Annotated in this window: 51 protein-coding genes, 1 tRNA gene, 1 pseudogene and 2 riboswitches (2 of these 55 cut by a window edge); of the genes and pseudogenes, 37 read left to right on the forward strand and 16 right to left on the reverse strand. The window is 70.2% G+C overall.

What is annotated here, in order from left to right; translation table 11 throughout:
- Both AB1046_RS16530 and AB1046_RS16535 read right to left on the reverse strand, forming a co-directional pair.
- Positions 1-148 carry the start of an FHA domain-containing protein gene (locus tag AB1046_RS16530; RefSeq protein ID WP_369370386.1) on the reverse strand. It extends 344 nt beyond the left edge of the window, so only the first 148 of its 492 coding nucleotides appear in the window; the start codon lies at positions 146-148; its stop codon lies beyond the left edge, outside the window.
- A 10-nt stretch (positions 149-158) separates the two neighbouring features.
- Positions 159-875 carry an FhaA domain-containing protein gene (locus tag AB1046_RS16535; protein WP_369370387.1) on the reverse strand — a complete coding sequence of 239 codons (717 nt, stop codon included), beginning with the start codon at positions 873-875 and terminating at the stop codon, positions 159-161.
- Between the two features lie 239 nt (positions 876-1,114).
- Here AB1046_RS16535 and AB1046_RS16540 point away from each other — a divergent pair.
- Positions 1,115-1,198 (forward strand) — tRNA-Leu (locus AB1046_RS16540).
- Positions 1,199-1,333: 135 nt separating this feature from the next.
- Here AB1046_RS16540 and AB1046_RS16545 read toward each other — a convergent pair.
- Positions 1,334-3,982 (reverse strand): hypothetical protein, encoded by a 2,649-nt coding sequence (locus tag AB1046_RS16545; protein ID WP_369370388.1) that lies wholly within the window; start codon positions 3,980-3,982, stop codon positions 1,334-1,336.
- 265 nt (positions 3,983-4,247) lie between these two features.
- A complete protein-coding gene (locus AB1046_RS16550; protein ID WP_369370389.1) occupies positions 4,248-5,606 on the reverse strand; it encodes an anhydro-N-acetylmuramic acid kinase in 1,359 nt (452 codons plus the stop codon).
- 72 nt (positions 5,607-5,678) lie between these two features.
- On the opposite strand from AB1046_RS16550, the gene AB1046_RS16555 reads away from it, so the two are divergent.
- Both AB1046_RS16555 and AB1046_RS16560 read left to right on the forward strand, forming a co-directional pair.
- Positions 5,679-6,527: a class I SAM-dependent methyltransferase gene (locus AB1046_RS16555; protein ID WP_369370390.1), complete on the forward strand. Its 849-nt coding sequence runs from the start codon at positions 5,679-5,681 to the stop codon at positions 6,525-6,527.
- Positions 6,528-6,688: 161 nt separating this feature from the next.
- A complete protein-coding gene (locus tag AB1046_RS16560; protein WP_369370391.1) occupies positions 6,689-8,443 on the forward strand; it encodes a hypothetical protein in 1,755 nt (584 codons plus the stop codon).
- Here the strand turns inward: AB1046_RS16560 and AB1046_RS16565 are convergent.
- On the reverse strand, positions 8,433-9,260 hold the full coding sequence (locus tag AB1046_RS16565) for an alpha/beta fold hydrolase (protein ID WP_369370392.1): 828 nt from the start codon (positions 9,258-9,260) through the stop codon (positions 8,433-8,435). The genes AB1046_RS16560 and AB1046_RS16565 overlap by 11 nt on opposite strands.
- 393 nt (positions 9,261-9,653) lie before the next feature.
- Here AB1046_RS16565 and AB1046_RS16570 point away from each other — a divergent pair, with 393 nt between their 5' ends.
- The 3 genes from AB1046_RS16570 (at position 9,654) to AB1046_RS16580 (ending at position 12,172) form a co-directional block, all read left to right on the forward strand.
- Positions 9,654-10,589, forward strand: coding sequence for an NAD(P)H-binding protein (locus AB1046_RS16570; protein WP_369370393.1), 936 nt, complete (start codon positions 9,654-9,656; stop codon positions 10,587-10,589).
- Positions 10,586-11,773: an alpha/beta hydrolase gene (locus AB1046_RS16575; RefSeq protein ID WP_369370394.1), complete on the forward strand. Its 1,188-nt coding sequence runs from the start codon at positions 10,586-10,588 to the stop codon at positions 11,771-11,773. Before AB1046_RS16570 ends, AB1046_RS16575 begins: the two co-directional genes overlap by 4 nt.
- A 105-nt stretch (positions 11,774-11,878) precedes the next feature.
- On the forward strand, positions 11,879-12,172 hold the full coding sequence (locus AB1046_RS16580; protein ID WP_369370395.1) for a hypothetical protein: 294 nt from the start codon (positions 11,879-11,881) through the stop codon (positions 12,170-12,172).
- A 15-nt stretch (positions 12,173-12,187) separates the two neighbouring features.
- Here AB1046_RS16580 and AB1046_RS16585 read toward each other — a convergent pair whose 3' ends face one another.
- The gene (locus AB1046_RS16585) at positions 12,188-12,835 is read right to left on the reverse strand and encodes a DUF1992 domain-containing protein (protein ID WP_369370396.1); all 648 of its coding nucleotides are present in this window, start codon (positions 12,833-12,835) and stop codon (positions 12,188-12,190) included.
- 159 nt (positions 12,836-12,994) lie between these two features.
- Here AB1046_RS16585 and AB1046_RS16590 point away from each other — a divergent pair, with 159 nt between their 5' ends.
- From AB1046_RS16590 to AB1046_RS16600, 3 genes are all read left to right on the forward strand, one after another.
- Positions 12,995-14,920 carry a SigE family RNA polymerase sigma factor gene (locus AB1046_RS16590; protein WP_369370397.1) on the forward strand — a complete coding sequence of 642 codons (1,926 nt, stop codon included), beginning with the start codon at positions 12,995-12,997 and terminating at the stop codon, positions 14,918-14,920.
- A 52-nt stretch (positions 14,921-14,972) separates the two neighbouring features.
- Positions 14,973-16,142: a pyridoxal phosphate-dependent aminotransferase gene (locus AB1046_RS16595; protein WP_369370398.1), complete on the forward strand. Its 1,170-nt coding sequence runs from the start codon at positions 14,973-14,975 to the stop codon at positions 16,140-16,142.
- 116 nt (positions 16,143-16,258) lie between these two features.
- Entirely contained in the window at positions 16,259-17,452 is a 1,194-nt protein-coding gene (locus AB1046_RS16600; protein ID WP_369370399.1) for a hypothetical protein, read from the forward strand.
- Between the two features lie 16 nt (positions 17,453-17,468).
- On the opposite strand, the gene AB1046_RS16605 is transcribed toward AB1046_RS16600, so the two are convergent.
- Complete coding sequence (locus AB1046_RS16605) at positions 17,469-17,933, reverse strand: DUF6328 family protein (protein ID WP_369370400.1); 465 nt, start codon at positions 17,931-17,933, stop codon at positions 17,469-17,471.
- Positions 17,934-18,090: 157 nt separating this feature from the next.
- Between AB1046_RS16605 and AB1046_RS16610 the strand changes: the two genes are divergently transcribed.
- The 3 genes from AB1046_RS16610 (at position 18,091) to AB1046_RS16620 (ending at position 20,245) form a co-directional block, all read left to right on the forward strand.
- Positions 18,091-19,659, forward strand: coding sequence for a hypothetical protein (locus tag AB1046_RS16610; protein WP_369370401.1), 1,569 nt, complete (start codon positions 18,091-18,093; stop codon positions 19,657-19,659).
- Between the two features lie 119 nt (positions 19,660-19,778).
- On the forward strand, positions 19,779-19,946 hold the full coding sequence (locus AB1046_RS16615; protein ID WP_369370402.1) for a hypothetical protein: 168 nt from the start codon (positions 19,779-19,781) through the stop codon (positions 19,944-19,946).
- Positions 19,922-20,245 (forward strand): PEP-utilizing enzyme, encoded by a 324-nt coding sequence (locus AB1046_RS16620; protein ID WP_369370403.1) that lies wholly within the window; start codon positions 19,922-19,924, stop codon positions 20,243-20,245. The genes AB1046_RS16615 and AB1046_RS16620 overlap by 25 nt, the downstream gene beginning before the upstream one ends.
- On the opposite strand, the gene AB1046_RS16625 is transcribed toward AB1046_RS16620, so the two are convergent.
- Complete coding sequence (locus tag AB1046_RS16625; protein WP_369370404.1) at positions 20,242-22,260, reverse strand: SigE family RNA polymerase sigma factor; 2,019 nt, start codon at positions 22,258-22,260, stop codon at positions 20,242-20,244. The genes AB1046_RS16620 and AB1046_RS16625 overlap by 4 nt on opposite strands.
- On the opposite strand from AB1046_RS16625, the pseudogene AB1046_RS16630 reads away from it, so the two are divergent.
- Positions 22,231-23,193: pseudogene (locus tag AB1046_RS16630) on the forward strand (endonuclease/exonuclease/phosphatase family protein); the annotation flags it as partial. The gene AB1046_RS16625 and the pseudogene AB1046_RS16630 overlap by 30 nt on opposite strands.
- 75 nt (positions 23,194-23,268) lie before the next feature.
- Here the strand turns inward: AB1046_RS16630 and AB1046_RS16635 are convergent.
- Positions 23,269-23,631, reverse strand: a complete 363-nt coding sequence (locus AB1046_RS16635) for a hypothetical protein (RefSeq protein WP_369370405.1) — start codon at positions 23,629-23,631, stop codon at positions 23,269-23,271.
- A 189-nt stretch (positions 23,632-23,820) separates the two neighbouring features.
- On the opposite strand from AB1046_RS16635, the gene AB1046_RS16640 reads away from it, so the two are divergent.
- The 5 genes from AB1046_RS16640 (at position 23,821) to AB1046_RS16660 (ending at position 27,563) form a co-directional block, all read left to right on the forward strand.
- Positions 23,821-24,726 carry a LysR family transcriptional regulator gene (locus AB1046_RS16640; protein WP_369370406.1) on the forward strand — a complete coding sequence of 302 codons (906 nt, stop codon included), beginning with the start codon at positions 23,821-23,823 and terminating at the stop codon, positions 24,724-24,726.
- Between the two features lie 214 nt (positions 24,727-24,940).
- Positions 24,941-25,243 carry a hypothetical protein gene (locus AB1046_RS16645; RefSeq protein ID WP_369370407.1) on the forward strand — a complete coding sequence of 101 codons (303 nt, stop codon included), beginning with the start codon at positions 24,941-24,943 and terminating at the stop codon, positions 25,241-25,243.
- Positions 25,237-25,791: a DUF6879 family protein gene (locus AB1046_RS16650; RefSeq protein ID WP_369370408.1), complete on the forward strand. Its 555-nt coding sequence runs from the start codon at positions 25,237-25,239 to the stop codon at positions 25,789-25,791. Before AB1046_RS16645 ends, AB1046_RS16650 begins: the two co-directional genes overlap by 7 nt.
- A complete protein-coding gene (locus AB1046_RS16655) occupies positions 25,788-26,609 on the forward strand; it encodes a helix-turn-helix domain-containing protein (RefSeq protein ID WP_369370409.1) in 822 nt (273 codons plus the stop codon). Before AB1046_RS16650 ends, AB1046_RS16655 begins: the two co-directional genes overlap by 4 nt.
- 84 nt (positions 26,610-26,693) lie before the next feature.
- Entirely contained in the window at positions 26,694-27,563 is an 870-nt protein-coding gene (locus tag AB1046_RS16660; protein WP_369370410.1) for an HAD family hydrolase, read from the forward strand.
- A 138-nt stretch (positions 27,564-27,701) separates the two neighbouring features.
- On the opposite strand, the gene AB1046_RS16665 is transcribed toward AB1046_RS16660, so the two are convergent.
- Entirely contained in the window at positions 27,702-27,950 is a 249-nt protein-coding gene (locus AB1046_RS16665) for a hypothetical protein (RefSeq protein WP_369370411.1), read from the reverse strand.
- 127 nt (positions 27,951-28,077) lie between these two features.
- Positions 28,078-28,193, forward strand: a riboswitch (glycine riboswitch).
- Between the two features lie 213 nt (positions 28,194-28,406).
- On the opposite strand from AB1046_RS16665, the gene gcvP reads away from it, so the two are divergent.
- The 5 genes from gcvP (at position 28,407) to AB1046_RS16690 (ending at position 33,861) form a co-directional block, all read left to right on the forward strand.
- Complete coding sequence (gene gcvP / locus AB1046_RS16670) at positions 28,407-31,349, forward strand: aminomethyl-transferring glycine dehydrogenase (protein ID WP_369370412.1); 2,943 nt, start codon at positions 28,407-28,409, stop codon at positions 31,347-31,349.
- Positions 31,350-31,357: 8 nt separating this feature from the next.
- Positions 31,358-32,536, forward strand: a complete 1,179-nt coding sequence (gene gcvT, locus AB1046_RS16675) for a glycine cleavage system aminomethyltransferase GcvT (protein WP_369370413.1) — start codon at positions 31,358-31,360, stop codon at positions 32,534-32,536.
- Positions 32,537-32,561: 25 nt separating this feature from the next.
- The gene (gene gcvH, locus AB1046_RS16680) at positions 32,562-32,933 is read left to right on the forward strand and encodes a glycine cleavage system protein GcvH (protein ID WP_369370414.1); all 372 of its coding nucleotides are present in this window, start codon (positions 32,562-32,564) and stop codon (positions 32,931-32,933) included.
- Between the two features lie 202 nt (positions 32,934-33,135).
- The gene (locus AB1046_RS16685; RefSeq protein WP_369370415.1) at positions 33,136-33,360 is read left to right on the forward strand and encodes a LuxR C-terminal-related transcriptional regulator; all 225 of its coding nucleotides are present in this window, start codon (positions 33,136-33,138) and stop codon (positions 33,358-33,360) included.
- 75 nt (positions 33,361-33,435) lie between these two features.
- Complete coding sequence (locus tag AB1046_RS16690; RefSeq protein WP_369370416.1) at positions 33,436-33,861, forward strand: (deoxy)nucleoside triphosphate pyrophosphohydrolase; 426 nt, start codon at positions 33,436-33,438, stop codon at positions 33,859-33,861.
- Positions 33,862-33,931: 70 nt separating this feature from the next.
- On the opposite strand, the gene AB1046_RS16695 is transcribed toward AB1046_RS16690, so the two are convergent.
- Positions 33,932-34,753 (reverse strand): 2-phosphosulfolactate phosphatase, encoded by an 822-nt coding sequence (locus AB1046_RS16695; protein ID WP_369370417.1) that lies wholly within the window; start codon positions 34,751-34,753, stop codon positions 33,932-33,934.
- A 155-nt stretch (positions 34,754-34,908) separates the two neighbouring features.
- Here AB1046_RS16695 and AB1046_RS16700 point away from each other — a divergent pair, with 155 nt between their 5' ends.
- From AB1046_RS16700 to AB1046_RS16745, 10 genes are all read left to right on the forward strand, one after another.
- Positions 34,909-35,430, forward strand: a complete 522-nt coding sequence (locus tag AB1046_RS16700; RefSeq protein WP_369370418.1) for a hypothetical protein — start codon at positions 34,909-34,911, stop codon at positions 35,428-35,430.
- Positions 35,427-38,519, forward strand: coding sequence for a phosphodiester glycosidase family protein (locus AB1046_RS16705; RefSeq protein ID WP_369370419.1), 3,093 nt, complete (start codon positions 35,427-35,429; stop codon positions 38,517-38,519). Before AB1046_RS16700 ends, AB1046_RS16705 begins: the two co-directional genes overlap by 4 nt.
- Positions 38,520-38,536: 17 nt before the next feature.
- Positions 38,537-38,755, forward strand: a complete 219-nt coding sequence (locus tag AB1046_RS16710) for a hypothetical protein (protein WP_369370420.1) — start codon at positions 38,537-38,539, stop codon at positions 38,753-38,755.
- A 178-nt stretch (positions 38,756-38,933) separates the two neighbouring features.
- On the forward strand, positions 38,934-39,785 hold the full coding sequence (locus tag AB1046_RS16715; protein WP_369370421.1) for a hypothetical protein: 852 nt from the start codon (positions 38,934-38,936) through the stop codon (positions 39,783-39,785).
- A 218-nt stretch (positions 39,786-40,003) separates the two neighbouring features.
- On the forward strand, positions 40,004-40,861 hold the full coding sequence (locus AB1046_RS16720; RefSeq protein WP_369370422.1) for a hypothetical protein: 858 nt from the start codon (positions 40,004-40,006) through the stop codon (positions 40,859-40,861).
- Between the two features lie 253 nt (positions 40,862-41,114).
- A complete protein-coding gene (locus AB1046_RS16725; protein WP_369370423.1) occupies positions 41,115-42,365 on the forward strand; it encodes an extracellular solute-binding protein in 1,251 nt (416 codons plus the stop codon).
- Between the two features lie 74 nt (positions 42,366-42,439).
- The gene (locus AB1046_RS16730; RefSeq protein ID WP_369370424.1) at positions 42,440-43,315 is read left to right on the forward strand and encodes a carbohydrate ABC transporter permease; all 876 of its coding nucleotides are present in this window, start codon (positions 42,440-42,442) and stop codon (positions 43,313-43,315) included.
- Positions 43,315-44,238, forward strand: a complete 924-nt coding sequence (locus tag AB1046_RS16735; RefSeq protein ID WP_369370425.1) for a carbohydrate ABC transporter permease — start codon at positions 43,315-43,317, stop codon at positions 44,236-44,238. Before AB1046_RS16730 ends, AB1046_RS16735 begins: the two co-directional genes overlap by 1 nt.
- A gap of 81 nt (positions 44,239-44,319) precedes the next feature.
- A riboswitch (SAM riboswitch) is annotated at positions 44,320-44,435 on the forward strand.
- A gap of 4 nt (positions 44,436-44,439) precedes the next feature.
- A complete protein-coding gene (locus AB1046_RS16740; RefSeq protein WP_369370426.1) occupies positions 44,440-45,384 on the forward strand; it encodes a methylenetetrahydrofolate reductase in 945 nt (314 codons plus the stop codon).
- A gap of 125 nt (positions 45,385-45,509) precedes the next feature.
- Positions 45,510-46,703 carry an N-acetylmuramoyl-L-alanine amidase gene (locus tag AB1046_RS16745; protein ID WP_369370427.1) on the forward strand — a complete coding sequence of 398 codons (1,194 nt, stop codon included), beginning with the start codon at positions 45,510-45,512 and terminating at the stop codon, positions 46,701-46,703.
- A 21-nt stretch (positions 46,704-46,724) separates the two neighbouring features.
- Here the strand turns inward: AB1046_RS16745 and AB1046_RS16750 are convergent, their stop codons facing one another.
- From AB1046_RS16750 to AB1046_RS16765, 4 genes are all read right to left on the reverse strand, one after another.
- Entirely contained in the window at positions 46,725-47,270 is a 546-nt protein-coding gene (locus tag AB1046_RS16750; RefSeq protein WP_369370428.1) for a hypothetical protein, read from the reverse strand.
- Positions 47,267-47,911: a lysophospholipid acyltransferase family protein gene (locus AB1046_RS16755; protein ID WP_369370429.1), complete on the reverse strand. Its 645-nt coding sequence runs from the start codon at positions 47,909-47,911 to the stop codon at positions 47,267-47,269. The genes AB1046_RS16750 and AB1046_RS16755 overlap by 4 nt, the downstream gene beginning before the upstream one ends.
- A gap of 146 nt (positions 47,912-48,057) precedes the next feature.
- The gene (locus AB1046_RS16760) at positions 48,058-49,932 is read right to left on the reverse strand and encodes a glycoside hydrolase family 2 protein (RefSeq protein ID WP_369370430.1); all 1,875 of its coding nucleotides are present in this window, start codon (positions 49,930-49,932) and stop codon (positions 48,058-48,060) included.
- A gap of 152 nt (positions 49,933-50,084) precedes the next feature.
- Complete coding sequence (locus AB1046_RS16765; RefSeq protein ID WP_369370431.1) at positions 50,085-51,122, reverse strand: LacI family DNA-binding transcriptional regulator; 1,038 nt, start codon at positions 51,120-51,122, stop codon at positions 50,085-50,087.
- A gap of 100 nt (positions 51,123-51,222) precedes the next feature.
- Here AB1046_RS16765 and AB1046_RS16770 point away from each other — a divergent pair, with 100 nt between their 5' ends.
- Genes AB1046_RS16770 through AB1046_RS16785 form a run of 4 tightly spaced genes read left to right on the forward strand, consistent with a single transcriptional unit; the run spans position 51,223 to position 55,613 of the window.
- Positions 51,223-52,626, forward strand: a complete 1,404-nt coding sequence (locus AB1046_RS16770) for an extracellular solute-binding protein (RefSeq protein ID WP_369370432.1) — start codon at positions 51,223-51,225, stop codon at positions 52,624-52,626.
- Positions 52,627-52,640: 14 nt separating this feature from the next.
- The gene (locus AB1046_RS16775) at positions 52,641-53,609 is read left to right on the forward strand and encodes a carbohydrate ABC transporter permease (protein WP_369370433.1); all 969 of its coding nucleotides are present in this window, start codon (positions 52,641-52,643) and stop codon (positions 53,607-53,609) included.
- A gap of 1 nt (position 53,610) precedes the next feature.
- On the forward strand, positions 53,611-54,522 hold the full coding sequence (locus AB1046_RS16780; protein ID WP_369370434.1) for a carbohydrate ABC transporter permease: 912 nt from the start codon (positions 53,611-53,613) through the stop codon (positions 54,520-54,522).
- 17 nt (positions 54,523-54,539) lie between these two features.
- Positions 54,540-55,613, forward strand: coding sequence for an App1 family protein (locus tag AB1046_RS16785; protein WP_369370435.1), 1,074 nt, complete (start codon positions 54,540-54,542; stop codon positions 55,611-55,613).
- A 175-nt stretch (positions 55,614-55,788) separates the two neighbouring features.
- On the opposite strand, the gene AB1046_RS16790 is transcribed toward AB1046_RS16785, so the two are convergent.
- A protein-coding gene (locus tag AB1046_RS16790) for an NYN domain-containing protein (RefSeq protein ID WP_369370436.1) crosses the window boundary here: on the reverse strand, positions 55,789-56,541 show its 3' portion. It continues 513 nt past the right edge of the window; 753 of the gene's 1,266 nt are visible here — the last part of the coding sequence; the start codon falls outside the window, past its right edge — the gene reads right to left on this strand; its stop codon occupies positions 55,789-55,791.

Genomic DNA, 56,541 nt, shown 5'->3' on the forward strand with positions numbered 1-56,541 from the left:
GCCCCGCGAGCTCGGGCCGACGCCGGCGGCTGCTGGCAGTGCGTGGACCGGCCAGGTCGCGCCGGAGCACGGCGACGGCGGAGAGCACGAACACCCACAGCAGCACGAGGTAGCCCAGCCGGAGCAGGGTGAACGTGAGCTCGCTCATGTCGGGTTAGTCACCAGTCCTCGTTGTCTGCACCAGACGCGCTGCCGGTCCAGAACATGATGCGGGTACGGCCGATGGTCATCGTGTTGCCATCGAGCAGTGTCGCGGCGGGGACCTGGTGGCCCTCTACGTACAGGCCGTTGGTCGATCCCATGTCGCTCGCGACGACGCCGTCCGGTGTCACCCGGATCTCGAGGTGGCGCCGGGACACACCCGGGTCGTCCACCACGATGTCCGCCTCGGCGTCGCGACCGATCACGGTCACGGGTCCGGTGAGCAGGTATCGCTGACCATCGATGTCGATGAGCGGGTGCCGGCCGGTCGGTGCGCCGGAAGTCGCCGGAGCGACGCTTCCCTGCACGCTGCGCGACCGTACGGTGAAGCGGCCGGGAACCAGCTCGTACTGCTCGTCGAACGTCACGCTCACGGGCCCTACGAACGCATAGTGCTGCGTCGCGGCATAGGCCGTGATGTTGGACGCGAGCTCATCGGCGAGGGTCTGTGCGCCCCACGCCTCGATCTGGGCGAAGTCGTCGGGAGCGAGCTCGATGGTGAACTCGTTCGGCGCAACGGTACGGTCGCGGCCGACGACCGCGGCACGGTCGTCCAGCTCGCGTCGCAGCCTGCTCGCCAGTTCGACGGGCTTCACTTCGCCACGTCCCACCTTGGCGAACGCGTTGTTCATCATGCGCTCCACGCTCTTCTCGAAGCGGTCCAGGGCGCCCATGCCACCTCCTTCCAGGGTCTGCGCTGGGCAGACTACCTAGATCGTATAGACCGGTCGGTCCCCGCAGACTCCAATACTGTGGATGTACTGCGGATCTTCTCCGATCTTCCCTCAGGTGGCGCGATGAGGAGAGACGTGGGCGGATCCGCACGCTACTAGACCCGCGCCAAGACGTGAACCATTTCACCGTTATTGGATTCGGAGACGCCCTCCGTGCCGTGCTAGCCTCATCCAGCAGCGCGCGAGTGGCGGAATAGGCAGACGCGCACGGTTCAGGTCCGTGTGCCCGAAAGGGCGTGGGGGTTCAACTCCCCCCTCGCGCACGTTGTACGCAAGGCCCCAGCTCTTAGAGCCGGGGCCTTCGTCATGCCCATACCCATGCCGGGACGCGGACGGCGCCCCGGCATGGGTACTTCTCCCCAGAAATCCAGCCGGCAAATCCGGGATTGCCCCGCGAATCAGCGGATCGTCGTCGTCCGGACGCTCGTCACCGACTTGGTCGTGTAGCCGGTCCGGGAGCCGGTCACCGTGACCGTGAGGTGCTTGCCCCGGGCCCGCGACGGGATGACGAACCGGTTGCTCGCCCGCGTCGCGATGGTCACGCCGTCGGCCTTCCATACGTAGGTGTCCGACGACGGTGCCGGCGACCACGACCCACGACTGGCCGTCAGCGTCGACCCGACCCGCAGCGTCCCCGTGATCTTCGGCCGCGGCGCCGTGAAGGTCCCGGCCGCGACCGTAGTGGTCGACGCGCTGACCACGGACTTCGTCGTGTACCCGGTCCGGGAGCCGGTGACCGTGACCGTCAACCGCTTTCCCCTGGCGGATGCCGGCACCACGAACGTGTTCGTGGTGCGTGTCGAGATGGTGGCCCCGTTCGCCTTCCACACGTACTTGACCGACGACGGCGCCGGAGACCACGTCCCGCGGCTCACCGTCAGCGTCTTGCCGACCTTCACCGTGCCGGAGACCTTCGGCTGCGGGGCGGTGAACGTCCCGGGCGCGACGGTGGCGGTGGGGGCACTGGTCCTCGACGCTGTTGCGTAGTGCGTCCGATCACCGGTCACGGTGGCCGTGATCTTCTTGCCCACGGCCGATGCGGGGACGGTGAACGTGCTTGACGTCGCACTCGTGACGGCAGCGCCGTCGACCTGCCAGGTGTAGCTGTAGCTGGTGGGCGTGGGCGACCAGGTGCCTGGTACCGCAGTCAATATCGAGCCGACCTTGGTGGTTCCGGTGATCGTCGGCGTCGCCATGGTGAATCGGCCCGGCTGCACCGTGACCGTCTGCTCCCGGGCGGACGGCAAGGCCCCGAAGCCGCCCTCGTACTCGAAGCGGTAGAGGTAGGTACCGGGTACGAGCTCCGACCAGATGCCCATGGCCCCGGTGCCGCCCTCGAGATCCGTGTCCGACGCGAACTGCCCGTCGATCAGCAGGCGCACCCTCCCCTGTGCAGTGAGCTCCTCGGCGCCGACAGTGACCGGGATGGTGTCGGGCATCTCGTCGTAGTGCCAGGTCGTCGGCAGATCGACCTCCAGGGTGCTCACCGCCGGCGGCTGCACGACGACGCTGCCGGACCACTCCGCGGAGTCGACCGAGCCCCACCCCATGTAGTCGTACTTCACGGTCCAGGTTCCCTCCTGGAGGTTCAGGTCGTTGACGCAGTTTGGCGGCGCGAACCCACCGCTTCTGTTCTTGGTCGGGTCCTCCGCCACGCCCATCCCGAACCCGTGGCCCCAGACGGGGGAGCCGTCGTCCGACACCACGTCGAAGCAGAGCGTGCCCTGATGTGCGGTCTGACGCCAGGTCGTGGGGCCGGACGTCACGATGCTGACGGGGCTCGGCTCGGCCACGACGGCCGAGGCCGTGGCCGTGGTGGTCACGAACGGCGACCTGTTGAACGTCACCGACACGTTCCAGGTCCCGACCCCTTCGCCCTGCTGCAGGTTCGGATCGAGGAAGAGCCGGATGTCTCCGCCGAGCACCGTCTTGTCGGGCAGCCGGTGGTCGATGCCCTCCGGACCGACCGCTTTGAGCGAGACGTGCCCGAACGCAGGAGTGCCGTCCGCGGTGCGGGCCGTTACGTCGACGGTCAGCTTGTCCGTGACACGGAGCGGCCGGTCGGCCGGTTCGGCAACGTCCGCCGCGACCTCGACCGGGATCGGGTCGCCGACCATGATCGCCCAGCGATGGGTGTTGCGGTCCCCGTTCTCGACGGCGGAGTACACGGCACGTTCGGTCGGCAGCGCAGGGAGCCTGGCCGCCTCGCCGCTCAGCCCCCAGCGGAGGAGCGACCCGTCGTCCAGGACGGCTGCGCCCTGTCCCTGGCGCATCGCGGCGAGTGAGACGACCGAGCGTCCCTCTGGCACCGCGGGCGGCTGAGCGCCAAGAACCGCCACGATCCGACCGTCCGACGTGGCGGCGAGGATCTCTTCGGAGGACCGGTCCACGCCGACGAAGCGGGTCCCCGTGCTCGGCTGTCGGACGACGGCGCTGCCGGACGTCGTGCAGTAGACGAGGGCGCCGTCGGAGCGCACCGCCGCCCACACGGCATAGTCCGCGACGCTGCTGACCGCCGTGTATCGCAGTCCGGCGGGCGGCCGGCGAGCGGCGGCGCAGCTGGCGCTGGCATCGAACGGCGCGATGATGCCGTCGGACCTCAGCGCGTCGTACCCGGACACTGCCGTGTAGACCGCCCCGGCGGGTGTCGTGAGAGCGATGTTCCCGCCCGTGTCGACGACCACGCCGTCAGACCGGAGAAGGTGTCCAGAGCTCGCCGATATCGCCGTGTACACCGTCCCTGAAGGCGGTGCTTCCGGGCTGAGTCCGCCGGCCGAGTCCCAGCCGTCTACCAGTCCGTCGCTCCGCAGCACCAGCAGGTCGCCGCCGTGCGAGGAGACCGCCGTTGCGAGGACGCCGTCGGGCAGCGCTTCCGGAACGGTGTCCATGGCGGGCTGGTACGCCCACGCCCGTTCGCCCCACATCACCACCTGCCCACCGTGCGGGCTCGGCATCCCCTCCTGGACGAAGGTGGGGTCGAGGGACTCAGCGGCCACCGTAGCCACCACGTTCGACGGCACGGGCGCGGCCTGTGCAGGTGTGGCCACTACGGTCGTCGCGGCGAGCCCGAGCACCAGCCCGGAGGCGACCGCCGATGCACAAGCCCGTCTGGCCGAGGGAAGGAACCGCCGAAAGTCTGAGGTCGGCATCGGGCGCTCCAGCAGAAGAGGCGCATGGTCAATGCGCGGGACGACAAGTCGAGTGACTCTATTCGGTCCCGTCCCCGCGATATCGCCTAAATCGGGCGCCTCGCGTTTCTTCACCCGGCGTCGTGTGGTCATGCCCGGTGGCGTCGGCAGGTTCGACGGCGGCTCAGCCTGGACGGAAGATCTCCAGCCGCGTGGGCGGGTCTTCGGCGGAGACCCGGCCCGGCGGATAGCGGCTGTCCACCCCCGGGGTCACCGAGCCCAGCACGCTCGGGTGTCGTGCGCCTGTGGCGCCTGGTAGCACGCCGGGCAGGCCAAACCAGGTGTGCCAGCCCAGCACCGCGAACGCCAGGGCCTCCTTGGCCTGGCTCGGCACGCCCAGCTCGTCCGAGGTCTGGACGGCGACACCCGGCAGCTCCTCTCGCAGGGCCACCATCAGCACCGGGTTGCGCGTACCCCCGCCGGACGCGACGACCTCGGTGGCGGTGTGCCGCACGGCGTCGGCCACCGTGCGGGCGGTGAGCGCGACGAGCGTGGCGAGCAGGTCCTCCGCCGTGGGTGGCGTCGGTCCGAGGCGGTCCAGCAGGTAGGCCAGATGGAAGAGCTCCTTGCCGGTCGACTTCGGTGCGGGGCGTGCGTAGTAGGGCTCGTCGAGCAGGCGGTCCAAGAGGTCGGGGAGCACGCGCCCGCGAGCGGCGAGGGCGCCGTCGGCGTCGAAGGCCAGGCGACCACCGGTGACGTGCCGCGTGGCGGCGTCGAGCAGCGCACAGGCCGGGCCGGTGTCGAAGGCGAGCGGCGCGGACTCACGCTTGGGCGTCGCGCCGGCTGCCCGCGCCCGCCCGTCCGACTGGTCGGACGACGGCCCGACCGCCCCAGGCAGGACCGTCACGTTCGCGATCCCGCCCAGGTTCAGCGCGACGGCGGTGCCCGGCCGCCCGGCGAGCCACAGCGCGTCGAAGAGGCCGACCAGGGGAGCGCCCTGCCCGCCGGCGGCGACGTCGCGGGTGCGGACGCCCGAGACGACCGGCAGCCCTGTCGCCTCGGCGATCCACGCGGGCTCGCCGAGCTGCAGGGTGCCGCGAACGGAACCCCCGCCCCGCGAGGTCCTCGCTTCGCTGTGGTACTGCGCGGTGACCCCGAGATCGGCTCCGCCGTCGGACACCCAGTGGAAAACCGTCTGGCCGTGCGAGACGACGAGGTCGGCACGACCGCCGCAGAGCTCTGCCACGGCGCGCGCGGCGATCTCCGCGAAAGCCTGTCCGATTCCCGTGTCGAGCCGGCACACGGCCGCCATCGTGGTCGCGGCCGGCGGAAGGGCCGCCACGAGCTCGGCCCGGAGCGCCGCCGGGTAGGGGACGGAGAGGTGTCCGAGCGGCGTCAGCACCAGCGTGTCGTCGGCGTGGCGGAGCTCGCACGCGGCGGCGTCGACGGCGTCGTGGGACGTGCCGGACATCAGGCCGACCACCCGCAGCGGAGCCTGCTGATACGCAGGAGATCGCTGTTTTTTATGGATCGGATCCCCCATCAGATCGACTCCTCCGGTCAGGTTTACGCCAGTGTTAGGCCCTTGGTCCTACTTTGCGCCACAATCTCCACCATGCTTGACGTCTCGATCGCCCCAGCCCCGGCGCCAGACGCGCCGTTCGAGGATCACATCGAATGGGCGCGCAACGCCCCGGCCATCCCTTCGACACCCGCCGCGCTGTTCACGGGTGGTCTGGACGGCGCGCCTGTCGGCGACCGTCTCACGATCGATGGCCCGGAGTGGGACTACCCCGTCCTCGCGCGCGACCTGGTCCGCGGGTCCCGGGGTGCCGTGCTCGACATCGGCACCGGCAGCGGGGACTTCTTCGCGGGCCTCGGCCCGCTCCCCACCGGCTCGGCAGCCACGGAGACCGGCCCGGCCTTCCTTGCCGCCCGACGCCGCCTGGAGCCGCTCGGTGTGGACGTGCGCCGCGCCGAGGCGTCCTGGACGGGGGACGTGCTGCTGCCCTTCTTCGACGGTCAGTACAGCGCGGTGCTCAGCCGGTTCAGCACCATCGACCCCAACGAGGTGGGCCGCGTGCTGGAACCGGGCGGGACGTTCCTCACCGAGCAGGTGGACACACGCGACGGCATCGCGCTCAACAAGGCGTTGCGCGCGCCGCTCGGCTGGGACCAGGACGGCGTCACGGTCGACGTCATCTGCGACGGCCTCGTCGCCTCCGGCCTGGAGATCGTGGAGGCCACCGAGTACGCGGGCACGCGCACGTTCAAGGACCTGTCGTCGGTGCTCTGGTACCTGCGTACCGCCGCGTGGCAGGTGCCGGAGCTCGCCGACCTCAGCCCGGCGAACGTCGCGCGGCACGAGGCGGCGCTGCGCGGGCTGCACATGCACTTCGCCATGGGCAACGAGCTCGTCGACGAGGCGCCGCGCATCCTGGTCAAGGCGCGCCGGCCGTACTGACTCGGAGCCCGCGCAGCGGGTGAAGTGTCGGGTGAACTCCGACGGATTTACGCCAATTCTTGGCATATATCGCTTCCAGCATGATCTGGGGCGGGTTACGTTCGCGACTCTCGGGACATCGTCCCGACGCAACGTTCTGTCACGGATCGCGAAGGACCCCCATGAATCCCACAGCCCTCGGCGGCGCTCATTCTGCGCTCGCCACCCCCACTCATCGCACCGCCCGGCGCTGGCGCGCCGGTGCCTCGTTCGCCGTGCTCGCCCTGGCCGCGTCGCCGTTCGTAGCGACGCCCGCGGCAGCCGCGACTGCCGAAGCTCCCGTCTTCACCGGCACCCTCGCTGTGGACGGTACGGCGGCAGTCGGCTCCGCGCTCACGATCGACCAGACCGGCGGTACTTGGGCACCCGAGCCCGAGAGCGTCGCCTACTCGTGGCTCCTCAGCGACGATGCTGTGCTTGACGCGGCGGACGTCCCGGTCGACGGCGCAGCCGCCGAGTCCATCACCCTGGCACCCGCTCACCTGGGCAAGTACCTGATCGGCACCGTCGTCGCGACCGCGGCTGGAGAGTCGAGCGAGCCCGTCGCCGCCCCCGCCGCCGGACCGGTGGCACCCGGTGACTTCGTCACCACGACGCCGAAGGTCAACGGCACGCCCCAGATCGGCGGCCTGGTCGGCGCCACGACGGGCCACTTCTCCCCCACGGCGTCCCTGACGTACCAGTGGAAGGCGAACGGCGCCGCGATCTCCGGCGCTACCAGCCGCACGTACACGATCCCGACCAGCCTGCACGGTGACGAGCTCACCGTCACGGTGACCGGGTCCAAGACCGGCTACACGACGAAGAGCCTCACCTCGCCCGCCGTCGTCGTCTCGAGGCCGTTCGGGCAGGCGTCCTACCCCACGATCAGCGGGACCATCCGCGTGGGCCAGACCCTGACCGCCAGCCGCGGTGCCTGGACACCGACCCCGTCGGTCGTCACCTACCAGTGGCGGGCCAACGGCACGCCGATCGCCGGCGCGACCAGCAGCACCTACAAGCTCACGACCAAGGAGCACGGCAAGAAGATCTCGGTGGAGATCGTCGGCCGCAAGTACGCCTACCTGCCGGCCACGCGCCTCAGCTCGGCGACCGTCACCGTCAAGTGGCCTGTCGGCATCAGCGTCCCCGACGTGACGACGCACCCGACCCGCTACACACAGACCACGGTCGGCAAGACCGTGACGTTCAAGACCACCGCCACCGGCGGCGGCCTCAGCTACCAGTGGCAGCGCTGGACACCGGCGACCGGCACCTGGACCAACATCGGGGCGAACAGTTCCACGTACCGGTTCACCGCCTCGACCGCACACGAGCTCAACCAGTTCCGTGTGGTCGTGTCCAACATGGCGGGCAAGGACACCAGCAACCGCAGCTACCTGTGGGTCCAGTCCACGCTGTCGTCGCCGTTCCCGGCCTACCAGTGGTTCAGCCTCTGGAACTACAACGCCACGGTCAGCGAGTCCGCCGACGACTTCATCGGCTATCTTGCCGCGACCGTTTATATCTGCGCCGCGCCGGGCTACTACGTGACCGGTGACGTGTCGGTGCAGTTCGTCGGCAGCAACGGCGTGATCTACCCCGGTAAGGGCCAGGAGCAGCCCGACCACGTCTCGAAGGGCGTGCCCCTCGACAGCGACGGGTGCGGCTGGTTCAACGCCTACTCCGAGGCCCCGCAGTCGGTCCGCGAGGGTGGCCGCTGGCGCGTGACCGACCGTTCCGACGGCCAGACGTACCACCAGTACGCCAGGTACGAGCTCCCGGCCGTCGCGGCGCTCGGCGGATCCTCCGCCCGCACGCTCGGCGGCGTCTCCCCGCTCGGCGGCCCGACCGGGTTCGCGCCCGTCGTCGAGCCCCGGGCAGCGCTCACGGACTGACACCCAGGAAGCCCGCAACGGCTTCCGCCATAGCTCCCGGCGGTACGTCCGTCCCGTGCCCAGGCAGGGTCACGCGACGTGCCGCCGGGAGCGCGGCCGCTAGCGACTGAGCGGCGGCCGCGACCGGCGCGGCGCTCGCGGCCCCGTCGATCACGAGGACGGGCTGAGTGATCAGGTCCCACCGGCCCATCAGCGCCCGGCGGCCCAGTGCCACGCCGGCGAGGACCCGCCCGTCGTAGGCGATGGTCGGGGCGATCGCCTCGAGGTCCGCCCACGACGACGACGCCCGCATGCGCGGCACGATCCGGCAGGGCATGCCCACGACGTCGAGGAAGAGCTCGACGGCGCTGCCCGGGTCATCCACCTCGATACAGGCCTCCACGCCGGCGATCATCCGGGGGTCTACGGGCGGCTCGCCGCTCGCCACGTCGTAGGTCGGCTCGTAGCAGAGCACTCCGGTGACGACCGCGCCCAGGTCGGCCGCCGCGCGCAGCGCGAGGAACACCCCCGAGGAGATGCCCAGCAGCACCGCCGGCCCGGTGACCTGGAGCAACGCGGCGATGTCGTCGACCTCCCGGTCCACGCTGTACGGGGGTGTGTCGCCACTCCCGCCTCGTCCGCGCCGGTCGTACCGCAGCGTGGTCACCCGGTCGGCCAGCTCCGACGCCACGGCGAGCGTGACGGGCAGGCGGTGGGCGAGCACGCCGTCGACCACGACGACCGCCGGGACCGGACCGGGGAGTGGGCCGGTCAGGTCGTAGGCGATCCGGGTGCCGTCGGCCGACGTCGTGAAGGCGTCGACGGTGGTGGTCGTCATGCAGGGCAGACGGCGCGGCGCACCAAAAGTCGTCGCTCGAACCGCTGCTCGGGGCTATCGATTTCGCCGCGAGGAAAAAACCTGTGCGCCTGCCGCCGACGGGCGTAGGTTCATCAGCACATGAGAAGGGAGGTGATCCGAGCAGTGATTTCACATCGGACCCATGAGGTGGTCGCGCGCTAGTCGCGTGACGCGTTAGCGTTTCACGCCGACGCCGGTCGGAGGGCTCAGCACGGGGTCTTCCTGATTCGGTCAGGCGTAACGGGACATGGTGGCGACTTCTACGCGACCACCGGAGCCCGCGGGTGCCGTGCCTCGTCCAGCACGGCTGACGAAAGTCGCCCCGCGGGCTTTTCCGTGCCCCGCAGACGGTCGGCCGACTACCGTGAGGGAATGACGCCCGCGTCGCCCGACCGGCTGGTGGCTCTGACCGGAGCCGATAGCCGCCTGGGTTCCCGGCTCGCCTTCCGCGTGGCTGCGGCGGGTGGTCAGCAGCGCCTCCTGGTCACGGGCCGGGGCGCCACGCCGCGTTTGCCCGACGGCGCCCCGCTGCCGGAGGCCGAGGTCTTCACACTGCCCGCTGACGCCGACCCCAGGCGCCTGACCAGCGTCTTCGACGGCGCGCACGCCGTGTTCCTGGTCCCGAGCCAGGAGCGCCCTGGCCGGCTCGACAAGCACCGAGCGGCCATCGATGCAGCCGTGCTGGCTGGGGTGCGGCACGTGGTCTACGTGTCCTCGGTCGGCGCGGGTCCGGGCGCGGTCTCTACCGCCGCCCAGGACGACTGGCTCACCGAGGAGTACCTGCGTGGCACCGACCTGGTGTGGACGATGCTGCGGATCGCCATGTTCCACCGCACCCTTACCTTCGCGGTCTACGACGAGTCGTTCGGCTCCGGACGGGGCACGGTGCTCCGCGCACCGGCTGGCGAGGGCCGGGTCGCCTGCGTGTCGCACGACGACGTGGCCGACGTCGCGACCGCCGTCCTCCTCGACGAGGACCCGGACCGCCACGCGGGCCGGACCTACCACCTGACCGGGCCCGAGGCCCTGACCTTCGCGGACGTCGCCGCCGCGCTGTCTACTGCCACGGGCCGGAACATCCGGTACGAGCCGCAGACCCTGGAGCAGGCCCGCGCAATGTTCTACCGCTCCACCGCGCCCGAGGTGGAGGACTGGATCACGCAGTGCCAGGCGATCGAGGAGGGCCTGCTCGCGGAGGTCAGCCCTGACGTCGGGCGTTTGGCGGGCCGGGCCGCGCGCTCGTTCGAGACCTGGCTCGACGACTACCCGGCGGAGTGGGCACACCTGCGGCTACCGTCGGTGAGATGACGAGTCTCACCCCGGCAGCGGAGGATGGAAGGACGCCAGAGCCGGCGCCGGAACCGGCGTGGGAACCCGACGTGCTGCCGGGCTTCGAGCGCCTGACACTGCCGCTGCACCCCGACGAGCACGAGGACGAGGTGGTGGCGACCCTGGTGCGCCGCGCACGGCCGGGGCCAGATGTCCCGGCCTCCGACCGGCCGGACGACGCCGGGCCGCGCCGGGGCAGACGCCGCGTGGGCGCGGAGAACCCGCAGGTGGCGCGCCTCTGGGACGAGCTGTCGGAGCTCGGCCGGCGGCTGCACCTGCACGGCGCCTCGCGCCCGCAGGCTGACCCCGTGCCCGACGTCGGCGTCGACCTGCTGTACGTGCACGGTTGGCTCGACTACTTCTTCCAGGCCCACCTCGCGGATTTCTGGGAGTCGCTCGGGGTGCGGTTCCACGCCCTGGACCTGCGCCGTTACGGGCGAAGCATCCGCGCGGGCCAGACCCCGGGGTATGTGCGCAGCCTCAACATCTACGACGAGGAGATCGAGGCCGCACTCGGCGCCATGGGACACGGGCAGGACACGCAGCCTGCGCGCAGGCTGGTGCTCATGGGCCACTCGACGGGCGGCCTCATCGTCAGCCTATGGACGGCGCGCAACCAGGAGCGTGTCGCGGGGCTCGTGCTGAACGGGCCGTGGCTGGAGTTCCAGACCCGCGAGGCGGGCCGCAAGCTCATGGAGCCGGGCATCCGGGTGCAGTCCGTGCTTGTGCCGCGCAGCCAGCTCGTCAACCTGGACCGCGGCCTGTACGCGCGGTCCATCTCGGCACGGTTCGACGGCGAGTGGGACTACGACGTCGCCTGGCGGCCCGACGCCGGATGGCGCCCGACCCCCGCCTGGCTCGCCGCGATCTTCCGTGGGCAGGACCAGGTGGCGCGTGGCCTCGGCATCGAGATACCGGTCCTGGTGCTGCTCAGCGCCCGCAGTGCCATCTCGACGCGGTGGAACGAGGAGATGAAGAGGGCGGACGCGGTGCTGGACGTGGTCGGCATCGCTCGCCGGGTCCCTGATGTCGGGTCCCTCACCACGCTGGTCCGCATCAACGGGGGCCTGCACGACGCGACGCTCTCCGCGGAGCCTGTGCGGGAGCAGGTCTGGCGCGAGATGAGCCGCTGGTTCCGCGGCTACGTCCTCGCGCCGGACTGACGCTCCATGGCCAACCCCTAGGCGAGCCCTAGCAAAGGACGAGTCATGGTGGGATCCTGGAGGCGAGGTGCCCACGTCGATGTAGGGCACGAGGGGCGATGTGGCATGACAACGCACCAGGAGACCCACCACCGGGCTCGTCGGGGCGGGCCGTTTCTCGCACGTGGCGAGACCGCGGTCGCGGTGGTCGCGCTCGTTCTCGGGATGCTGATCTCGCAGGCCGCGGCCGAGGGCGTGACGATCGCGGGCTGTCTCGCGATGGCAGCCGGAGTGCTGTCCGGCAGGTTCGGCGCGAGCTGGGGCCGGATGGCCGTGGCGGCAGGGCTGGGCTTCGCCGTCGGGTCGATTCCCTACTGGCTGACGACCGTCGTCGTCATCGTGACGGCCTACGGGTTCTGACGGGTCGAGGACCCGCTACCAGAACCGCCACCAGGGTTTGTTGCCCGACGGCGACCGGCCGTGTCCCGTGGTCGGCGTCGAGCCGGGGCCCGCCGCTCGGCGCGCTGCGCTGCGTGCTGCGCGCCGTGCCTGCCACCGCCGGACCTCCTCGTCGACGTCGCGGGTGGGTGTCACGATGGGCGGTCCGCCCTGGAGCTGGCGCCGAGCGTCGACGATGCGGGCGTTGAAGTCCGTGACGATCTCCCGGACGCGCTGCTCCATCGCCTCCAGATCGAGCTTGCCGTCCAGCTCGGCATTGTCCTTGCGGAGCTGGGCCGACGGCAGGATGCCGGTGATGTTCTCGCGCTCGATCAGCCCCTTGATCCACCAGTCGGGATCGTGCGTGCCGCTCAGGCCGGGAATCGGCTTGCCGTGCAGGGGCAGGTTGTCGAACTCGCCGCGGCGCATCGCCTGGTCGACCACCACGTCGACGTAGCGGGAGCGCTCCTCGGTGGTCATGCTGCCGGGCGAGCTGCTCCCGCCGGACTCGTTCGCGTTGCTCTCGTCGTCGGAGGCGGGGGAGTCGGCCGGGTCTCCGGCAAGCTCGGCCTCCCGGTCCACGCGATACTGCGCGGCCCGGCGGAGGGGGTCGTTGTCTGCGTCATCGCGCGATCCCGGCGCCATGGGAGCCATGTTACAACTTTCACAAGCACCCGGAAAGGGGCGATCGAGCAGTGGGCAACCTGCCCTCGGACGGGCCGGAGGGCATGATTGCTGGATGTGCCACGCGGCCGGTTCTGAGAACGGAGCAACCTCTGTGCCGTATCACCCGTGGTAGGCGGTATGAACGTGGAGACTGCCGAGGAGCCTGTCGTCGACCCGGAGCGCGCCCGGGTGCAGGTCGTGCAGGACGCGGACGCGGAGTTTGTCGCTTTTGTTGGATCGGACAGTGCCTACCTGTTCCGGACGGCTCATTTCCTCTGCGGGGACGCGCACCAGGCTGAGGAGCTGGTCCAGGCGACGTTCGAACGCACCTACCGTGCCTGGTCCAAGGCTCGCGCCGGCGAGCCTCGCGCATACGCGCGCCGCATCCTGATGAATCTGCGGATCGATGGCTGGCGCAAGGGGCGATGGTTCTCGGTGACCGACGACGGTGCCGTTCCGATTCAGCCCGCACCGGACCATTCACACGACGTGGCGGTCCGGGACGAGCTGGGCCGTGCGCTACGCAAGCTTCCGCTCGGCCAGCGACGTGTAGTGGTGCTGCGGCACCTGCTCGACCTGTCCGAGGTGCAGACAGCCGCCGAGCTCGGCATCTCGGTGGGCACCGTGAAGTCCACCAACGCGCGCGGTCTGATGCGACTGAGGGCGTTGTTGAGCGCCTCCGCGATCGAGGCGGTCCCCGAGTTTCGTGCGGACGGTCAGCAGGTACTACGCCAGGTCCAGGGGGCGACCCGGCGCCGGAGGGTGGTCCAGAGCGCCGTCTCCGTCGCGAGCGTGCTCGTGGTGGTGCTCGGTCTGCTGCTCGCCGGGCCGGTGCGCGTGCCCGGGGTCGGGCCGGTGGCGCTGCCGGGCAGCGAGTGGCTGCGCGGGGTGCTCGGGCTGGACGGCCCGGTTCTGGACGACCTGTCGCCGGACCACGCGGACACCGCCACCTGTACCGGATCTGACGACGACGCGCCCGCGACGCCGTTCGTCACGACGTCAGCGGAGTTGGGAGACGTCACTGTCGTCGGGGTGATCGACATCGCGGACGCACGCACCGTCGAACCCTGCGTAGACCTGGTCGTCGACCACGAGATCGCCCTGGGGAGCCAGGCGGCCGTCGAGGCCAGCACGTTAGGAGCAGGCGAGAGCGTGCTCGGCTGGTCCGACCCGGACCAGGTCTTCGACGGGGACCAGTTCACCGGACCATCCACGCTGCGCGCCCTGATGCCGGACGGCGGGCGCCTGGACGCCGTCGACGTCGCCTCGTACGGCAGGGTCGACGGCCGCTGGCCGTACGGCCTCGGCCTGGTGCGCCAGGGCGATCGCGCTGCCTGGTTCGAGACGCCGAGCACGCAGATCGCCGGGACGCTGCCGTGGACGCTGCGGATGCTGGACGACGGAGGTGTGGTGACGGTCAGCGCCTCCACGGCTCAGCAGGCTGCACAGGCGGCGACCGTGGCGCTCTCGGACGAGATGCTCGGGTGGACCACGACGTCCAGTGCCCCTGCTATGGCATGCACTCAGACGCTGCACACGGCGGCTCTTGAGGCACCGACGTCGACCCAGGAGGGCGTCCGCGAGCGTGTGTGTGCCGTGGGTTCGTCATCGGACGGCATCGTGCTCGCGTACGAGGATGGGTCCGGAGACAGCGGCTCGACCGTATTCGAGCTGCTCTCGAGCCCGGGCGCGGCGGGAACGACGCCGTTGCTGACGGTCCGCAACTCGGACCTCAACAACGCCGCGGTTTCCGCGGTCGGCTATGGCGACGGCCGGCTGGCGCTGGCTGCCAGCGACATGATCTACGTGGTGGACGTCCGCACCCGCCTGGGATATCAGGTATACGGCGTGTCGCCTGGCGTCGCCGTCGACGTGTCCGCCGAGACGGTGGCGTGGTCCACGACGGAGCGTTCCGCGTACGCCCTGGTCAGCAGGGATGGGTGGCCCAGCGTGTTCCGGCTCGCGACGGCTGGGGCGACCGTGGGGGTCCACGGCGACCGCGTTGCGTGGACCGCGCTCGACGGCGGCCGCGCGTCCATGACGTTCGGTCGCGTCCGCTGGTGAACCTCGCCCTCCGTTCCGCAGACGGGCCGCCGGGTGGTCCATGATGGGCCGCATGAAGGTCTCTCGTCGGTCCCACGTGCCCCCGTTCGCCGTCATGGAGGTGCTCGCCGCCGCGAACGCGCGCCGCGCCACCGGAGCGGACGTGCTCAACCTCTGCGCGGGGGAGCCGTCGACCGGCGCGTCCGACGTCGTGCGGGACCGGGCCATCGAGCTCCTCAAGGACGGCACGCTCGGCTACACCGAGGCGATGGGTGTGCCGGCCCTGCGCGCCGAGATCGCCGGCCACTACAGGCGTTGGTACGACGTCGACGTCGACCCGGCGCGCATCGCCGTCACCACGGGTTCGAGCGGCGGGTTCGTGCTCGCGTTCCTCGCGGCGTTCGACGTCGGCGACCGCGTGGCCCTCGCCCGGCCGGGCTACCCCGCATACAAGAACATCCTGTCCGCCCTGGGCTGCGAGGTCGTGGAGCTCGACTGCGGCCCCGAGACCCGCTACCAGCCCACGGTGTCGCAGCTCAACGAGGCGTACTACGGCGGAGGGCTCGACGGCGTCATAGTCGCCTCGCCCGCCAACCCGACCGGCACGATGATCACGCCCGCTGAGCTGGCCGCGATCGCCGCGTGGTGCGCGGACCATGACGTGCGCCTGATCAGCGACGAGATCTACCACGGCATCGCGTACTCCGACGAGGTGGCGCAGGCGACCGCGGCGACGTTCATCAACGAGGGCGCCGTCGTCGTGAACTCGTTCTCCAAGTACTGGGCGATGACCGGCTGGCGGCTCGGCTGGCTGGTGCTGCCCGACGAGCTCGTCGGGCCCGTCGACGCCCTCGCGAGCAACGTCGCGCTCTCTCCGCCCGCGCTCGCGCAGTACGCGGGGATCGCCGCGTTCACGCCCGCGGGCTACGAGGCCGCGACCCAGAACGTGGCCCGGTACGCGGCGTCGCGCACCCTGCTCCTGGAGCGGCTCGGCGAGCTCGGCTGGCGGCCCGTCGCTCCCGCCGACGGCGCGTTCTACCTGTACGGGAACGTGGCTTCCTTCGGGCTCGACTCCGTCACGTACTGCGCCCGGCTCCTCGCCGAGGCCGACGTCGCGATCACGCCAGGCACCGACTTCGACGGTGTGCGCGGACGGGACTGGGTGCGGCTCTCGTTCGCGTCGTCGCTCGACACGGTCTCGCGTGCGGTGGACCGCATCGTGGCGTGGCACAAGACCCTCTGACGGTTCGCTGAGATCACCCTGTGGATAACTGCTCGCCGAAGGATTCTGCGGGTTGCGCTCTGGCATGATGCCGGTCTGTTCCTGGTTTTCCGGCCCATCTTCCGCGAGGTCAGTCCATGGTCATCGGTGCCCGAAAGATGCTCGTCCCCGCAGTAGGTCTTGCGCTGGTCGGCAGCCTCTTGACCGGTCTGCCCGCGACTGCCGCGGACACGGACCCGGATGGCCCGTCGCCCACGGCCTACGCGCGGACCTGGTACGACGTCGCGATCGCTCCGGCGACGGCCCCTGTGGGTACACCGGTCCAGGTCCACGGCTACATCGGGATCCAGCCGGATACCATCTGGGAACGGCGCCAGCCTGGGCGTGGGCTGCAGGTCAAGATCTACTTCGATCCGTCCGGCACGGCTCCTCGTGAGCTATTGACGACGGTCGTCACCAACGACGATGCGTGGTTCGCGAAGACGTTCATGCCTACGACGTCGGGTACGTACGACGTCGTCGTTGCGAACCAGGGCACGGACGTCGTGGGCACACAGTCGGTCAAGTTCACAAGACGCCTGGCGAGTCAGCCCGTCCGGTCGGTCGTGGTTTCGGGATCCAAGAACGGTCATACGGCAAGAGTTCGGGTGACGGTGCAGGACGTCGTCACGAGGATCGAACCGCAGACCGTCTATCTCGACGCGGGAATCCTGACGCCGGGCTATTCAGCCAACATCTATGCCGGGCCTGCCATGACCAATCGCCGCGCGGAGGGTCGCTATGGGAGCGGCGACGTAACCACCGGTGACCAGGACCTTTGGGACACGTTCTACAGCGGGACGCGCACCTACCGGCTGTCCGCCCTGCATCCTGCGGGGCTCTACGACGTCTACTACGAGGGCCCGATCCGCGTCGAGACGGACCACTGGGACACTGACGGGGACGGCACGCTGCAATCAGTGGCAGTTCCGATCCCCTGGAAGTCGGTCACCACCGTTCGAGTCCGTCGCGCCAGCAGCACCACGATCTCGGCGTCGTCGACGTCGTTCACCGGGGCGAAGACGATCACGTTGCGTGGTGCGGTCCGCAAGGTGCAGCTCGTGAGCAACACCAAGGCCGCCATCCGGCTCTCGCCGAACACGCCGGTCAAGCTCTACTTCGACCCGGCCGGATCGGCAGGTCCGCAGCACCTCAAGACGGTGTGGACCAACTCGGAGGGCATCTACAACACCAAGTACCGCACGACGCGGTCGGGTACCTGGATCGCGAAGTATCCGGGGACCGACCTCCAGGCCCCGTCGGAGCGCAGCGTGGCGATCACGGTCAGGTAGCCCGCAGGCCGGAGGTTCAGTCGCGGCGCCGCAGCACCTCCGGGAGCACCACCCACAGGGCCACCATCACGGCGAGCACGCAGCCGCCCACGACCAGGCCCGCGGTCCGCCCGACCACGACGTCGAAGACCAGGAGCGCCGTGCCGGTGACGGCCAGGGCGAGCACACCGAGCGCAACCCGCGTGATCCGGTCGCCCACGGTCACTACGCTCCGCTTCAGCTGCCGCTGGAACAGCGACCGGTGCACGCTGACCGGAGCCAGGATGAGGGCGGTCGCCAGCACCGCCGTCACGACCAATGCCAGATAGACAAGACGCTGGTATTCGTCGAGGTCGGCGAACCGCGACTGGAACGGCAGCGTCAGCAGAAACCCCGTGAGGATCTGGGTGCCGGTCTGCATGACGCGCAGCTCCTGGAGCAGCTCGCTCCAGTTGCGGTCGGCGCGCTCAGTCGGCGTCTCTGTGCGTCCGTCGGTCTCCATGGTCCCCATTCTCACAACTTGTCCGATCTCACGAGCCGATCGAGCAAATTTCACCCCCTCACACCACCGCCTCCCGTGGCTGACCCTCGTGACCCGGGAGAACATCGGACTGGGCGGGACGCGTCCCGCGTCCCCCGGAACGAGGGGGCGTGCAGTGATGCGATCAAAGATGCGTGTGCCGCTGAGCCTGGCACTCGGGGCAGTACTGGTACTGACAGGACTGGTCGCCACACCCGGCGTCGCAGCGACATCCGGCGTCGCCGCGACGCCCGACGTCGCTCCACCAGACGGGACCACAACGGCGCGGGTCACCGCACGGGCCGAGGACGTCGTTGTCAGCGCACGGATCACGCTGCCGTCCGGAGGCGATGTGCGGGGGTCGATCACCGGCACGATGACCATCACGCACAACGGCACCTCGGCAGTCGTCCGGACCGGGAACATGACCATGAGGGATCCGGCGGGCCGGGTGCTGCAGGGCAGCCAGTTCGTCGCGGCGGGCACACCCAACGCGTGGAATTCCACAGTCCCGTTGCCGACGGACGCCGAACCGGGCATCTACGGGGTCACCCTGACCGCTCAGGTCGACGTGACCACTGACGACGGCGTCTTCACCGTGCCGATCCGCATCACCGACCCGGTGCAGGTGCCGTTCCGGGCCAAACGGAGCATCCCCCTGATCTGGCTGTCGCCGGCGGGGGCGCTCGCGGGCGCGACGATCTCGGTGTCCGGGGTCGCGAACATCAGGAGCCTGAGCGACTGGGAGACGTCACCTGCCGCGAACCAGGAGGTCAAGCTGTACTTCGACCCGACAGGCAGTGCGGCGGAGACCCTCCGGGCCACCCTCACGACCGACGCGAGCGGCTTCTTCACCAGCCGGCAGACTCCCGAAGGCTCCGGGACGTGGCGGATGGAGATGCCGCAGACCAACTCGGGCATCCGGGCGGTCTGGACCCTCAGCAATACGGAGACCGCGCGGGACCGGATCCTGCGCGAGGGTTCCGTCAGCGCTACCGAGGGCGGCTTCACCGCAGGCGACCACATCATGACCCAGGATGTCGTCGTGGGTCTGGACCCTGTGCAGCGGCGGATCGACGTCGGGAGCCTCGGCTTCACGATCGGCGGCACGTCCGGCTGGGTCAGCGCCGAGAGCCAGCGGGGCGAGGGCGCCTACCCGGACGGGTACCGGGTCCAGCAGGACCTACGCCACTCGGGGATCGGCACGAGCAACGTCTACATCACCTTCCGGGCGACACATCCGGCGGGCGTCTACGACATCGGCATCCGGGACGCCATGAAGGCGTGCTCGGCCCCCGACTGGGACGGGAACACGGGCGCAACCAGCAACTGCACCCACAACGTGCTGGTCGAGGACCCGACGGTGGCGACGATCGTCGTGAAGCGGGCCAGCACCACCACCGTCACGGCGTCTCCGACGTCGTTCCCCGCGCCGAGGAACGTCACCGTGCGCGGCACGGTGCGCAGAGTCCAGCTCGTCAGCACCGGTGGTGTCGCCGAACGGCCGGCACCCGGCGTGTCGGTCGACCTGTACTTCGACCCGACGGGATCCGCCCCGTCGGAGCTGAAGCGCACGGTCACCACGGGAACTGACGGGACCTACTCGACGTCGATCCGGACCGCCACCTCGGGCCGGTGGATCGCCAAGTACACGGGCACCAGCCTGGTGGCGGCGTCGCAGGACACGGTGACCGTCACGGTCGGGTAGCCGGCTCGGGACGGTCTCAGAAGATCCGCCCCCGCCAAGTGGTCAGGCAAACGCTCGCGCCGTCGAGCATGCCGAACCGCTTGGCGGGGGCGGACCTGTTCCCGGACACAATCTCCAGCGTGACCACCGCCAGCAGTGACGTCGTGCACCCGTTCGTGCTGGAGCTGGCCGTCCCCGCGGCCACCGACCTCGCCTTGACCGGCGGCAAAGGGTCGTCGCTCGCCCGCCTGGCCACGGCCGGGGCATCCCCGGTTCGGCGGGTGTGGTCGACGGAGTCGCCCGGGTAGTGCTCTCCGTGGACGACGCCGAAGCGCTGCGGCCCGGCGAGGTCCTGGTCACGCCGGTCACCGACGTGGCCTGGACACCGCTCTTCCCGCGCGCCGCAGCCGTCGTCACCGACATCGGGGCGCCCCTGTCGCACGCCGCGATAGTCGCGCGCGAGCTCGGCATCCCGGCGGTGGTGGGGTGCGGCGATGCGACGAGCCGCCTGCGCACGGGCGACCTGGTGCGGGTGGACGGCGAGCAGGGGACGGTGGAGGTCCTGGAGCAGGGCTCGGCTCCAGGACCTCCCGGCCAGTCGAGCTAGTCGCGGTCCAGCGTGGGGGTGACCGTGCCCTCGACGAGCCATTCCCGGCGGTCCTGGCTCTCGAGCCAGGCGATGCGGTCGCCCGCCAGGTTCGCCGTCACCGCCTCGCCCGGGAGCTGGATGAGGTCCGGGCCGTCGGAACCGGAGGCCGACGGTGTTGCGCGGTACAGGTAGGACAAGAACGTCGGGTTCGAGCCGACGTCGTCGATCCTGTTCCACAGGAGCAGGCCGCCCGCAGCGCGGAGGTCCTGGACGCCGCCCTCGACGTCGACGTCGTCGGCGAGATGCACGATGCTTTCACGGCCTTCGACCCGATCGACGACGTAGAGGTTGCTGGCACCGGACTCAGCAATGGTGGGTGCCACTGTCCACGCGACGACGTTGTCCGAGATCGCGACCTCGGTTACCTCGGCCGAAGGGCCGTGCTCGACCTCGAGCTCGAACAGGAGGGTGCTGCCACGGAAACCTAGGATCGACGTTGTGGCGAGGCTGGAACCAGGGCCAGAGGCAGCGACCACAACCTCGTCGCCGTCGGCCGCGAGTGCCTGCACGTTGTCCGCCAGCTCGGTCGGCGTCCCGGGTTCGTCGAGTGTCGTGGTGAACAGGCTCTTGTCCTCGTCCGTCACCCCGGCCGTCCACAGGGCGTTTTCGTCCGTGACGGCGAGATCCCACACGGACTCCTCGAGCGTGATCAGCGTCTCCGCCTCGCCACCCACCTCGACCGTCCGTAGCCGACTGAGCGGTGTGGCTGCGCCGCCCGGGGTTTCCAACCACAGCACCCGGCTGCCCCTGGCAGCGGGATCGAGCGGCCACATGGGCACGCCATCGATCTCGTCGGTCGGGATGGATTCCGCCGGCTCATCGCCCCGATATCCGCCCATCCGGAGGGCCGCCTCCTCGACGATGCTGTCGGGCCCTGTCCGTACCACGCCGTCCCAGATGTCCCCCGTGTCGGAAAGTCCGCCGAGGTAGGGAAGATCCTCGTCCTCGTCCAACGATCCGCGTGCCACCGCCTCGATGTCGACGTCGTAGCAGGTCAGGGGACGTGCGTCGGGGAGGTTGGCTACCACTGGGTCGAAGAGCGGGCCAAGATCTTCACCCGGCTCGGCCTCCCGGGTCGGCGTCGCAGCCGGCACCTCCGCAGGGCAGGGGATGGGGGTGTTGCCCGCTGATATCGGATCGGGGCCCACACCTTCGGTGCGACCGCCGTCGAACAGGGGCGCTATGAGCTGCCCGCCGGGCAGCACCACCGGCCCGACGACGGGCAGCGGCACCGGCCCGCGCGTCACCACACCGAGCGCCAGCAGGAGCACCACGCACGCGGCCCCCAACGCCTGCCCCACCCGGCGCCGTCGCAGAGCCGCCCGGCTCCGGTCGAGCACGACCTGCTCGTCGAAAGCCACCGGCTCGATCGCCTCCGCGCCCGCGCGCAGCAGGTCCCGTAGGCGAGCCAGCCCGCGCGAGTTCGCCGCCTTCACCGTACCGATCGCAAGCCCGAGCTCGCGGGCCACCTCCGCCTCGGGCAGATCCAGCAGATGCCGCAGCACCACGACCCGCCGCTGACTGATCGGTAGTTGCGCCAGCCCGCGGACCAGCTCGTCCCGCAGGACCACCTGCCCGGCATGGTCCGACGTCGTCGCGACGGGAATCTTGTCGTCCCCCGGGAACGACTCCCGATGTCCGTGCCGCCAGCCGTCGATCCGCAGGTTGACCAGGATCCGGCGGGCGTAGGCGCGCTGCGTGCCCGGCCGAACCTTGGCCCACGTGCGGTAGACCCGCTCGAACGTCGACTGGACCAGCTCCTCCGCGCGGTGCGGGTCCCCGCAGAGCAGGTACGCGGTGCGGTGGAGGTACGCGCCCGAGTCCCGGACGAACGCGGTGAACTCCGCGTCGCGGGTGCGCGGAACGGAGACCTGCACCTCACGTACCTCTTCGCCGTCCGACGGCCTGTCCGTCCAGAGGTTGCTCACGGTCGCCCCGCTCTCATGCGTCATGCCACCCACTACGGCGGGCATCCGTCAAAGGTTGCACGATTGCCATGGCCGCGTGCGATCACGCCAGCCGCGCGGCGGGTAGCGCTCGCCACCCCGCGGGCCCAAGATCAGGACGTGCGCATCGCCACGTTCAACATCCAGCACGGACTCGGTCCTGACAGCCCCGCCGGGCGCAACGACCGAGTAGACAACGACCGGTTGGCAGCCGCCGTCGCAGCCCTCGACGCCGACATCGTCGGGCTGCAAGAGGTAGACGTGCGGCAGGCGCGGTCCGGGGGAGTGGACCAGGCCCAGCTCTGCGCGGACGCGATGGGCGCGGTGGACCACCGCTTCCAGCCGGCACTCGCCGGCCCGTTCCGCTACCCAGGCATCCGACGCCGGGCCCGCCGCACCGAGCGGCCCAACGCGCCGGGCTACGGCATCGCGCTGCTGACCCGGTTCCCCGTCCTGAGCTGGCAGACCATCCTCCTGCCGCCCGCTACCCCATGGGTGTGGGGCCGGTTCCAGCTCGGCATAGACGAGCCGCGCGTGGCGCTCGCAGCCCAGATCGACGCGCCTGCGGGGCCGCTCACCGTCGTGTGCACACACCTCAGCATCTACCGGTTCCATTCCGTCACTTGGGCGGGCGGGGTGGTGCGGCGCACCGTGGGCTACCGCCGAGGGGCACCCGGGGAGCGCCATGCGGAGCGCCAGGTCGACTACCTCCGGCGTCGACTCGTGGGGCTGCCGCGACCTCTGGTCCTGCTGGGTGACTTCAATCTGCGCGGGTCGGTGCCGGCCGGCCGCACCGGCTGGCGCCCCCTCGCGACGGGCGACACCTTCCCCCGGCACGCCCCTCGGATCCAGATCGACCACGTCCTCCTGGACGAGGGTTCCGGAGGCCGGGCCGACGGCGACGGGCTGACCCCGGAGAGCCGGCTCGGTCCCGTGGCGGGCCGGGTCGTCGACACGGGCGTCTCGGACCACCGGGCACTGGTCGTAGACCTCGGTCGTTCAGCCGGCGCTCACTCGACGAAGCCTCGCGCAGCGTCAGGCGGCCTCGGCGTAGGTGCGGTGGCCGACGGCGGGCTGCGCCGCGGGCTCCCGGCGGTCCTGTGCGTCGCCCTCTACAACCGTCAGCGTCGGGGCGCTCTCCGGTGCCCGCTTCTTGGCGCGGAAGACGGTGAACAGCGCGCTCGCACCGATCGCGATGGCGGCGAGGTTGGACGCGGCAGACGGCCAGACGCCGTTCGCTGCTGCCACGGTCAGCATCGTCCCGGCCGCCAGCACGTTTGTGCACTGGAACGCGAGGGAATCTGCGCTCCAGCGCCCGCGGCTGACCATGGCATAGGCCACGAGTCCGGCGATTGCGCCGAACCAACCGAGGGCGGTGACGACCATCATGAGGGACATGAGAAAACTCCTGGGGCTGAGAACTCGAAACGATTCGAGGATGTAGCGGAGACCGAACGCCGGAATCCATGCGGGGGCGTGGTGGCCGGTCCGGAGGGGGTGGTTCCGGGCGCCGCCAAGATCAATCATGCGGGAGATCGACGTTCAGCACAATCGAATGTTCGTGACTCCCGGATGTAGCATCGCTACATGGCTACTGACCCGCGGAGACTCGCATTTCTCCTTGCCGTGCACCGGGCCGGGGGAGTTCTGGCCGCGGCAGACCTCCTGCACATCACGCCGTCCGCCGTCTCGCAGCAGATCTCCCGGCTGGAGGCGGAGGAGGGTATCGACGTGCTGGACCGGGGTCCCCGTGGCGTAACTCTCACGCCCGCCGGCCGCATCCTCGCCGAAGCCGCCGAGCGCATCGAGGCGGAGCTGGTCCAGGCGCGCCAGGCAGTTGCCGCTCTGGGCGGCGAGCTCACGGGCCGGGTCTCGGTCGGGTCCATCCAGACCGCCATCCGTGCGGTCGTCGCGCCGGTGCTCGTCTCGCTCGCCGAGCGCCACCCGCACATCGAGGTCGACGTCCAGGAGTACGAGCCCGCGGAGTCGATCCGTCGTTTGCGCGCCGGTGACCTGGACGCGGTGGTGCTGGAACGCGACGTCGACGTCGACGCGCCAGCGCCGCGCGGCGCGCACGACGTCCCGCTGCTCGACGAGCCGTGGCGCATCATCGTTCCCACGAGCCTGCCCGTGCCGGAGCGCCTCGACGACCTCGCGACGCTCACCTGGGTGGGCCCGCAGGCCGACTCGGCGGCCGAGCGCGCCGTCAGCCGCCTCGCCGCGCAGCTCGGCACGGCCCTGGAGACCCGCCACGCCTACAACGACTTCGACACCGCGATCTCGCTCGTCGCCGCAGGTCAGGGCATCGCGATGCTGCCGGCCCTGGCCCTGCAGCAGGAGCTGCCCGACGGCGTTGCCGTGGTAGCGCTGGCCGGACTCGGGTCGCGGCGGCTTGTGGCCCGGTACCGCAAGAACCGGCACGAGCCTGCCCCGATCGTGCGGGCGGTCGTGGACGAGATGGTCGCGGCGGCCCGCGAGATCGACCTGGGGTAGGACGTCACGGTCACGGTCTAACGCGCTCGTCAGACGCTGTTGCTGAGCCAGTTCTGGACGGTGGTCAGGGTGCTCATATCCGGCATGCGGTCAACGAATTCGACGGCGCCCACGCGACGCGGCGATACTGTCAATCCCGGCATCCATATTCAATCTGAGACGTGATCGCGGTAGCCTTGTCGTGTATCAACCGTCAGCCGGAGGGGAACCGAAGATGCCCGAGATCCTGCGCTCAAGTTGCGACAACGGAACCACATGTCCCACGATCCACCGCGCCGATGATGGTGCGTTCATCGTGCAGGGGTACCAGACCGCGTCCCACGGAACTGTGCGTATCCCCGTGTGGCTCGCGACCGAGTGGGACAGCCCTGCCCGTCGTCACGGTGATGACCTGCTTGTCGCGGGTCAGCTCGTGACCGATCCGAGCATCCTCGCGTATCTCGATCTGCCGGTCGGAGAAGCTGCTGTGATCGTTCGCCCGGCGGATGTTCCGGCTCTGGGGGTTTCGTCGTGCTGAACGCGGATCAGCTCGGTGAGTACATCGCGTCCCATCACCAGACGGACCTGTTCCGCCTGGAGACGCGTGACGTGCTCAATGTTCCTCAGGACGCGGGCCGGTTGGAGCGTTACCTCAAGGGAGAGCCGGGGCCTGGTCATCGACCGTGGGCCGACGTGATCCGCCGGCAGGTCGCACAGGGGCAGATCACGCGCCGTGTCCTCGCGCTCAGCGAGCCGTTGACCGACTATCGCCGCTGCTCGATCGAGTGGGGCTATCTCGACAATGTGGCCGCCGGGGAACGCTGCCGAGTGGTGGACAGACCCAGCAATCCGGGGCTCGGCATACAGGACTTCTGGTTGATCGATCGCCGTCACGTAGTGCTCATGCACTACGACGGCGAAGGGCGCTTCGTCGGCGCGGAGCCGGTCGACGACCGGCAGGACGTGGAACAATGGGCGGCGATTGCCGACTTGGCGTGGGACTCGGGAACCGAGCTCACCGCCTGGTGGGACGAGCATCGGCAGTACTGGCGCGAGTTCCACGTCCCGACCCCTCGGAGCGAATGACAACCGACCTTCCCGCGCTTGCCGCGACGCTGCGCGAACTTCGCGCTGGCGCCGGGATCACCGGTGTCAGCGCCGCCAAAGCCGCTGGGATCAGCCAGGCCAAGCTCTCCAACATCGAGCGCGGTAAGACCCCGCCGACGCCACAGGACGCTGAACGGCTCGCCGAGGTCTACGGCGTGCCGGCCAAGGTTCGCGCCCAACTGGTGGAGCAATCTCGTCAGGCGAAGGCTCAGGCGTGGTCGGCGAAGGTTGTGTTGCAGCGCGGCGGCTGGTTGCTGCAGGACCGCGTCGGGCGGCAGGAACGCTCCGCCAGCTCGATCCGGTATTTCTGCCCGTCCGGGGTGGTCGGACTGATGCAGACACCGGCCTATGTCCGGGCGCTGTGGAACGACGAGGTGCCTACCGAGAAGGTGGACAAGTTCGTCGAGTCCAGGATGCGCCGCCAACTGATCCTCGGCAGCGACAAGCACGAGATCGACGCCGTGCATACCGAAGGCGCGCTGCGCTGGAACCTGGGTGGTCCGAAGGTGATGGTCGAGCAGCTTGACCGACTGCTGGTCGAGCTAGACCGCCCGCACCTGCGCCTGGGAATCATTCCCTGGACGTCCCCGGTCAACGGGCCTGCGCTGCATCAGTTCACGATCTATGACGACGCGGCCGCGCTGGTGTCGACCGTTCCCGGCACGTCGCTGGTGACCGACACCGAGAACGTCCAGCAGATCACGCGGGAGTGGGAGCACCTGGAGCGGTACGTCGCGTGGGGCGAGAACGCCCGACCGCACCTGCAGCGCATCAGAGCGGAGTACGCCGCACTGTGAGGGCCGACGCTCTTTGGTGGTTGCATCGATCACGTCTGAGACGTAATACTTCTCGCATCTGGTCCGCCGATTTCTGGAGTGACGATGACGACGAGCTGTGACACGAGCAAGCGCCAGACCGTCCTCGTAGCGCTCGATATCGATGGGACTCTGCTGGTCACAGGTCGAGTCCCGACGCCTGCCGTTGTCACTGCGATCAGGGCTGCCAGCGACGCCGGGCATGAACTCGTGCTTGCCACCGGCCGCTCCCTGTCCGGCGCACTGGCCGCCGCCCGGCTTCTCGGAATCGGGGAAGGCTATGTCGTCGCCTCGAACGGCGGCGTCGTCGCCAAGATGACTCGCACCGGGTGCGAGGTGATCCGAATACACACGGTCGATGCAAAGGCCGTCGTGGAGCTCGTCTCCGCCGTCCGCCCTGACCTACGAATAGCCGCCGAGATCGTCGGCGTGGGGTACCACGTCTCGAAGCACTTCCCACCGCAGGAGCTGGGCGGCGAGCAGGTCGAGGTCACCCGACTCGAGGACCTGTGGGCCGAGGCAACCCCGCGCCTGGCCATCTACGGCGACAACGCCTCACACCTGGTGCCATCGATCCGCACCGGTGGCATGACGGCTACACGAACCCGCCCGGACTGGGTCGACGTGACACCCGGCGGGGTCAGCAAGGCAACCGCACTGGAGACGATCCGCCGCGAACTCGGAATCCCGAACAGCCACACGGTCGCCGTAGGGGACTCAGAGAACGACATCTCCATGCTGACCTGGGCCGAGCACGGCGTGGCCATGGGCAACGCGAGCGACCTCGTCCGGTTCTCCGCCAACTCGGTGACAAAGAGCATCGAGGACGACGGCGCGGCTCTGGTCCTGCACTCTCTCGCCCAGCCCGATGGTGACGGCTTCACGGGCGAAACATGGACGGACGTACCGACGGCGGACAGCGTCCAGGCCCACTGATCTTGCGCTTGGGCGCGGCCCACCACCCACCCCGGCGCACCGTGGCGCACGACTGTGGACCCAGTACCGACTTCCCGTGAGCTGACCGCCGTCGTGAGACAAGCCAGAGTCCCCAGCCTCGGGGTGGGGGCATCGCCGTCAGCTATCGCTCGGTCGTTGCCCATCGCGGTCAGCATCTCGCCCGGACCATGCGCCGAGCGGCCGGTCTACGGCATCGCGAAACTCCTCCACGCCGACCTGGTCGTGAGGGCGGTCCACAGCCCCGCCGTAGGTCCGGTCCACCGCGCGCCGCACGAGCTCGCCCAACTCGAGCCCCGTCTGGCGCGACTCTGCGAGGAGGCGCTCGTACTGAGCGTCCTCCAGCGTGATCTGCGTGCGATGGCTCATGCTCCAAGGCTGCATGACACGGGGGAGGTTCTCCAGTGCGGGCCCCGCGCCGCTACGATGTGCGCATAACTGAAGATCTTTTGGCGGTCCCAGGGTTCGACCAGCTCGACGCCGGGGCCGTGCCGCCAGAGCCGCGGCGGGAGAGTCCGGCCCACGACGTCGTGCAGACGCTCGGGGACCCGGCGCCGAAGGAGCAATTTCCCTCCCCGGGAATCTCTCAGGCCCCCGTACCGCCACGGTGAGGCAACTCTGGAAAGCGAGCCGCTCCGCCGTCGGGCAGAGAGGCTCCACCGACGGTGCAAGCCGGCGCGTCCCGCCCTCCTCCCCGATTTTCGGGAGGGGACACGACGGACCGGCAAAACTCTCAGGTAGACGCACGCCCGCGGGCGGTGTCGGATGACAGAGCGGGGAGGGACCGCAGTCGTCCCCACGCCCTCGGACAGCCAGGAGCCCGCCGTGAGCACGCCCCACAACCGCGACGTCTTCGACCCCGACGTCTTCGCCGACCGGCACCTCGGCCCCCGCGGCCGCGAGGTCCGCGTCATGCTGGACCAGCTCGGCATCGACACGATGGACACCCTCGTCGACCGGGCCGTCCCCAAGGCGATCCGCACGCAGGTGCCGCTGAACCTGCCGGCCGCCCGCACGGAGCCCGAGGTGCTCGCCCACCTCCGCGAGCTCGCGGGCAAGAACCAGGTCAAGACCCAGCTGATCGGCCAGGGCTTCTACGGCACGCACACGCCAGCCGTCATCCGCCGCAACGTGCTCGAGTCGCCCGCCTGGTACACCGCGTACACGCCGTACCAGCCGGAGATCAGCCAGGGCCGGCTCGAGGCGCTCCTCAACTTCCAGACCGCGGTCGAGGACCTCACGGGCCTCGAGATCGCGAACGCCTCCCTGCTCGACGAGGCCAGCGCCGTCGCCGAGGCGGTCGCCCTGATGTGGCGCGCGTCGCGGGCCAAGGAGGGCTACGTCGTCCTGGACGCCGACCTGTTCGGGCAGTCGCTCGCCGTCGCGCGCGGCCGCGCCGAGGCGATCGGCCTCCCGGTAGTGGTCGCCGACCTCACCGACGGCCTGCAGGCGGGCCTCGCGGCCGCAGTGCCCGACGGCGGTGCGCTCCCGGCGGGCCAGCTGGTCGGCCTCGTGGTCCAGCAGTCGGGCGCATCGGGCCGCGTGCTGGACGCCCGCGGCGTGATCGCCGAGGCCAAGGCGGCCGGCGCCCTGGTCACCGTCGCCACGGACCTGCTTGCCCTCACGCTGCTGGTCAGCCCGGGCGAGCTCGGCGCCGACATCTCGGTCGGCTCCGCGCAGCGCTTCGGCGTCCCGCTCTTCTACGGCGGTCCGCACGCCGCCTACATGGCGGTCAAGAAGGGCCTGGAGCGCCAGCTCCCCGGCCGCCTGGTCGGCGTCTCGATCGACGTCGACGGCGCCGCCGGCTACCGCCTCGCCCTGGCCACCCGCGAGCAGCACATCCGCCGCGAGAAGGCCACGAGCAACATCTGCACGGCCCAGGCCCTCCTGGCGATCACGGCCAGCATGTACGCGGTCTACCACGGCCCGGAAGGCCTCAGGGCGATCGCGACCAGAGTCCACCAGCACGCGGCAGACCTGGCAACAACTCTGGCAACGGCCGGCGTCGAGATCGAACACAACACCTTCTTCGACACGGTCCGCGCGGTCGTCCCGGGCAAGGCCCAGGAACTCGCGGCAGCCGCGGCCGAAGCGGGCTACAACCTCTTCGTCCCGGACGCCGACCACATCCAGATCAGCACCGACGAGACCACCACGGCTCAGGACATCGCAGCAGTCGCCACCACCCTCCTCACCACCCTGGGTCGAGAGACGACGCCAACAGACGAAGCCAGCGCGCGAGCATTCGCCGACTTCTCCGCGGAGGTGACCAGGAAGACGCAATACCTGCAGCACCCGATCTTCCACACACACCGCTCCGAGACCAGCATGCTCCGCTACCTGCGCAAGCTCTCCGACAAGGACCTAGCGCTGGACCGCACCATGATCCCGCTGGGCTCCTGCACCATGAAGCTCAACGCCACGGCCGAGATGGAGGCCATCTCCTGGCCCGGCTTCGCGGACATCCACCCGTATGCCCCCGTCGACCAGACGCGGGGTTACGAGGAGCTCGTCTCCGCGCTGGAGGACCAGCTCGCCGAGATCACCGGCTACGCGGCGGTCTCGCTGCAGCCCAACGCGGGCAGCCAGGGTGAGTTCGCGGGCCTGCTCGCGATCAAGGGCTACCACGCGTCGCGCGGCGACGCGGGCCGCGACATCGTGCTGATCCCGGCGTCGGCGCACGGTACGAACGCGGCCTCGGCCGCGCTCGCGGGCCTGCGGGTGGTAGTGGTGGCGACGGCGGACGACGGCGAGATCCTGCTGGACGACCTGCGCGCCAAGCTGGACCAGCACGGCCCTCAGGTCGCCGGGATCATGATCACGTACCCGTCCACGCACGGTGTGTACGAGGAGCACGTGCGCGAGGTCTGCGACCTGGTCCACGACGCCGGCGGCCAGGTGTACATCGACGGCGCGAACCTGAACGCGCTGGTGGGCTTGGCGCGGCCGGGCGAGTTCGGCGGCGACGTCTCGCACCTGAACCTGCACAAGACGTTCTGCATCCCGCACGGCGGCGGCGGCCCGGGCGTGGGCCCGGTCGCGGTGGCCGAGCACCTGATCCCGTTCCTCCCGGGCGACCCGACACCGGGGGCGAACGGAGCGGCCGGGGCAGACACGGCGACGTCGGGCACCCCGGTCGCCTCGACGCGGTACGGCTCCGCCGGCATCCTGCCGATCTCGTACGCCTACGTGGCCCTGATGGGACCGGACGGGCTGACCGAGGCGACCAAGGCCGCCGTCCTCACCGCGAACTACGTGGCGAGCCGCCTCGACCCGCACTTCCCCGTGCTGTACACGGGCCCGAACGGGTTGGTCGCGCACGAGTGCATCCTCGACCTGCGCAAGATCACCGCCGAGACCGGGGTGACCGCCGAGGACGTCTCGAAGCGCCTCATGGACTACGGCTTCCACGCGCCGACCCTCGCGTTCCCGGTGCCGGGCACGCTCATGGTGGAGCCCACGGAGTCGGAGGATCTCGCGGAGCTGGATCGGTTCATCGACGCGATGATCGCCATCCGCGGCGAGATCGACGCCGTGGCGGCCGGCCGCTGGAGCGCCGAGGACTCACCGCTGCGGGGCGCGCCGCACACGGCGTCGTCGCTCATGACGGATGAGTGGACCAAGCCCTACTCCCGCGAGCTGGCCGCCTTCCCGGTGGCGTCCCTCCGGGCGAACAAGTACTGGCCGCCCGTGCGCCGCATCGACGGTGCCAAGGGCGACCGCAACCTGGTGTGCTCCTGCCCGCCGGTCGAGGCCTACGCCGAGTGAGGGAGATCATGACCGACAATCTGACCGACCATAAGACGCCGCTCCACGACGAGCACGTGGCGCTGGGCGCCGCGATGACGCCGTTCGGCGGCTGGCTCATGCCGCTGCGCTACACGTCGGACCTGGCCGAGCACCGCGCGGTGCGCGCGGCCGCGGGCCTCTTCGACCTGTCGCACATGGGCAACATCAAGGTGACCGGGCCCGACGCCGCCGCGTTCCTCGACCACGCGCTCGTCGGCTACATCTCCAAGGTCCGCGAGATGGGCGCGCGCTACTCGATGATCTGCGCCGAGGACGGCAGCGTGCTGGACGACCTGATCGTCTACCACAAGGCTCCCGGCGTGTACTCGGTCGTCGCGAACGCGGCCAACGCGGAGCTGGTCCTGGCGAAGTTCCAGGAGCGCACCGCCGGGTTCGACGTGGTGCTCGAGGACGTGCAGCCCGCGCACGCGCTGATCGCGGTGCAGGGCCCGCGGGCCGCCGAGATCATGCTCGCCACCAAAGGCCTCGCGGAGGATGCCGAGATCTCGGGCGGCACCGCGTTCGCCGACCTCAAGTACTACGCCTGCATGGGCATGCGCTTCGAGGGCGAGCCCGTGCTCGTGGGCCGCACCGGGTACACGGGCGAGGACGGGTTCGAGATCTGGGTCTCCGCCGACCAGGCCGTAGCGCTGTGGCGCGCCCTGCTCGCGGCGGGCGAGCCCTTCGGGCTGGTCCCGGCGGGCCTCTCGGCGCGCGACTCGCTGCGTCTCGAGGCGGGCATGCCGCTGTACGGCCACGAGCTCGACACCACCACCACGCCCTTCGAGGCTGGGATGGGTCGTGTGGTGCGCCTCGACAAGGTGTCCGACGACGGCACGCCGGTCCCGTTCGTCGGCCGCGACGCGCTGGCCGCGCGCAAGGAGTCGCCGCCCGCGCGGGTGCTCGTGGGTCTGCGCGGTGCGGGCCGGCGCCCGGCGCGCGCGGACCACGAGGTCGTGCAGCGCGGCGTCGACGGCGAGGTGGGCGCGGTGGTCGGCAAGGTGACGTCCGGCGCCCCTTCCCCCACGCTCGGCTACCCGATCGCCATGGCGTACGTGACGCCCGAGGTGTCGGCCGAGGGCACCGAGCTCGCGATCGACGTGCGCGGGCGGGCCGAACCGTTCGTGGTTGTGCCCATGCCGTTCTACCGTCGTCCCCAGAACTGAAAACTCCCACCCGCAAGGAGCTGTCATGGCCACCCTCCCCGAGAACCTCAAGTACACGACCGAGCATGAGTGGCTGGACGAGTCCACGCCCGCCGTCATCGGCGTGACCGACGTAGCGGCCGACGCGCTCGGCGACGTCGTCTACCTGGAGCTGCCCGAGGTGGGCGCGACCGTCGAGGCGGGCTCCGTGGTGGGCGAGATCGAGTCCACCAAGTCCGTGTCCGAGCTGTACTCCCCGGTCAGCGGCACCATCACCGAGGTGAACACCGACGCGGTGGAGAACCCGGAGATCGTCAACCAGGACCCGTTCGGCAAGGGCTGGCTCTTCAAGGTCGAGGTCACCGGCGCTGGCGAGCTGCTCACCGCCGCGGAGTACGCGCAGCACACCGGGAGCTGACCGCACGGCTCTCCGGGGCCTGACCGCAAACCCGCCCTCGGCGCGCGCCACGCGCTTCCGGGGGCGGGTTTGATATCGGATCGGTAACAGTCAAGAAGTTCCTTCAGAACCGCGTCATGAACTCCATGCGGGGGGCTCTACCTCATAGCAGCAACCGTAGGCCGGAACCCCAGAACCAGCCGCTGTGTGGAGGAAACTGATCATGACCGTAATGACCCTTGACCACCGTGTACCCAGCCTCACTCGTCGTGAGCGGGTCATCCTGGCGAACCTCACCGAGGACGCCACGCTCGAGCAGATCGCTCGACGCCTGTACGTCACCCGTAACACGGTGAAGACGCAGGTCCGTAGCGTTTACCGCAAGCTTGGCGTGTCCTCGCGCGCGGAAGCGGTAGCCAAGGCGAGCGAGTTCCAGATCGCCGTCTGACACGCAGGTCCTCGACGACGGCGCCAGTCCCCAGCGGCGCCGTCGTCGTTCTGTGTCCGATGAAAGACTGCACACATGCAGGAGACTCTCATCGACGTGGTCGCCGCCGTGATCGTGGACGACCTGGACCAGCCCACCCGGCTGCTCGCCGCCCGCCGTTCGGCGCCGACGGCGCTCGCCGGCCGCTGGGAGTTCCCGGGCGGCAAGGTCGAACCGGACGAGGCATCGCTCGACGCGCTGCACCGTGAGCTCAGCGAGGAGCTCGGTGTGACGATCGCCGTCGGCGCGGAGCTTCCGGCGCCCGACGGCGGCGCGTGGCCCATCACGGACAAGCACCGCATGCGGGTCTGGTTCGCGCGCCTGCAGGACGGCGAGCCCGAACCGCTGGAGGACCACGACGAGCTCCGCTGGCTCACGGCGGCTCAGCTGTCGGACGTCCCGTGGCTGGACGGCGACATCCAGATCGTGGCAGCCCTCGCCACGCACCTCGCGCCGAGCTAGCGCCACGCCCCTAGCGCCACGCCCCTAGCGCCACGCCCCTGGCGCTGAGCCAGCAGCTAGCGCGGCTCGGTCAGTGCGCGCCCGCCGAGACGTTCCGGCGCCCGCGAGCCGCGGCGACCCGGTGCCCGAGCGGCACGAACGCGCCGTCCATCAGCACCGGCACCACCTCGGTGATGTCGACGTCGGTAGCGATCGTCACGTCGTCGGCGAATCCCGAGTCGAGCAGCTCCCGGCCGCTCGCGGTGCCGCCCACGGAGTCGACGATGTCCTTGGTGCCCTTCCACAGGGTGACGGTCGCTGCGGTCTCGGGGGAGACGCTCACAGTTGGCAGCATCCCGGTGAGTCGCGCCGCGATGGCACCGACGGCGAGGTAGTCCTCGAGCGCAGGGCGCAGCGTGTCGTCCGGCCAGCGCTCGCCGACGGGGACGAGCACGACGTCGTGCTTCTCGGACGCGTCCAGGTGTGCCGCGGCAAGACCGGCGACGGCCTTGGCGTTACGCAGGCTGCCCGCGACGATCAAGGCCCCGCGGTTAGCGATGGTGTGGCAGATCTGAGCGGCGCTGGGTGACGGAATCACCAGGCGCTCGGCGTCGAGGTCCTGCAGCGACGCGGGGGAGATGCTGATGCCGTCTTCCCACCGCGGCCCGGCGAGGGCGGCGCGCATGGTGCGCGCGAGCCGGGCTGCGCCGGCGGGATCGTGGTACGGGAACGGGTACACGCCCGCGCCCTGTTCACAGGCGACGGTGACCGTGGTCGAGAAGGAGAGCACGTCCACGACGACCACGAGCGACGAGCGCGCGTCGGTGGCAGTGAGGGCGAGCGCTCCGGAGATACCCCAGTCCGTGCGCACGCGGGCAGGACGCTGGTCGAAGGCGGGGGACGTGTTTGCCACGAACGCATCGTAGTGTCACCTGAACTCGCCCATGTTTCGCTCTCAGTGAACACGATTGCGATTCGGACATTATTCACACCCCGGCCGCCAGGTCATAACCTCGCCGCGCAACGCTGCCGCAGAAAGCTCCCCCCGAGCCCCCAGAAGGAACGACCATGCGACGAGTGACGTCCGCGGTGTCGCCGGCGATGTCCCGCAAAAGTTTCTCCAATGCGCTGACCTGCACAGTTACCGCCGCGCTCCTGGTCTCCCCGGCAACCGGCGCGGTCGCCGCGCCGTCCCCCGGACCCGAGGACGTCCCGAGGACGAGCGCCGCGCTGAGCGCACCGACGCCGTTCGTGAGCGTTCCGCCAGGCCCCGCCGGGCCAGTGGAAATTTCCGCAGATGTCACCCACCTCGACCTCGATGACAACGGCGACGCCATCGTCACCCGCCGCGACGAGCAGCGCATCGCACCGGGTCTGGAGCTCACGCGGTTCGCTCGGATGAGCGAGGACGGCTGGCTCAGCGGCGAGGCGCTGGTCGCGGACCTCGGCCCGACCGCGGCGGGCGCTACGGGAGAGCGCGGCACGGGACAGCGGGGCAAGGTGCAGGTCGGTTACGTCGGCCCGGAGCACGTCGCGGACACCGCGACGGTCTCCGAGATGGCCGGCTCCGCGGCGCTGTCGCCGCCGTGAACGGCGACTACTTCGACATCAACAACTCGGGCGCCGCCCTCGGCGTGAGCGTCGACGGCGGCACGCTGCTCAAGTCCGCGTCCCCCGGCCGGGAGCGCTCGGTCGCGTTCGGGTCGGACGGCGTGGGCCGGCTCGCGCAGATCTTCCTCGAGGGTTCGGTGAGCTGGAGCTCGGCCGGTGACAGCTCATCGGTGCCGATCAGCGGCCTGAACGTCACGGCCCTGCCCGTGGGCGGCGTCGCCGTGTACGACGCCGGCTGGGGCACCTTCACCCGTGCGCGACCGCTGACGGCCGGCGAGCAGGGCGTCGAAGTGACGGTCTCCGCCGACGGGACCGTGACCGCCGTCGGGCAGCCGGGGAGCGGGCAGCTGCCCACGGGGACACGCGCCGTCGTGGCCCGGCCCGGCGCAGCGGCCGGGACGCTGGCGGCCTTGCGGGTCGGCGACCGCGTCGACATCGCGTACGGCCTGCGCGAGGACGCGGGCGAGGTCGCCGTCGCGATCGGCGGCGGGGTGGAGGATCCGCTGCTGGAGGACGGCGAGGTCACGTCCGCCACCGGTGACCACGTCGAGCTGCAGCACCCGCGCACCGCCGTCGGCTTCGACGAGTCCGGCACCCGGGCGTACTTCGTGGTGGTCGACGGCCGCCAGAGCCACAGCACCGGCATGAACCTTTACGACCTGGGCGAGCTCATGGCCCAGCTCGGCGCCGACGACGCGATCAACCTCGACGGCGGTGGCTCCTCGGAGATGGTCGCCCGGATGCCCGGCGACACCGGCACCACGATCCTGAACAGCCCGTCCGACGGGTACGAGCGCTCCGACGCGAACGGCCTCGGCCTGTTCGTGCCGGCCGGATCGGGCCGCGTCGCGGCCTACGACGTGCGCACCACTGTCCCGGCCGGCGATGCCGACCGGGTCTTCCTCGGTCTGCACCGCACCCTGGTCGGCAAGGGGTACGACGACGTCATGAGCCCCGTCACCACGGAGCCGTCCTCGTGGCGTACCCGGAACGGGACGGTCGCCTCCGTGCGGGACGGCGTGGTTACCGGCCGGCGGCAGGGCAGCACGGTCGTCACCGCCGCGTCCCTCAGCCGCACCGGCCTCGCCACCGGGACCACCGAGGTCGAGGTGCTGGGCAGCCTGGTCAGGACGAGCGTGGACACGCCGGTCGTCGGGCTGGCGGACGCCGAAGCGACCGCGCCGCTCGTGCTCACCGGCTACGACCCGCAGGGCTTCTCCGCGCCGATCGAGGCGCGTGACGTCACCGTCTCGGGCGGAGACGACATCGCTGAGCTTGTTCCCCTCGCCGACGGGTCCTTCGAGGTGCGCGCACTCGTGCCGGTGGGCGGAACGACCTTCGAGCTGTCCGTGCCCGGCACCGATGGCACGGAGCTGACGACCGAGGTAGCCGTGACGATCAGCCTGGAGGAGGACGTCGTGGCGGACTTCGCCGACGCCGCCTCCTGGACGGCCGCGCACGACCGTGCCCCGGGCGGTTCGATCGCCCCGGCAGCCGGGCACGACGGCACGGCGGGCCTGCGGATGACCTACGACTTCACGCGGTCCACGGCGACGCGCGGCCAGTACGCCGTGCTGCCGGAAGCCGCGGCGGGCGGGCGCGAGCTGCCCGGCGCGCCGCGCGCGGTGACGATGTGGGTGGACGGTGACGGCAACGGCGCCTGGCTGCGCCTGCAGGTGCGGCAGGGCGACGGCGTCGTCACGCAGCTCGACGGCCCGGAGGTCACCTGGACCGGCTGGCGGCAGGTCACGTTCCCGGTGCCCGAGGGCGTCGAGTTCCCGCTGAGGCTGCAGCGCGTCCGCGCCCTGGAGACCACTCCGGCCCAGCAGTACACGGGCGCCCTGACCATCTCGGGCATCGCGGCGCTGGTACCGCCGGCCGTGGAGACACCCGAGGCCCCCCGGGTAGAGGACGGGATAGTGGCCGCCGACGGTGCCACCGACACCGCGGTCCTGCGCGTGGCGGTCATGTCGGACGCGCAGTTCGTGGCCCGCGATCCCGAGTCCGGTGCCGTGGCGGGCGCGCGCGACGCGCTCCGCGAGATCGTCGCCGACGACCCGGACCTGCTGGTCATCAACGGCGACCTGGTGGACGAGGCCGCGCCGGAGGACTTCGACCTCGCGCGGCGGATCCTCACCGAGGAGCTCGAGGGCGCGGACTTTCCCTGGTACTACGTGCCGGGCAACCACGAGGTGATGGGCGGCTCGATCAGCAACTTCGAGGAGGAGTTCGGCGAGCGGACCCGAGTTCTGGACGTCCCGACGCCGGGCCGGGCGGGCGGCACCACGCGGCTGGTCATGCTGGACTCCTCTGCGGGCCGCCTCGGCGCGGACTTCGCGCAGGTCCGGATGCTGCGCGCGGCGCTCGACGACGCGGCGACCGACCGCTCAGTGACCGGCGTGCTGGTGTTCGCCCACCACCCGCTGGACGACCCGCTGCCGACCAAGGCCAGCCAGCTCACCGACCGCCTGGAGGCCGACACGTTGCGCGGCTGGTACGAGGACTTCCGGGAGTCGTCCGGCAAGTCGATCGGATCGGTGAACGCACACGTGGGGGTGTTCCACGCGAGCACGCAGGACGGCATTCCGTACCTGATCAACGGCAACTCCGGCAAGAGCCCGGCGAGCACCCCGGCCGACGGCGGCTTCACCGGCTGGTCCATGCTGGGGGTCCGCCCGGCGTCGGGCCAGATCTCCGCGCCGCCGCGGAGCGGCAGGCCCAGGGAACCGTGGCTGACCTGGGAGGTCAACACGCGCGCCGAGGAGATCACGGTCTCGGGACCCCAGGCGCTCGAGGTGGGCGACTCGGCGGAGGTGAGCGCCGTCGTCGTGCAGGACGGAACCCGCGAGGTGCCGGTCGCGTGGCCGGTGTCGTCGGCCTGGGGCGGTGAGCGTGTGTGCACGACTGACGGGCTCGGCCGTGCCGCGCTGCGGGACTGCCCGCGTGGTGCGGTGGTCGCGCTCGACCCGGAGACGCACGAGCTGACGGCCCTGCGCGTGGGCGAGGCCACGGTGACCGTCACGGTCAACGGGCAGGCCGGCGAGCTGGCGGTCAGTACCCACCGATAGGGCGGTAGATTTGCTCCATGAGCGATTTCAAGGTGGCCCGCAAGCAGAAGCAGGAGCCCACGGCGACCCTGCTGGTCCGTGTGCTCGGGTGCTTCGCACTGTTCCTGGGTGGGTTTGCGCTGATGGCCATCGGCTCTCTCGGCGAGGCGGCGTCGTCGCCGTTTGTGTTCGTCGGTGGCATCGCCCTCGTCGGGCTCTCGTTCGGCCTGCCGATGATCGGCGCCACCGAGCGGTAGCCCCCGCAGACCAAGAGCGCCTGTCCGGTCCCGACCGGACAGGCGCTCTCGTGCGTCCGCGCTCGTTTCTTCACCCCCAACCTTCTTCGGACCTGGCTCGTATTGAGCGGTGTAAGGCCCGGCAGCGAGCGATGTGCTCGCGTCGGGACGGGCATCCTTCAAAGACGGGAACACTCCGATGTCGCTCCACACCATTTCTCGCACCTCTCTCTTCCGCCGTGGCCTGGTAGCGGTCGCCACCGCCACGACGCTCCTCGCTGCCGGCCTGGCAGCCGCCCCGGCGCAGGCAGCACAGCCGCTGCCGGTCGTTGATGTCCACACGCGTCAAGGCACGACGGTCACCACGTCGATGTTCGCCTGGGGCAGCTCGATCCACGCCGACGGGCCGGACCTCAACCCTGCCAACGTCAAGTACTCCGTCGCGCTGAAGGCATCCGGCGGCACCATGCTGGGCGCGGAGGCCGAGGTCACGGTCCAGAAGATCGACCGTGAGACGGTCCGCAAGCGCACGATCGAGATGGAGCGCAGCGCCACCGGGTTCCAGAGCCGGGGGACTCTCCGTTTCGACGGGACCATCGACCCCGGGACGTACCGCGTGGGCGTCGAGGTGTTCACGGTGGTGCTCAAGCCCGACGGCACCAGGGTCCGGCACCTGATCGACGTGGACAACGCCAAGACGGTGCAGATCCGGCGTGCCACCATCACCGAGGGGACCATCTCGACGCAGAAGACCGACGGCCGTCCCGCGCGGATCAACGCCAACGCGCGTGTGCTGCGGGTCGCCGACGACGGCTCCGTCTCCTGGCTGCGGATCCGCTCGGGTGCCGCGATCCTCTCGTTCGACCCTGACGGCGTGTACGGCGACAAGAAGGCCGTCTTCGTGCGTGACCTGAAGATCGTCGACGGTCGGATCTCGACGGTCGTCGAGTCCCGCAAGGGCTACTGGAAGGTCACCTACCCGGGGACGTCTCGTTTCGCCGACTCCGTGGCCTGGATCGGGCAGGGCGTTCCTGGCGGCTGTGGCTGCTGATCCGAACCTGGCCCGCGGCGAGCTCCGTCGTCGGCTCCGAACCACATGTCCGAGGAGGGCCGCAGCCATGGGCTGCGGCCCTCCTTCGTCTTCACCCGCAGCTCGCGGTCTTCACCCCCAACCTTCTGCTGCTCCAGCTCGTACTTGGTGGTGTAAGGCCGACGGCGAGCGAGGTGCTCGGGTCGGGCGGGCATCCTCGAACAGACAGGAACACTCCGATGTCACTCCACAGCATTTCTCGCACTTCTCTCTTCCGCCGGGGTCTCGTGGCGGTCGCCACGGCCACGACGCTCCTCGGCGGCGGCCTGGTCGTCGCTCCGGCAGCTCAGGCAGCATCGTCGCTGCCGGTTGTCGACGTCCACACGCGCCAGGGCACGACGGTCACCACGTCGATGTTCGCCTCGGGCTCCACGATCGACACAGATTCGGACGACTCCTCCTCTGCCAGGTTCGGGTACTCCGTCGCCCTGAAGGCGTCCGGTGGGACCCTGCTGGGCGCGGAAGCCGTGGTCACGGTCCAGAAGATCGACCGTGAGCCGGTGCGCAAGCGCACCATCGAGCTGAAGCCCACCAGCACCGGCATGCTGACCCGCGGGTCCATCCACTTCAGCGGGACGATCGACCCGGGCACCTACCGTGCGGGCGTCGAGATCTTCACGGTGGTGCTCAAGCCCGACGGCACCCGCGTGCGGCACCTCATCGACGTGAACGAGGCCAACCGGGTGCAGTTCCGGCGCAACGCCTGGATCGAGGGAACCATCTCGACACAGAAGACCGACGGCCGTCCCGCGCGGATCAACGCGATCGTGCTCGCGAGGGAGGTCGCTGACGACGGCTCCCCGTCGGAGGTGCGCATCCGTTCGGGCGCCGCGATCCTCTCGTTCGACCCCGACGGTGCGTACGGGGAGAAGAAGGCCACCTTCGTGCGGGACCTGAAGATCGGGTCCGACGGCAAGATCTCGACGGTCGTCGAGTCGCGCAAGGGGTACTGGAAGGTCACCTACCCGGGGACCTCCACCAACACCGACGCCGTTGAGTGGATCGCGCAGGGCGTTCCTGGCGGCTGCGGCTGCTGACCACAGCCGGCCGGCGGTCACACCCCGAGCGGGGCTTCGCCGTCGGCCCGGATGACTACCGAAGACATACCCAAGGAGGGCCGCAGCCACAGGCTGCGGTCCTCCCTTTTGGCTTCTCCACTGGCTTGGCGGACCGTTCTAGACCACCGTGTCACCCGTATGTCACAGGTTTGTTAGAACCATTGACAGATTAAGGGCCAAGTGAAAACGTGACCTGCACCACGAACGAGCACGACAAGACCAAGGAGTAGCAATGGCGCAGTACAAGAGGCTCGGCGGGATCCTCGCGATCACGCTCGCCACGACGACCGGCCTGACGGCCTGCGGGTTCGGCGGGTCCCCGTCGGACGACGGCGCGGAGGGTGGCGCAACCACTCTCGACCTGCTCGTCCCCGCCTACTCCGACTCCACCCAGGGCCTGTGGGAGGACGTGATCGCCGGGTTCGAGGAAGCAAACCCGGACATCACCGTGAACCTGCAGGTCGAGTCGTGGGACAACCTCGAGTCCGTCATCGCCACCCAGATCCAGGGTGGCGAGGCCCCGGACATCTACAACGGCGGTCCCTTCGCCGGCTTCGCCGAGGACGAGCTGCTGTACCCGGTCGAGGACGTCACCTCTGACGAGACCTACGCCGACTTCCAGCCGACGTTCCTGGAGAACGCAGCGGTGGGTGACACGACCTACGGCCTGCCGTGGATCGCGTCGGCCCGTGCGCTGTTCGTCAACGACGCGCTCCTCGAAGAGGCCGGCGCCGAGGTCCCCACCACGTGGGACGAGCTGCTCGAGTCCGCCACGCTGGTCTCCGAGCTCGGTGACGGGGTGGCCGGCTACGGCATGCCGCTCGGTTCCGAGGAGGCGCAGGCCGAGGCGGCCGTGTGGCTGTGGGGCGGCGGCGGTACCTTCGGTGACTCCGACGCCATCACCATCGACACCCCGGAGAACCTGCCGGGTGCCGAGTTCATCAAGACGATGATCGACGCGGGCGCCACGCAGGCCGACGCCGGTGCGACCGACCGCAGCCCGCTGTTCGACATCTTCGTCCAGGGCCAGATCGGCATGCAGGTTGGCCTGCCGCCGAGCGTGGGCCAGATCGCGTCCGACAACCCGGACCTCGAGTACTCGATCCACCCCATCCCCACCGAGGACGGCAGCCCGTTCACGCTGGGTGTGGCCGACCACCTCATGGCGTTCCAGAACGACGGTGACAAGCAGGAGGCCATCACGGCCTTCTTCGACTACCTCTACACCGCCGACGTGTACGTCCCGTGGGTCCAGGGCGAGGGCTTCCTGCCCACCACCCTGTCGGGTTCCGAGCAGCTGGCCGACGACGAGGCGCTCGCCCCGTTCCTCGACGTGCTGCCCGACGCGGAGTTCTACCCCAGCACCAACCCGGACTGGCAGGCGGCGGACTCCGCGTTCAAGGCGCTCTTCGGCCAGCTCGACAGCGACCGGACGGCGCAGGACGTGCTCACCGAGATCCAGGCACAGGTCGACGCGGGCTGACGCCCGGCGCTGACCGCTACAAGCAAGCCCGCGTCGACCACATCCGACGCTGAACCGAAAGCACGAGGAACCCGGTGAAGGACCTGTTGAAGGCCTTGCCGTGGATCGGGCCCGCGGTCGCACTCATTGCGGCCGTGGTCCTGTTCCCGGTAGGCGTGATGTTCTGGAACTCGACCCGCGACATCAGTCAGAGCGGCGTGGACGACGGGGGCGTAGGCCTCGCGAACTTCGCGGCGGTGATCGGCTTCCAGTACTTCTGGCCGATCCTCGGACGGACCGTCATCTGGGTGGTCGTGGTCGTGGGCCTCACCCTGGTCGGCTCGCTCGCGCTCGCGGCGCTGCTGAACAAGGCGTTCCCGGGACGCCGCATCGTGCGCATGGCCGTGATCGTGCCGTGGGCCGCCAGCGTGGTCATGACGACGCTGGTGGTCCACTACGGCCTGGAGCCGTACTTCGGCATCATCAACTCGTTCCTCGTGGACATCGGCCTGATCGATACACCAGAGGGCTACGGCTGGACCCGGCACCCCGAGACCGCGTTCGCGTGGGCCATCGTGGTCGCCGTGTTCGTGTCGCTGCCGTTCACCACGTACACGATCCTGGCCGGGCTGCAGACGGTCCCCGGCGAGACCGTCGAGGCCGCGCGCATCGACGGCGCCGGGGGCCTGCGTACCTACTTCAGCGTGGTGCTGCCGCAGCTGCGGGGCGCGGTGTCGGTGGCGGTGCTGATCAACATCATCAACGTGTTCAACTCGCTGCCGATCCTGCGCGTCATGACGGGGTCCATCCCCGGGTATGACGCCGACACGATCATGACCATGATCTTCAAGTACATGCAGAACCAGCGGCAGATCGACCTGGCCAGTGCGCTGTCTGTCATCGCGTTCCTGGTGGTCATCGGGATCGTCGCCATCTACGTGCGGGTCGTCCGCCCTCTGGAGGAGGTCTGATGACCGCGACCACCGCATCGGCGACCGCGCCGCGCAAGGCGACCCAGCCGCCGTCGGACAACCGGCCGCGCGTGCGAAAGTACACGGAAGACCAGGTGCCGCTCGGGTCCCTGCTGCTGCGCATGTTCGCCGGCCTCGTGGTGCTGGTCGTGTTCATGCTGCCGTACCTGATCATGTTCTTCGGCTCGGTGAAGACGAAGGCGGAGATCAGGTCCGTAGACCCCACCTACTTCCCCACGGAGTGGCACTGGGAGAACTACGTCACGATGTGGTCCACGCCTGAGACGCCGCTCCTGCAGAACCTGATCTCCACCCTGGTGATCTCGCTGTGCGCCACGTTGCTCGTGCTCGCCGTGGCGCTGCCTGCCGCGTACTACACGGCGCGGTTCCGGTTCCCCGGTCGGCTCGTGTTCCTGTTCCTCGTGATCGTGACCCAGATGCTGCAGCCGGCGGTGCTGACGTCGGGCCTGTTCCGCCAGTTCATCGCCCTCGGGCTCCTCGACACGTGGGGCGCGATGATCCTGGTCAACGCGGCGTTCAACCTGTCGTTCGCGGTCTGGATCATGCACAGCTTCTTCGCGAGCATCCCGAAGGAGATCGACGAGGCCGCGCAGATCGATGGCGCCGGCACGTTCACCGTCCTGACCAAGATCAACCTGCCGCTCGTGTGGCCCGGGATCGTGACGGCTGTCGTGTTCACGTTCGTCGCGTCCTGGAACGAGTTCGCGGCGTCGCTGGTGCTGCTGACGACGGCGGGCAACCAGCCGCTGTCCGTGGCGCTGACCAAGTTCGTGGGGCAGTACGAGACCTCGTGGCACTACGTGTTCGGGGTGTCCATCGTGGCGATCGTGCCCGTGGTGATCCTGTTCATGCTGATCGAGAAGCGGCTGGTGGGCGGCCTCGTCGCGGGTTCGGTGAAGTAGGCGGCGCGGACCTGGTTGGGGTCGTCTCGCCGAGCGGACGGAATCTGTCCCAGTGCTGGACAATCGCATAGCATGGTGGCGATCCCATCCAGAGCGGTCGAGAGTCCTGGCTCCGTGACACCGCAGCAACCTGCCGACTTCCTGCCACGTGGCCGTGGCGTGAGGACGTAAGGTGCTCACGCCAGGTTCGATGGAGCAGCCATGGTCGCCGAGATACACCCGCACCGCCCCACGGTGTCGTTCGAGCTGATGCCACCGCGTCGGCCCGACGCCGCGCCGAACTTCTGGGAGACGGCGCAGCGGCTCGTGGCCGCGCGGCCGGACTTCGTCTCCGTCACGTACGGGGCGGCCGGGGGCGACCGGGCGACGTCGCGCGAGGTGCTCGCTACGCTGCTGCGGGGTACGCCCGTGCTGCCGGTTGCCCACCTGACCTGCGTGGGCGCGTCCCGCGAGGACGTGTCCGAGGTGATCGACGAGTTCCTCGAGGCCGGCGTCCGGTCGTTCCTCGCCCTGCGGGGTGACCCGCCGCGCGACGAGCCCCACTGGCGCCCCACGGACGACGACGTGCACTCCAGCATCGACCTGGTCCGGCTGCTGCGGCAGGTGGACGAACGACGCTGCGCCGCGGATGCCAGCACAGCCCTGCGCTCCGCCGCCCGCCCGCTCACCATCGCCGTCGCGACGTTCGTGGACGGTAATCCCGGGGCCGGCACCACGCGGGAGCAGGAGATCCGGCGGCTGCTGGAGAAGCAGGAGGCCGGGGCGAGCTTCGCGATCACGCAGTTCTTCTACCGGGCGCAGTCGTACACGAGGTTCGTCGAGGAGGCCCGGTCGGCGGGCGTGACCATCCCGATCCTCGCCGGGATCCTGCCCACCACGGAGGCGCGCCGGCTGCGCCGGGTCGAGGAGCTCACCGGGGTGGCCGCACCCGCCGACCTGCTGCGGGACCTCGACCGGCTCACCGCGCCCGACGGCGCCGTCGACCCCGAGGCCCAGCACGAGCACGGCATCGGGTACTCCGCCGAGCTCGCGCGCGAGGTGCTCGAAGCCGGTGCGCCCGGCGTGCACGTGTACACGTTCAACAAGCACCGCCCGGCCCTGGACCTCCTGGAGCGCGCGGGCCTGACCGTCTCCCGTCCCCGCTGAGTGCTGGCTGGACATCGCCTGCAGGGTATATCCCTGATGTGATGTATCGGTCGGATGCACGGTCGGCCGATACTACGGATGAAATCGGCCCCTACCCCCAGCGACCGAACCGTGGAGGCACCACCGTGCACGATCACGATCACAGCCCCACCGACCACACTGAACACAGCCACGCATCTCTCGGGCGGCGCGAGCTGCTGCGCGGCGCCGTCGTCCTCGGCATCGGTGCCGCGGGCGCGACGATCGCGGCGCCCGCTGTCGCGACACCTCTCGGTGCCGACCCCGCCGCCTCGCCGTCCCTGGCCCCCGAGCCCGAGGCACCCGCCGACGCCCCGCCGGGCGCGCTGGCCGGGGTCGAGGTCGTCACGCCGACCATCGCGAGCTGCGCCACCTGGGGCGCAGCGGCGGCCCGCGGCACCATCGAACCCGTCGCGGCCAACCCGAACAAGATCCTGATCCACCACACGGCGTCGGCCAACGTCACCGACTACTCGCAGGCCGCCGGTTATCAGATCGCCCGCGACATCCAGCAGTGGCACTTCGCCAACGGCTGGGTAGACACCGGTCAGCACCTGACGCTGAGCCGTGGCGGGTACGTCATGGAGGGACGGCACGGCTCGCTGTCCCGGCTGCAGAACGGCAGCGGCACGGTAGTCGGCGCGCACGCCCCCGGCCAGAACAGCCAGGCCATCGGGATCGAGAACCAGGGCACCTACACGAGCGCCACGCCGCCCGCGCAGCTCTGGAGCCGGCTGGTGGAGCTGTGCGCCTACATCTGCGACCAGTACGGGATCGCGCCGACGCAGATCTACGGGCACCGCGACTACACGGCCACGGCCTGCCCGGGCGACGTCCTGTACTCGATGCTGCCGCAGCTGCGGTCCGAGGTGGCGGCGGCCCTGTCCGGCTCGACCTGGTCGGTCATCGTGGACAACACGTCGGCGGGCTTCGCGGCAGGCGGCTCCTGGCTGACGTCGGCGTTCTCGGCCGAGCGGTACGGCGCCAACTACCGGTACGCGACGCCGGCCGAGGTCAGCGACCTGGCGACGTTCTCGGCGACCATCCCGTCCAACGGTTCGTACCGGGTGGAGGCGTGGTTCCCCGGGATCGCCGGCTACAACACGTCGACGCCGTTCATCGTCTACACCGGGACCGGCTCGTCGACTATCCGGGTTGACCAGTCCACGGGTGGTGGTGCCTGGCTCTCGCTCGGCACCTATGCCATGACGGCGGGTACCCGCACGGTCGTGGCGGTCAGCCGCTGGACGCAGGGCACCGCATACGTCGTGGCGGACGCGATCCGGATCACGCGGCTGTGACCCACCCGTCGGGGTGACGGGTCAGGACTGCGGAGCGGTGAGTGCCTGGAGCAGGTCTTCGGGCGAAGCGACGCCGACGAGCACCGACGACGTCCGAACCCTCCGCCACACCTGTACCCGTCCCTCGACCGGGCGCGACAGCTCGACCAGGACGGCCGGCGACGCCGTCGACCGCACGAGCGAGGTCCGTCCCGTGGTCTCGTCGAACCCGACGCCCAGCTCCAAGGGTTTTGTCGTCGTCGGCCGGTGCACCGCGGCCGAGGCGACGTCGGCGAGCGGCACGTCCACCGCTCCCACCCAGCCGAACCGGAACCGGACCACCCCGCCGGCCACGCGGTGCCGTGACCACAGCGGCGAGACGAACGCGACCAGCAGGGCTGCCGTGAGCACCCCGGCGACGAGGTCGACGGCCAGCGCAACGGGCACGGGCAGCAGTGCGCCGGCGATCAGATGCAGCACCAGCACTTCGATCCCACCCAGCACTACGAGACCTGCGACAAGAGCGAGCCAAGGTCCGCGCCCGCCGAGGCCGAACGTCCTGGCCGCACCGAAGCCGACGGCGCTCACGTGTCCGCGCGCTCCTGGCCGCTCATCGCCTGGATGGACTGCATGACCTGTTCGGTCAGCTCGCGTCGCGCCTGGGCCGGCTTGGTGCCGGCCGCGATCTGGCGGGACGGGTCGATCGGCACCCCGAAGTGCAGCTCGACCCGGGCGAACCGCGGCATCTTGCCGATGGGCTTCACCTTGTCGGTCCCGAGCAGCGCCACCGGGACCACGGGAGCCTTGCCGGTCAGGGCGAGCCACGCGACGCCGGTGTGGCCCTTGTGCAGCTTGCCGTCCCGTGAGCGGGTGCCCTCGGGGTAGATGCCGAACGCGCCGCCGCGCTGCAGCACCGCGAGGGCGTCCTCCAGGGAGCGCTGCCCGGCGCGCGGGTCGTCCCGCTGCACCGGGATGTCGCCCATCTTGGTGAAGAACCAGCGCGACAGCCGACCCTTGATGCCCTTGCCGGTCCAGTACTCGGCCTTGGCCAGGAACGCGACGTGCCGCGGGGCCATGATCGGGATGAGCAGCGAGTCGATGAACGACAGGTGGTTGCTCGCCAGGATCACGGCGCCGCGCCTCGGGATGTTCTGCAGGCCAGTGACGCGCGGGCGCAGAAGCACGAGCACGAGGAGCGAGAGGATGAGCTTGAGGAACCGGTACGTCACCGGCCTATTGTGCACCCCTCAAGCGACCCTGTGGACTGGGTGATGCGCGGGGTGAAAAGACTAAAGAGAACTGCAAGATGTCGACCATGTTTCAGACGTACAGGTCACGCGGGTGACCTGTACGTCTGACCGGAGTGCTGTGCTGGTCAGGGCGCCGTGCCGTCGCCCTTCTCGAAGGCGGCGAGCCGCACCTGCACGGCGCGGACGCGGTCGACGTCGAGCTTCTCGCTGCGGTCGAACCGGTAGACACCGTTCTCCTCCTGGAACACGTCAGTGAGCTGCGTGTAGCAGTAGCCGAACATCAGCGGGTCGTCGAGGAGCGCGTCGGTGAGGCCCGCAAACCGCGTGTGGAACTCCTCCTCGTCGGCGACGCGCTGGCCGTAGCCCCACGAGTCGGGCGAGCTGCCCGAGGCGGTCGCGGCGGCCTCCGGGTTCCACCAGATGCCGCCGTACTCGCTGACAAAGTAGGGCTGCCCGTTGTACGGCTGCGATATCGGCGTGCCGTTGTCCCGCTCGTTCCCGTAGGGCTTCCCCTCGGCGAGGCCGCCGACCAGCTCGGAGAACTTCGCGGGGTCCTGCTCGTACAGGTGCGAGTCCCAGACGTCCGTCTCGGGCACGCGGTGCGAGTAGCCGCTGGTGTCCAGCACGGGGCGCGAGGGGTCGGCCACCTTGGTCGCGAGCCACATGCCGCGGGTGACGTCGTCCAGCTGCGTGATGCGGTCGTGCAGGTCCTGGTGCGTCTCGTTGAGCGGGCACCAGCCGATGATCGACGGGTGGTTGTGGTCCCGCTGCAGGGCCTCCAGCCACTCGGCGACGTACGAGGTGGTGGGCCGCTGGCCGTCCGCAGGTGTGCCGTAGCCGCTGACGCCCCAGTCGCCGAACTCGCCCCACACCAGGTAGCCGAGCCGGTCCGCGTGGAACAGGTAGCGCTCTTCGAAGACCTTCTGGTGCAGGCGCGCGCCGTTGAACCCGGCGGCGAGGCCGAGCTCGATGTCGCGCGCGAGCGCGTCGTCCGACGGCGCCGTCATGAGCGACTCGGGCCAGTACCCCTGGTCCAGGACGAGCCGCTGGAAGACCGGCTCGCCGTTGATCCGGATCGCCTTGCCGTCGATCGACACGGACCGCAGGCCCGCGTAGGAGCGCAGCGAGTCGACGACGGTGCCCTCGGCGTCCCGCAGCTCGATGTCGACGCCGTACAGGTGCGGGTCGCCCGGTCCCCAGGTGCGAACCCGGTCCGCCGGGACGACGACGCGCAGCGCGGGCGCCAGGTCGAGGTCGGCGCGCGCCGTGGCGGTCGCGAACTCGCCGTCGGCGTCCGTGATGGTGACGGCGACCGTGTGGCCGCGCCGGTTCGCGGACAGCGGCACCACCACGTCGAATGCGGCGCTCGACAGGTCGGGCGTGATCCGCGGGCGCCGCAGGTGCACGGCGGGCACGGGCTCCAGCCAGACGGTCTGCCAGATGCCCGTGGTGCGCGTGTAGTTGCACTCGAAGTTCGCGTAGCGGTTGCTCTGCTTGCCGCGAGCCTGCGGCTCGTGCCGGGTGTCCCGCGCCCGCACGACGACGGTCACCGTCTCCCCCGGGATCGCGATCCCGTGCAGGTCGGCCGAGAACGGGGTGAACCCGCCGCGGTGCCGCACGACCTCCGTCCCGTCCACCCAGACGGTCGTGTCGTGGTCCACCGCCCCGAAGTGCAGGAGCACGTGGGGGTCGTCGCCGACAGCGGACCACTCGGCGGGGACCGTGACCTCACGGCGGTACCAGACGGCCTCGAGGAAGTCGGTGTTCTCGACGCCGGAGAGCTGCGACTCGGGTGCGAACGGCACGACGATCTCGCCGGTGAGCGGCCGCTCCGCGACGCCGCGCTCGAGCCCGGAGTCACCCGGGTCGATCTCGAACTGCCAGGTGCCGTTCAGGTTGAGCCAGCGGTCCCGGACCATCTGGGGACGGGGGTACTCGGGCCGCGGGACGGCTGCCGCGCTGGGCGTCCCGGTTGGCGAGAAGCGGTCGAGGAAGGTCATCAGCTGCTCCGTTGCGTCTACGACAGGTGCGCGGTGATTCAACACGGCTTCCGCTCGCTATGCAACGTTGTATCAGTCATCGGCTCTGCGCTGAGCCGCGGCGGGAGCCGTCGGGGCCGCCGCTGGGGCAGCCGTCGGAGCGCTGCCGGAGTTCAGGAGCGGCTGCTCTCCCGGGCCAGCAGCCGGTGCGGCACGAGCGCGTCGACCGGCTCGACGGCGGGGTCCGCCAGCTGCGTGATGATCCGGTCCACCGCCGTCTCGGCGATCGCGCGCAGGTCGGGTGCCACGGTGGTCAGCGAGGGGTTCGAGAACCTGCCGTCCTCGATGTTGTCCCAGCCCGTCACGGCGAGGTCGGCGGGAACCCGCACCCCGTTGAGGCGCAGCGCGTGCAGCGCGCCCAGCGCAAGCTCGTCGTTGGCGCAGACCAGGCCGTCGATCTGGTCGATCCTCGGTAGCACCGACTCCACCGCCGCGGCGCCCGCGGGCCGCGAGAACTGGGCGACCTGCAGCACCCAGCGCTCGTCCACGTCGAGGCCCGCCGCGGCGTGGGCGTCGAGGAATCCCTGGACCCGCTGGGCGCCGGTGCGGCCGGCGCCGCGCGGTTCGGCACCGAGGAACGCCAGCCTGCGCCGCCCGGTCTCCAGCAGATGCGTGGTGACCTGCGCCGCGGCGCTGACGTTGTCGATGCTCACGTGATCCGTGCGCCGCTCCCTGCTCTGGTCCGGGTCCGCACGCTCGCCGAGCAGCACCAGGGGTACCGTGCCGCGGACCGCATCGATCTCCGCCGGAGCCAGCTCCAGCGGGGAGAAGATGATGCCGTCGATCGCCTGGACGTCGAAACCGCGGGCCACCTCGAGCTCGATGTCGCGCGAGGACCGTGTCTCCTCGATGAGGACGCGGTACCCGCGGGCGCTCCCGGCGTCGATCACCTCGTGGGCGAGCACCGAGAAGTACGGGGCGTGCACCCACGGCACGGCCAGGGCGAGCGTGTTGGTGCGGCCGCGTCGCAGCTGGCGGCCGGCGAGGTTGGGCCGGTAGCCCAGCTCGGCGATCACCGCCTCCACCCGTTCCCGGGTTGCTTCGCCGACCCGGCCCGTGTCGTTGACGACGTTGGAGACGGTCTTCCAGGAGACGCCCGCCGCAGCGGCGACCTCCTTGATGCCGACGCGCCGGCCCGCTCGTTCGGACAACTTTCACTTCCTTCCGCACCGTGGCCCCTTGACGGGACGCCCACCCTAGTCCATCGTGATCCAACGTTGGAGCGCAACGTTGCACCATGGGAGGTCGACGATGACCCTGCTACGAGGACGCGGTGCCACGGGGCAAGGAAGCCCCGGGTCCGGGTCGAGAATCCGCAGTCGCGCGGAGAGTGCCGGAGGGCTGAGCCGCCGTGCTCTGCTCCAGGCGGCCCTCGCGGGCGCCGGCGGGATCGCACTGGGCGGGACGCTCGCCGGCTGCGCCGCGCCGGGCGCCGCGAGCTCGGGCAAGACCCCGGTCATGATCTGGGACCTCTTCTCCGGCGGCGACGGCGCGCTCATGCAGGAGATGGTGGGCGCGGTAGCAGCGGCGAACCCGGATATCGCCGTCGACTCCACGACGCTTGAGTGGGGGGCGCCTTACTACACCAAGCTGGCCATGACGTCGTCCGGCGGGCGCCCGCCGGAGGCCGCCGTCATGCACGTGTCCCGGCTGGCCGGGTACGCGCCGGGCGGGCTCCTCGAACCGTTCGACCTGGACGCGCTCGCCGCGCTCGAGGTCACCGAGGCCGACTTCGCGCCGGCGGTGTGGCAGAAGGCCCAGTTCGACGGGCAGCTCTACGCGCTGCCGCTCGACACGCACCCGTACATCATGTTCCACAACCCTGTGATCGTGCAGGATGCGAGCCTGGCCGGGCCGGACGGCAAGCTGGACCTGGACGCCGTCGCGGGCGCCGACCGTTTCCTCGCCGCCGGGCGGGCGATGGCCGAGGTCACGGGCGAGACCGGGGTCGGCTGGGGCTACCAGCGCGACACCGCCGGGTGCTGGCGCATGTTCTGGGGCCTCTACTCCCAGAACGGCGGCGGCTATGAGCTCACGCCGGGCCGTCCGGCCGACCTCGACATCGAGGCCGCGACCGAGGTCTTCGAATTTCTCCAGGAGATGGTCGACGGCACAGTCGCGGCGAAGAACCAGGACGGGAACGCCGCGGCCGGCCGCTTCATGACGGCGCGCACCGGCACGATGTTCGCCGGCGAGTGGGACCTGCCGATGTTCCGCGAGGCGCTGCCCGACGTCGGGGCCACGCAGTTCCCGGCGATCTTCGGCACCCCGGCGAACTACGCCGACTCGCACTCGTTCGTGCTGCCCCGGCAGGCACACCCCGACCCCGCCCAGCGCGAGGCGACGTACCGGGTGCTCGCGGGTCTCCTCAAGGAGGGCCTCACCTGGGCCTCGGCCGGGCACATCCCGGCCTACCAGCCCGTCGTCGAGGAGCCCGCGTACCAGGAGCTCGTCCCGCAGCGCGACTACGCACCCGCCGCCGAGATCGCGGTCTTCGACCCCGACGCCTGGTTCACGGGCGGCGGCAGCGACTTCCAGACGCGCATGGGCGACGCCATGACGGACACCCTGGCCGGCGAGGCTCCGCCACGCACGGCCGTCACCCGCATGCTGAGCGAGATGGACCGGTTCCTCTCCCAGCCCAACCCCGCCTGATCGAGAGGACGACGATGACTGTCTCGAACACCGGCGTCACCGCGCCCCCCGGCCAGGCTCCGGCGGCCCGGTCGGCCGCCACGAGCCGGCCCGGCACCCGAGCCGGCACTGCCGGCAAGTCCCTGCGTGAACGGGACCGGTCCGGCTACCTGTTCGTCGCGCCGTTCGCCATCGCCACCGGGCTCTTCCTGGTGTGGCCGACGATCTCCGGCCTGTGGATGAGCTTCACGAACCAGAGCCTCACCGGCACCGGCAGCGAGTTCATCGGCTTCGCCAACTACGCCGAGGCGTTCAGCGACCCCCAGGTCTGGCAGACGCTGTGGCACACGGTCTGGTTCACGATCCTGAGCACCGTGCCGCTCGTGGTGGTGGCCCTCGTCATGGCCTTGCTCGTGCACACCGGCCTACCGGGCCAGTGGGTGTGGCGCATGTCGTTCTTCGCTCCGTACCTGCTGACCAGCGCCGTCGTGTCCGGGCTGAGTGCCTGGCTGTTCCAGCCCGACATCGGCCTGCTCGACACCTGGCTTGCGGCCCTAGGCCTCGGTCCGGTGGGGTGGATCACCGACGAGAACGTGGCGATGTTCTCCATCGCCCTGGTTACCGTGTGGTGGACCGTCGGGTTCAACTTCCTGCTCTACCTCGCTGCGCTGCAGGGCATCCCGGCCCAGCAGTACGAGGCGGCGACGATAGACGGCGCGGGCGGCTGGCGGCGGCTGTTCTCGATCACCCTGCCGCAGTTGAAGACCATCACCGGCGTCATCGTCGTGCTGCAGCTGCTTGCGTCGCTCAAGGTGTTCGACCAGATCTACCTGCTGACGAAGGGCGGGCCGAACGGGAGCACCCGGCCGATCCTCGAGTACGTCTACGACATCGGTTTCACGAACTACCGGCTCGGCTACGCCTCCGCGATCTCATACGTGTTCTTCGCCCTGATCCTCGTGTTCACGCTGGTGCGGCTCATGCCGACCAGGAAGGAGGCCTGACGTGTCCGTTGCCGAGCTGGTCGCCGTCCGCCGGGCGAGGGCGCTGCAGACCCGGGCCGAGAACCGGGCCCTCACCAAGCTGACCATCGGACCTTCGCGATGGGTGCGCGCCGCCACCCTGACGGCCCTCGTTGTGCTCGCGGCGCTGTGGTTGCTTCCCGTGGTGTGGGGTGCGATCACAAGCTTCAAGCATGAGGCCGAGGCCGCGCTGCCCGCGTCGTGGTGGCCCTCGATGGGCTGGACGCTCGACGCCTATCAGCAGGTGCTCAGCAACAGCGACCTGCTGATCTGGATGTGGAACAGCCTCGTCGTGGCCGTGCTGGTCACGATCCTGACCGTGCTGATCTCCGCGATGGCCGCGTTCGCGTTCTCGCAGACCCTGTTCAAGGGCCGGGGCCTGCTCCAGTGGCTCACCATCGCAGCCATCATGATGCCCGGGCAGATCCTCATCGTGCCGCTGTTCCGGCAGATGCAGGCGCTCGGCCTCGTGGACACGTTCGCGGGCATCGTGCTGCCGCAGATCGTGGCGCCCGTGATGGTGTTCATCCTCAAGCGGTTCTTCGACGCGATCCCGCAGGAGCTGCTTGATGCCGCGCGGATCGACGGCGCAGGATCGTGGCGGCTGTTCTGGACGATAGTGCTGCCGCTGTCGCGATCGATCCTCGTGGCCGTGGCGATCTTTGTGTTCATCGGCGCGTGGAACAACTTCCTGTGGCCGTTCATCGTGACGACCGACCCGCAGTTCATGACGCTGCCCGTGGGCCTGTCGACAGTGAAGAACGCCTACGGGGTGCAGTACGCGCAGAACATGGCCTCCGCCATGATCGCGGCGTTGCCGCTGCTGCTGGTGTTCATGCTGTTCCAGCGGCGCATCGTGCAGGGTGTCGCTACCACCGGCATGGGTGGGCAGTAGTAGTCCACAATCAGCGGGTGGCCATTCCGACCCCGCACTCTTCGCAGCGTCCGCATCTCGCCGCGGTGGTGGAGGACTACCTCTACGCCGCGGCGGGCTGGGTGCTCACCCGCGCCGGCTGGCGACCCCGCATCGAGACCTACACCGGGTACGGCACGCCGGACAAGGTACGGGTGCTCGCGCGGGTGCTCCTCTCGCCCCGGCACCACGCGACACCGGACCGCGCGGAGCTCCGCGCCGGCCGACGCGGGTTCCGCCACTTTCTCACCGTGCCGGCGCCCCACTGCCCCGTGCAGCTCCGGGTGGGTGGGCACACCTCCCTCGTGACGAGCGACCGCGCCGGCTATGTCGACGTCGAGCTCCCGACCGGGGCCCCGCTGCCCACCGGCTGGCAGCCGGTCTTCATGTCCTGCCCCGACGAGTCGGAACCGTTCGAGGCCGACGCCTCGCTCCTGGTGCTCGACGAGCGCACGCGGCTCGGCGTCGTCAGCGACATCGACGACACGACGATGGTCACTTCGGTGCCGCGCCCGCTGCTCGCCGCGTGGAACACGTTCGTGCGGCACTCCAGTGCGCGGCGGGCAGTGCCGGGCATGCCCGAGCTGTACCGGGACCTGCGGCGGGCGCACCCAGAGGCCCCCTTCTTCTACCTGTCGACCGGGGCCTGGAACACAGCGGGCACGCTGCGCGGGTTCCTCGCGCGCCACGACTACCCGCAGGGCCCGCTGCTCCTCACCGACTGGGGCCCGACCCTGACCGGGTGGTTCCGCAGCGGCCCCGCGCACAAGAAGGCGAGCCTCGAGCTCCTGATGACATGGTTCCCGCACATGCAGTGGGTGCTGTTCGGCGACGACGGCCAGCACGACGTCGAGATCTACGAGCAGGCCGTGCGCCGCCGCCCCGACCAGGTGCGGGCCGTGGGGATCCGGCGGCTCACCGGCGGGCAGCAGGTGCTCGCCGGGAACGTGCCCAGCTCCGGTGTCACGACGGAGGGCCCCAACGACATCTCCCGGGTGCCGATCGTCACCGGCCGGGACGGGGACGAGCTCAGCCGCCGGCTCGCGGCTGTCGCGCCGGAGGTACTGAACTAAGCGGTGCTTGTCTGCCCCTGAGCCTGCGGTTCCGCTTCGGGCGCGTGCCTCGTTCCTCGGCCCGCACCCTGCGCTGCACCTCCGGCTCAGGCTCTGCTGTCACCGCCTTAGCCTGCGGTTCCGCTTCGGGCGCGTGCCTCGTTCCTCGGCCCGCACCCTGCGTTGCACCTCCGGCTCAGGCGGTGACCAGGTAGTCGTCGGCGTCGTCGTCCCAGGCCAGGGCGACGGCGCCGGCGGCCTCTGCCGCCTTCGCGAACTGGAGGAACCCGCGGAAGCCGAGGGCCTTCTCCGAGAAGTCGGGGCGCTTCTTGCGTACGGCGTTCTTCAGGCCGGACAGGGCGGCCGAGCCGTTCGACTCCTGGACGACCGTCCGCAGCAGCCCGAACGCGGCGGACGTGTCGCCCTGCTCCGGCAGCGACACCTCGGGGTCGCCTGCCGACGGGCCTGTCGCCAGCTCCACGAACCCGCGGTCCGCGAGGAACCGCAGGAACTCGCCGAACGTGCGGAACCCGTAGTCCGACTCGCTGAACGTCGCGTCCTTGCGCAGCAGCGTCCGCTTGAGGGCGGACGCCGTCACGGCGCCGCTCGTGGAGGACTGCAGGTCGGCGAGAGTCTGCGCCACGCGCACCTCCATGGGCGCATCGCTCGACGCCGAAGTCTCTTCCTCCTGCTCGCTCGCGTCGATCTCGGCCTCGGGCGCCGTCGTGGTCTCGACGAGGGCCGGTGCAGGCTCCGCCTTCTTGCGGCGTCGGGTCGCGGGCCTGGCCTCGGGCTCGGTCTCGATCGGGACCTCGGGCGCCGTCGCCTCGGCGACGGCCTCGGCCACCGCCACCGCCTCCGCGGCCTTGGTGCGGCGCGATGTGGCGGGGGCCTTCTGCGCGGTGGCGCGCTCCGTCGTCGTGCCGGCCTTGCGGGACCGGGAGCCGCG

Origin of the sequence: Promicromonospora sp. Populi, from assembly GCF_041081105.1 — a bacterium.
Lineage (GTDB): Bacteria > Actinomycetota > Actinomycetes > Actinomycetales > Cellulomonadaceae > Promicromonospora.

What these genes read in the sequence shown, in the direction of transcription:
- AB1046_RS16535 (WP_369370387.1), bottom strand. Translation starts at nt 875, where the DNA reads ATGGGCGCCCTGGACCGCTTCGAGAAGAGCGTGGAGCGCATGATGAAC.
- AB1046_RS16550 (WP_369370389.1), bottom strand. Translation starts at nt 5,606, where the DNA reads ATGGGGGATCCGATCCATAAAAAACAGCGATCTCCTGCGTATCAGCAG.
- AB1046_RS16555 (WP_369370390.1), top strand. Translation starts at nt 5,679, where the DNA reads ATGCTTGACGTCTCGATCGCCCCAGCCCCGGCGCCAGACGCGCCGTTC.
- AB1046_RS16560 (WP_369370391.1), top strand. Translation starts at nt 6,689, where the DNA reads ATGAATCCCACAGCCCTCGGCGGCGCTCATTCTGCGCTCGCCACCCCC.
- AB1046_RS16565 (WP_369370392.1), bottom strand. Translation starts at nt 9,260, where the DNA reads ATGACGACCACCACCGTCGACGCCTTCACGACGTCGGCCGACGGCACC.
- AB1046_RS16570 (WP_369370393.1), top strand. Translation starts at nt 9,654, where the DNA reads ATGACGCCCGCGTCGCCCGACCGGCTGGTGGCTCTGACCGGAGCCGAT.
- AB1046_RS16575 (WP_369370394.1), top strand. Translation starts at nt 10,586, where the DNA reads ATGACGAGTCTCACCCCGGCAGCGGAGGATGGAAGGACGCCAGAGCCG.
- AB1046_RS16580 (WP_369370395.1), top strand. Translation starts at nt 11,879, where the DNA reads ATGACAACGCACCAGGAGACCCACCACCGGGCTCGTCGGGGCGGGCCG.
- AB1046_RS16585 (WP_369370396.1), bottom strand. Translation starts at nt 12,835, where the DNA reads ATGGCGCCGGGATCGCGCGATGACGCAGACAACGACCCCCTCCGCCGG.
- AB1046_RS16590 (WP_369370397.1), top strand. Translation starts at nt 12,995, where the DNA reads ATGAACGTGGAGACTGCCGAGGAGCCTGTCGTCGACCCGGAGCGCGCC.
- AB1046_RS16595 (WP_369370398.1), top strand. Translation starts at nt 14,973, where the DNA reads ATGAAGGTCTCTCGTCGGTCCCACGTGCCCCCGTTCGCCGTCATGGAG.
- AB1046_RS16600 (WP_369370399.1), top strand. Translation starts at nt 16,259, where the DNA reads ATGGTCATCGGTGCCCGAAAGATGCTCGTCCCCGCAGTAGGTCTTGCG.
- AB1046_RS16605 (WP_369370400.1), bottom strand. Translation starts at nt 17,933, where the DNA reads ATGGAGACCGACGGACGCACAGAGACGCCGACTGAGCGCGCCGACCGC.
- AB1046_RS16610 (WP_369370401.1), top strand. Translation starts at nt 18,091, where the DNA reads ATGCGATCAAAGATGCGTGTGCCGCTGAGCCTGGCACTCGGGGCAGTA.
- AB1046_RS16625 (WP_369370404.1), bottom strand. Translation starts at nt 22,260, where the DNA reads ATGCCCGCCGTAGTGGGTGGCATGACGCATGAGAGCGGGGCGACCGTG.
- AB1046_RS16635 (WP_369370405.1), bottom strand. Translation starts at nt 23,631, where the DNA reads ATGTCCCTCATGATGGTCGTCACCGCCCTCGGTTGGTTCGGCGCAATC.
- AB1046_RS16640 (WP_369370406.1), top strand. Translation starts at nt 23,821, where the DNA reads ATGGCTACTGACCCGCGGAGACTCGCATTTCTCCTTGCCGTGCACCGG.
- AB1046_RS16645 (WP_369370407.1), top strand. Translation starts at nt 24,941, where the DNA reads ATGCCCGAGATCCTGCGCTCAAGTTGCGACAACGGAACCACATGTCCC.
- AB1046_RS16655 (WP_369370409.1), top strand. Translation starts at nt 25,788, where the DNA reads ATGACAACCGACCTTCCCGCGCTTGCCGCGACGCTGCGCGAACTTCGC.
- AB1046_RS16660 (WP_369370410.1), top strand. Translation starts at nt 26,694, where the DNA reads ATGACGACGAGCTGTGACACGAGCAAGCGCCAGACCGTCCTCGTAGCG.
- AB1046_RS16665 (WP_369370411.1), bottom strand. Translation starts at nt 27,950, where the DNA reads ATGAGCCATCGCACGCAGATCACGCTGGAGGACGCTCAGTACGAGCGC.
- gcvT (WP_369370413.1), top strand. Translation starts at nt 31,358, where the DNA reads ATGACCGACAATCTGACCGACCATAAGACGCCGCTCCACGACGAGCAC.
- gcvH (WP_369370414.1), top strand. Translation starts at nt 32,562, where the DNA reads ATGGCCACCCTCCCCGAGAACCTCAAGTACACGACCGAGCATGAGTGG.
- AB1046_RS16685 (WP_369370415.1), top strand. Translation starts at nt 33,136, where the DNA reads ATGACCGTAATGACCCTTGACCACCGTGTACCCAGCCTCACTCGTCGT.
- AB1046_RS16690 (WP_369370416.1), top strand. Translation starts at nt 33,436, where the DNA reads ATGCAGGAGACTCTCATCGACGTGGTCGCCGCCGTGATCGTGGACGAC.
- AB1046_RS16700 (WP_369370418.1), top strand. Translation starts at nt 34,909, where the DNA reads ATGCGACGAGTGACGTCCGCGGTGTCGCCGGCGATGTCCCGCAAAAGT.
- AB1046_RS16710 (WP_369370420.1), top strand. Translation starts at nt 38,537, where the DNA reads ATGAGCGATTTCAAGGTGGCCCGCAAGCAGAAGCAGGAGCCCACGGCG.
- AB1046_RS16715 (WP_369370421.1), top strand. Translation starts at nt 38,934, where the DNA reads ATGTCGCTCCACACCATTTCTCGCACCTCTCTCTTCCGCCGTGGCCTG.
- AB1046_RS16720 (WP_369370422.1), top strand. Translation starts at nt 40,004, where the DNA reads ATGTCACTCCACAGCATTTCTCGCACTTCTCTCTTCCGCCGGGGTCTC.
- AB1046_RS16725 (WP_369370423.1), top strand. Translation starts at nt 41,115, where the DNA reads ATGGCGCAGTACAAGAGGCTCGGCGGGATCCTCGCGATCACGCTCGCC.
- AB1046_RS16735 (WP_369370425.1), top strand. Translation starts at nt 43,315, where the DNA reads ATGACCGCGACCACCGCATCGGCGACCGCGCCGCGCAAGGCGACCCAG.
- AB1046_RS16740 (WP_369370426.1), top strand. Translation starts at nt 44,440, where the DNA reads ATGGTCGCCGAGATACACCCGCACCGCCCCACGGTGTCGTTCGAGCTG.
- AB1046_RS16760 (WP_369370430.1), bottom strand. Translation starts at nt 49,932, where the DNA reads ATGACCTTCCTCGACCGCTTCTCGCCAACCGGGACGCCCAGCGCGGCA.
- AB1046_RS16770 (WP_369370432.1), top strand. Translation starts at nt 51,223, where the DNA reads ATGACCCTGCTACGAGGACGCGGTGCCACGGGGCAAGGAAGCCCCGGG.
- AB1046_RS16775 (WP_369370433.1), top strand. Translation starts at nt 52,641, where the DNA reads ATGACTGTCTCGAACACCGGCGTCACCGCGCCCCCCGGCCAGGCTCCG.